General features: G+C 41.4%; 48 protein-coding genes and 1 other RNA gene (1 of these 49 running past the window's edge). 41 read left to right on the top strand and 8 right to left on the bottom strand.

Annotation, left to right across the window (positions count from 1 at the left end; genetic code table 11):
• The 6 genes from A3KS_RS20610 to A3KS_RS0108640 all read left to right on the top strand — a co-directional run.
• Positions 1–418: the final stretch of a sugar-binding transcriptional regulator gene (locus A3KS_RS20610; RefSeq protein WP_035355755.1), read on the top strand. Its footprint begins 509 nt before the window's first position; the window shows 418 of its 927 coding nt (coding positions 510–927); its start codon lies beyond the left edge, outside the window; the stop codon is at positions 416–418.
• 184 nt (positions 419–602) lie between these two features.
• Positions 603–1,370 (top strand): DeoR/GlpR family DNA-binding transcription regulator, encoded by a 768-nt coding sequence (locus A3KS_RS0108660; RefSeq protein WP_026394597.1) that lies wholly within the window; start codon positions 603–605, stop codon positions 1,368–1,370.
• A gap of 375 nt (positions 1,371–1,745) precedes the next feature.
• The gene (locus tag A3KS_RS0108655) at positions 1,746–2,897 is read left to right on the top strand and encodes a uroporphyrinogen decarboxylase family protein (RefSeq protein ID WP_026394596.1); all 1,152 of its coding nucleotides are present in this window, start codon (positions 1,746–1,748) and stop codon (positions 2,895–2,897) included.
• Between the two features lie 26 nt (positions 2,898–2,923).
• On the top strand, positions 2,924–3,556 hold the full coding sequence (locus A3KS_RS0108650) for a cobalamin B12-binding domain-containing protein (RefSeq protein ID WP_026394595.1): 633 nt from the start codon (positions 2,924–2,926) through the stop codon (positions 3,554–3,556).
• Between the two features lie 102 nt (positions 3,557–3,658).
• Entirely contained in the window at positions 3,659–4,471 is an 813-nt protein-coding gene (locus tag A3KS_RS0108645) for a methyltetrahydrofolate cobalamin methyltransferase (protein WP_026394594.1), read from the top strand.
• A 188-nt stretch (positions 4,472–4,659) separates the two neighbouring features.
• A complete protein-coding gene (locus tag A3KS_RS0108640) occupies positions 4,660–6,147 on the top strand; it encodes an FGGY family carbohydrate kinase (RefSeq protein ID WP_026394593.1) in 1,488 nt (495 codons plus the stop codon).
• A gap of 253 nt (positions 6,148–6,400) precedes the next feature.
• On the opposite strand, the gene A3KS_RS0108635 is transcribed toward A3KS_RS0108640, so the two are convergent.
• On the bottom strand, positions 6,401–7,399 hold the full coding sequence (locus A3KS_RS0108635) for a dihydroxyacetone kinase subunit DhaK (RefSeq protein WP_026394592.1): 999 nt from the start codon (positions 7,397–7,399) through the stop codon (positions 6,401–6,403).
• Between the two features lie 287 nt (positions 7,400–7,686).
• Here A3KS_RS0108635 and A3KS_RS0108630 point away from each other — a divergent pair, with 287 nt between their 5' ends.
• The 3 genes from A3KS_RS0108630 (at position 7,687) to A3KS_RS0108620 (ending at position 10,275) form a co-directional block, all read left to right on the top strand.
• A complete protein-coding gene (locus tag A3KS_RS0108630; protein WP_026394591.1) occupies positions 7,687–8,400 on the top strand; it encodes a LytR/AlgR family response regulator transcription factor in 714 nt (237 codons plus the stop codon).
• Entirely contained in the window at positions 8,397–9,257 is an 861-nt protein-coding gene (locus tag A3KS_RS0108625; RefSeq protein ID WP_026394590.1) for a sensor histidine kinase, read from the top strand. Before A3KS_RS0108630 ends, A3KS_RS0108625 begins: the two co-directional genes overlap by 4 nt.
• A gap of 85 nt (positions 9,258–9,342) precedes the next feature.
• Positions 9,343–10,275 (top strand): sugar-binding transcriptional regulator, encoded by a 933-nt coding sequence (locus tag A3KS_RS0108620; protein ID WP_026394589.1) that lies wholly within the window; start codon positions 9,343–9,345, stop codon positions 10,273–10,275.
• Positions 10,276–10,400: 125 nt separating this feature from the next.
• On the opposite strand, the gene A3KS_RS0108615 is transcribed toward A3KS_RS0108620, so the two are convergent.
• Together A3KS_RS0108615 and A3KS_RS0108610 are read right to left on the bottom strand one after the other, a co-directional pair.
• On the bottom strand, positions 10,401–12,326 hold the full coding sequence (locus A3KS_RS0108615; RefSeq protein WP_026394588.1) for a DUF2207 domain-containing protein: 1,926 nt from the start codon (positions 12,324–12,326) through the stop codon (positions 10,401–10,403).
• Between the two features lie 92 nt (positions 12,327–12,418).
• On the bottom strand, positions 12,419–12,976 hold the full coding sequence (locus A3KS_RS0108610; RefSeq protein ID WP_026394587.1) for a LemA family protein: 558 nt from the start codon (positions 12,974–12,976) through the stop codon (positions 12,419–12,421).
• Between the two features lie 237 nt (positions 12,977–13,213).
• On the opposite strand from A3KS_RS0108610, the gene A3KS_RS20605 reads away from it, so the two are divergent.
• From A3KS_RS20605 to rbr, 3 genes are all read left to right on the top strand, one after another.
• Entirely contained in the window at positions 13,214–13,864 is a 651-nt protein-coding gene (locus A3KS_RS20605) for an HAD hydrolase-like protein (protein ID WP_051355758.1), read from the top strand.
• Positions 13,865–13,873: 9 nt separating this feature from the next.
• Positions 13,874–15,655 carry a phosphoenolpyruvate carboxykinase (ATP) gene (locus A3KS_RS0108600; RefSeq protein WP_051355757.1) on the top strand — a complete coding sequence of 594 codons (1,782 nt, stop codon included), beginning with the start codon at positions 13,874–13,876 and terminating at the stop codon, positions 15,653–15,655.
• A 73-nt stretch (positions 15,656–15,728) separates the two neighbouring features.
• Complete coding sequence (gene rbr / locus A3KS_RS0108595; RefSeq protein ID WP_026394585.1) at positions 15,729–16,325, top strand: rubrerythrin; 597 nt, start codon at positions 15,729–15,731, stop codon at positions 16,323–16,325.
• Between the two features lie 77 nt (positions 16,326–16,402).
• Here rbr and A3KS_RS0108590 read toward each other — a convergent pair whose 3' ends face one another.
• Complete coding sequence (locus tag A3KS_RS0108590; RefSeq protein ID WP_026394584.1) at positions 16,403–17,521, bottom strand: Ldh family oxidoreductase; 1,119 nt, start codon at positions 17,519–17,521, stop codon at positions 16,403–16,405.
• A gap of 32 nt (positions 17,522–17,553) precedes the next feature.
• Positions 17,554–18,672, bottom strand: a complete 1,119-nt coding sequence (locus tag A3KS_RS0108585) for an alanine/ornithine racemase family PLP-dependent enzyme (protein WP_026394583.1) — start codon at positions 18,670–18,672, stop codon at positions 17,554–17,556.
• Positions 18,673–19,028: 356 nt separating this feature from the next.
• On the opposite strand from A3KS_RS0108585, the gene leuS reads away from it, so the two are divergent.
• Together leuS and A3KS_RS0108575 are read left to right on the top strand one after the other, a co-directional pair.
• A complete protein-coding gene (leuS, locus tag A3KS_RS0108580; protein ID WP_026394582.1) occupies positions 19,029–21,440 on the top strand; it encodes a leucine--tRNA ligase in 2,412 nt (803 codons plus the stop codon).
• Between the two features lie 5 nt (positions 21,441–21,445).
• Positions 21,446–21,910 carry an RNase H family protein gene (locus A3KS_RS0108575; RefSeq protein WP_026394581.1) on the top strand — a complete coding sequence of 155 codons (465 nt, stop codon included), beginning with the start codon at positions 21,446–21,448 and terminating at the stop codon, positions 21,908–21,910.
• A gap of 95 nt (positions 21,911–22,005) precedes the next feature.
• On the opposite strand, the gene A3KS_RS0108570 is transcribed toward A3KS_RS0108575, so the two are convergent.
• From A3KS_RS0108570 to A3KS_RS0108560, 3 genes are all read right to left on the bottom strand, one after another.
• Positions 22,006–22,851 carry a DegV family protein gene (locus tag A3KS_RS0108570; protein ID WP_026394580.1) on the bottom strand — a complete coding sequence of 282 codons (846 nt, stop codon included), beginning with the start codon at positions 22,849–22,851 and terminating at the stop codon, positions 22,006–22,008.
• Between the two features lie 122 nt (positions 22,852–22,973).
• Entirely contained in the window at positions 22,974–24,110 is a 1,137-nt protein-coding gene (locus tag A3KS_RS0108565; RefSeq protein ID WP_026394579.1) for an MGDG synthase family glycosyltransferase, read from the bottom strand.
• Between the two features lie 93 nt (positions 24,111–24,203).
• Entirely contained in the window at positions 24,204–24,986 is a 783-nt protein-coding gene (locus tag A3KS_RS0108560) for a PP2C family protein-serine/threonine phosphatase (RefSeq protein WP_026394578.1), read from the bottom strand.
• A gap of 140 nt (positions 24,987–25,126) precedes the next feature.
• Between A3KS_RS0108560 and A3KS_RS0108555 the strand changes: the two genes are divergently transcribed.
• From A3KS_RS0108555 to A3KS_RS0108425, 27 genes are all read left to right on the top strand, one after another.
• On the top strand, positions 25,127–25,537 hold the full coding sequence (locus A3KS_RS0108555) for a hypothetical protein (protein ID WP_026394577.1): 411 nt from the start codon (positions 25,127–25,129) through the stop codon (positions 25,535–25,537).
• A 71-nt stretch (positions 25,538–25,608) separates the two neighbouring features.
• Positions 25,609–26,544 (top strand): tRNA modification radical SAM protein MnmL/YtqA, encoded by a 936-nt coding sequence (mnmL, locus tag A3KS_RS0108550; RefSeq protein WP_026394576.1) that lies wholly within the window; start codon positions 25,609–25,611, stop codon positions 26,542–26,544.
• 5 nt (positions 26,545–26,549) lie between these two features.
• A complete protein-coding gene (locus tag A3KS_RS0108545) occupies positions 26,550–27,353 on the top strand; it encodes a GTP pyrophosphokinase (RefSeq protein WP_026394575.1) in 804 nt (267 codons plus the stop codon).
• 83 nt (positions 27,354–27,436) lie between these two features.
• Positions 27,437–28,174: a YebC/PmpR family DNA-binding transcriptional regulator gene (locus tag A3KS_RS0108540; protein ID WP_026394574.1), complete on the top strand. Its 738-nt coding sequence runs from the start codon at positions 27,437–27,439 to the stop codon at positions 28,172–28,174.
• On the top strand, positions 28,167–28,850 hold the full coding sequence (locus A3KS_RS0108535; protein ID WP_026394573.1) for a peptidoglycan-binding domain-containing protein: 684 nt from the start codon (positions 28,167–28,169) through the stop codon (positions 28,848–28,850). The genes A3KS_RS0108540 and A3KS_RS0108535 overlap by 8 nt, the downstream gene beginning before the upstream one ends.
• Before the next feature lie 131 nt (positions 28,851–28,981).
• Positions 28,982–30,475, top strand: coding sequence for a bifunctional ADP-dependent NAD(P)H-hydrate dehydratase/NAD(P)H-hydrate epimerase (locus A3KS_RS0108530; protein ID WP_026394572.1), 1,494 nt, complete (start codon positions 28,982–28,984; stop codon positions 30,473–30,475).
• A 228-nt stretch (positions 30,476–30,703) separates the two neighbouring features.
• Positions 30,704–31,897, top strand: a complete 1,194-nt coding sequence (locus tag A3KS_RS0108525) for a cation diffusion facilitator family transporter (protein ID WP_026394571.1) — start codon at positions 30,704–30,706, stop codon at positions 31,895–31,897.
• A gap of 62 nt (positions 31,898–31,959) precedes the next feature.
• A complete protein-coding gene (gene miaB / locus A3KS_RS0108520) occupies positions 31,960–33,378 on the top strand; it encodes a tRNA (N6-isopentenyl adenosine(37)-C2)-methylthiotransferase MiaB (protein WP_026394570.1) in 1,419 nt (472 codons plus the stop codon).
• Positions 33,332–36,001: a DNA mismatch repair protein MutS gene (mutS, locus tag A3KS_RS0108515; RefSeq protein WP_026394569.1), complete on the top strand. Its 2,670-nt coding sequence runs from the start codon at positions 33,332–33,334 to the stop codon at positions 35,999–36,001. Before miaB ends, mutS begins: the two co-directional genes overlap by 47 nt.
• The gene (gene rnr, locus A3KS_RS0108510) at positions 35,991–38,123 is read left to right on the top strand and encodes a ribonuclease R (RefSeq protein WP_026394568.1); all 2,133 of its coding nucleotides are present in this window, start codon (positions 35,991–35,993) and stop codon (positions 38,121–38,123) included. The genes mutS and rnr overlap by 11 nt, the downstream gene beginning before the upstream one ends.
• Before the next feature lie 46 nt (positions 38,124–38,169).
• Complete coding sequence (smpB, locus tag A3KS_RS0108505) at positions 38,170–38,634, top strand: SsrA-binding protein SmpB (protein WP_487249265.1); 465 nt, start codon at positions 38,170–38,172, stop codon at positions 38,632–38,634.
• 10 nt (positions 38,635–38,644) lie between these two features.
• Positions 38,645–39,043, top strand: a transfer-messenger RNA (tmRNA) gene (gene ssrA / locus A3KS_RS23135).
• 190 nt (positions 39,044–39,233) lie between these two features.
• Positions 39,234–40,757, top strand: a complete 1,524-nt coding sequence (locus A3KS_RS0108500) for a Y-family DNA polymerase (protein WP_026394566.1) — start codon at positions 39,234–39,236, stop codon at positions 40,755–40,757.
• Positions 40,757–41,179 carry a YolD-like family protein gene (locus A3KS_RS0108495; protein ID WP_207637749.1) on the top strand — a complete coding sequence of 141 codons (423 nt, stop codon included), beginning with the start codon at positions 40,757–40,759 and terminating at the stop codon, positions 41,177–41,179. Before A3KS_RS0108500 ends, A3KS_RS0108495 begins: the two co-directional genes overlap by 1 nt.
• A 637-nt stretch (positions 41,180–41,816) precedes the next feature.
• Positions 41,817–43,232, top strand: coding sequence for a Wadjet anti-phage system protein JetA family protein (locus A3KS_RS0108485; protein ID WP_026394564.1), 1,416 nt, complete (start codon positions 41,817–41,819; stop codon positions 43,230–43,232).
• Entirely contained in the window at positions 43,225–43,896 is a 672-nt protein-coding gene (locus A3KS_RS0108480; RefSeq protein ID WP_026394563.1) for a DUF4194 domain-containing protein, read from the top strand. Before A3KS_RS0108485 ends, A3KS_RS0108480 begins: the two co-directional genes overlap by 8 nt.
• Positions 43,893–47,213 carry an SbcC/MukB-like Walker B domain-containing protein gene (locus A3KS_RS0108475; RefSeq protein WP_026394562.1) on the top strand — a complete coding sequence of 1,107 codons (3,321 nt, stop codon included), beginning with the start codon at positions 43,893–43,895 and terminating at the stop codon, positions 47,211–47,213. Before A3KS_RS0108480 ends, A3KS_RS0108475 begins: the two co-directional genes overlap by 4 nt.
• The gene (locus tag A3KS_RS0108470; RefSeq protein WP_051355756.1) at positions 47,197–48,432 is read left to right on the top strand and encodes a Wadjet anti-phage system protein JetD domain-containing protein; all 1,236 of its coding nucleotides are present in this window, start codon (positions 47,197–47,199) and stop codon (positions 48,430–48,432) included. The genes A3KS_RS0108475 and A3KS_RS0108470 overlap by 17 nt, the downstream gene beginning before the upstream one ends.
• A gap of 192 nt (positions 48,433–48,624) precedes the next feature.
• Positions 48,625–48,960, top strand: coding sequence for a hypothetical protein (locus A3KS_RS0108465; protein WP_026394560.1), 336 nt, complete (start codon positions 48,625–48,627; stop codon positions 48,958–48,960).
• Between the two features lie 162 nt (positions 48,961–49,122).
• Positions 49,123–49,428: a hypothetical protein gene (locus tag A3KS_RS0108460; protein WP_026394559.1), complete on the top strand. Its 306-nt coding sequence runs from the start codon at positions 49,123–49,125 to the stop codon at positions 49,426–49,428.
• Between the two features lie 63 nt (positions 49,429–49,491).
• On the top strand, positions 49,492–51,162 hold the full coding sequence (locus tag A3KS_RS0108455; protein ID WP_026394558.1) for a hypothetical protein: 1,671 nt from the start codon (positions 49,492–49,494) through the stop codon (positions 51,160–51,162).
• Complete coding sequence (locus A3KS_RS0108450; protein ID WP_026394557.1) at positions 51,155–52,480, top strand: hypothetical protein; 1,326 nt, start codon at positions 51,155–51,157, stop codon at positions 52,478–52,480. Before A3KS_RS0108455 ends, A3KS_RS0108450 begins: the two co-directional genes overlap by 8 nt.
• A gap of 50 nt (positions 52,481–52,530) precedes the next feature.
• A complete protein-coding gene (locus A3KS_RS0108445) occupies positions 52,531–53,508 on the top strand; it encodes a DUF7669 domain-containing protein (RefSeq protein ID WP_026394556.1) in 978 nt (325 codons plus the stop codon).
• A 202-nt stretch (positions 53,509–53,710) separates the two neighbouring features.
• Positions 53,711–54,322: a dTMP kinase gene (gene tmk / locus A3KS_RS20600; protein ID WP_051355755.1), complete on the top strand. Its 612-nt coding sequence runs from the start codon at positions 53,711–53,713 to the stop codon at positions 54,320–54,322.
• Positions 54,319–55,653, top strand: a complete 1,335-nt coding sequence (locus A3KS_RS0108435; RefSeq protein ID WP_026394555.1) for a B12-binding domain-containing radical SAM protein — start codon at positions 54,319–54,321, stop codon at positions 55,651–55,653. The genes tmk and A3KS_RS0108435 overlap by 4 nt, the downstream gene beginning before the upstream one ends.
• Complete coding sequence (locus A3KS_RS0108430; protein WP_026394554.1) at positions 55,646–56,197, top strand: uracil-DNA glycosylase family protein; 552 nt, start codon at positions 55,646–55,648, stop codon at positions 56,195–56,197. The genes A3KS_RS0108435 and A3KS_RS0108430 overlap by 8 nt, the downstream gene beginning before the upstream one ends.
• Positions 56,198–56,425: 228 nt before the next feature.
• On the top strand, positions 56,426–57,292 hold the full coding sequence (locus A3KS_RS0108425; RefSeq protein WP_026394553.1) for a hypothetical protein: 867 nt from the start codon (positions 56,426–56,428) through the stop codon (positions 57,290–57,292).
• Positions 57,293–57,671: the final 379 nt, after the last annotated feature.

The raw sequence follows: 57,671 nt of genomic DNA, 5'->3' as shown, positions 1-57,671 counted from the left end.
CTTTCCCACCACCGAACAGGATCAGGAACTGTTCATGAATACCAATAATTATCAGGAAATTTTAGAGCGGTGGCGGAAAACCGATACGGCCATAATTACTCTGGGCAGTTTTCCGCTGGTGCCGGATCATGGAACGGCTCTACGGTTTGGCAAGAAACTGACACAGGAAAAAGCGGTCGGGAGTCTGTTGTCTTATTTTTTTAATCTCCAGGGCGAACAGATTGAAGGGGATGATGATTATGCGATCCAGATTCCCTTAAGGTTGTTGGCACGAATCAAACATATTATTGGCATTGCTCCTCCGGAATCCAATATCAGCGCGATCATCAGCTGTCTGCGAACTGGGTATATCAGGCATCTGGTGATTACCGAACAAACTGCAAAAGAAATTCTAAGCTTAAATGAAAGCAATTGGTAAGCTGGTGCTAAGGTCGATTTCGTTATGTTAGCCTTGCAATAATGAGGATTTGTAGGTACAATTTAAAATAGAGATTGATTTTTGGATTTGCGTTCAGACAAATCCTGAGAGATGTGGTCTTGATGATCAGAAAAAACAATAGCTTGATAGAAATGAAAAAGAACACATATGAGGAGAAACAAAGATGTTGCATATTGATCGCAGAAAAGAAATTTTGAATACAATTATGAGCAAAGGTTCCGTTAAAGTGGCCAGTCTTTCTCAAAAATATGGTGTGGGCGAGGCGACAATACGTCGGGATTTAAAATATCTTGCCGAGGAGTATGGGATTACATTATCTTATGGTGGGGCTTTCAGAAAAGAAAAAATTAACTATCAGACGACGTCGGAAATGGATATTTATAAAAAAAGAACCCAGAACATCGAAGAGAAGCGGTTAATTGCTGAAAAAGCGGCAAGAATCATTGAAAATGGTGACACGATCGCTTTAAATGCTGGCAGTACTGTGGAACTGGTTCTCGACTACCTAGAAGATATTCAGGATGTCAATTTAATTACGCTCTCTTTAAGTGTAGCATTAAAAGCTTCTGCGATTTCAGGAATCACGGTTTATATGCCGGGCGGAAAGCTGCGTAGTTTTTCCGGTGCTTTTTATGGGAAGGAAGCCAATGATTTTTTAAAGAGTTTTAACATTGATAAAGCTTTCATGGGGGTTATGGCAGTATCCATCGATAAGGGGATTACCCATGGGGCATTTGAAGAAGTTGAAATCAATCAGACTATTTATGAAATCAGTAGTAAATGTTATCTCTTGGCAGACTATTCGAAGTTTGATAAGGTAGCGCTGACAAAAATGGTTGATTTAAATGTTTTTGACGGTTTTATTCTGGATGATAAAACCCCGGAGATTTATCGGGAATACTGCAAGAGTAATAATATCGAAGTAATATAAAGACAATAGTATAAATCCTGGTACTAATTAATACTTTGAGACGCATCGAAATGACGATGCGTTTTTTTATTTACTGAAAGGATTTCTGGAAAACGATGGTCAATTAGTACATTGCAATAAATTCGTAAATATTTTACAAAAAGTCAACTAAAAAAACTTAATAAATACTAATTAAATTAATTATTATCGTAAAGTAAATACAAAGTTACTATAAAATACATATAAAGTTAATATAAAATGTTGACATATAGAAATTAGCATGTTATATTGTAATTGAAATAAGCGGTAAATACAAATTATTTACGAAAAAAAGCTCGAGGCCACGAGAATGTCTAAAAAACTGCGAATTATTTATGTTTAGAGAGTGAGGAAATAATGAATTCACGAGAAAGAGTGATGGCAGCAGCCAATCACCAGGAACCAGACCGAGTGCCAGTTGACATGGTGCTGACCATTGATGTGTATCGGGATATGAAAAAAGTGTTGAATATGGAATATCTGCCGGACAGCCCCAGAATGGGTCGATGGACCGAGGTACAGATGCCTATTGAAATGATCAAAAAACTGGGAATTGATATGTATTACGTTTCGCCACGTTCTGGGGTTTCGGTTCATACCAAGAGCTTTCAAGACGGCAGCTTTACTGATGAATGGGGATGCTACTGGAAAAAAACCGCCATTGCCGGCGGACATTTTTACTTTGAACTTGTTAATCCGCCATTGGCTAATGCCACGATAGAAGATTTGGAAACTTATATCTGGCCGGATCCTGAAGATCCAAAACGTTATGCTGGACTGCAGGAAGAAATGAAGGGGGTTCGGGAGACCACGGATCTTGCCATTTTAGCGAAATTTGCCGGCGCGGTCTTTGAACTGGCAACCTATATGCGGGGACATGAACGCTGGTATCGGGATATCGTTAACAATCAGGAATTCGCCCATGCCCTGATGGATAAGATCTGTCAGATTCAAAAGCGTACCAATGAAGTAATAATGGCTGAAGTAGGTGAATACGTTGACATTCTCAGACTCAGCGGAGAAGATCTGGGGATGCAGGATCGTCCACTGATGTCTCCTAAAACATTCAAAAAAGTCGTAAAGCCCCATTTAAAAGAGCATTTTGAGCATGCCAAAAAGACCTTGCATCAATACAATCCGGAAGCCAAGATCATGCTCCATTCCTGCGGTGCCATTAAACCATTTATTGCAGACTTAATTGATTGTGGTGTTGACGTGCTTGACCCCGTACAGCCAGCGGCAACTAATATGGATCGGTATGAATTGAAAAAAGAATTTGGAAACGATATGGTTTTCCATGGCAATATTGATATTCAAAAGATCCTGCCTTTTGGTACCAAAGAAGAGATTACTCATGAAGTACGTGAAGCCATCAAGGCATTGGCACCTGGCGGCGGATTTTTATTATCGCCGGCACATAATGTCCAAGGGGATGTCAGTGCAGAAAATCTTGTGCACATGGTAAACTGTGTTCATCAATTTGGTAATTACCCGATTAATTTAGACTAAATCATATAAAAGGACAGGTGAAAAAAGTGGAGATTTTAAAAAAAATAGCAGAGACTCTTTATGACGGCGACGAACGAGCCATGCCGGGTTTAGTTCAGGAAGCCATTGATGCCGGTTGTGATGCTCAGGAAGTTCTTGACGCCATGATGGCTGGGATGGCAATAGTTGGCGATGAATTCAGTCGTGATGAACTTTATATACCAGAGGTACTATGTTCCTGCCACGCGATGATGGAAGGTTCGAAAATTTTGAAACCGTTGCTGACCGATCAGGATTCGAAATCATTGGGAACTGTTATTTTGGGCAGTGTTCAGGGAGACATGCACGATATCGGCAAAAACCTGGTGGGGATGATGCTGGAAGGACGCGGTCTAAAAGTAATCGATATCGGTATCGATGTACCGGCCGAAAAATTTGTGGAAGCAGCGATTGAACACAATGCCGATATTGTCGCATGTTCGATTCTGCTGACAACCACCATGCCGGAAACACCAAAAGTTGTCAAAGCATTTGTAGATGCTGGTATTCGTGACAAGGTGAAAATTATGATTGGTGGTGCCCCCATCACTCAGGATTTTTGTGATCGAATGGGTTGTGATATGTTTGCTAAAGATGCAGGTGGCGCTGCAGCTCTGGCAGTTAAACTGTGCGAGAAATAACAACCGTATCTTATCGAAAACAATAGGATAAAACAATTTTGGCTGTTGCAGATTTGATGTGATTGTAGTGAAGATGCAACAGCCATTTTAAGAGGAGTAGACATGATAATTATCGGAGAAAAAATTAACGGGACCATTCCGGTGGTCAAAGCAGCCATCGAAAAAAGAGATGCTGATTTTATCGCCGAGCGGGCAATTAAGCAAACGGAAGCAGGAGCAGATTTTATTGACGTCTGCGCCAGTACGGCACCGGAACTGGAGATCGAAGCACTGAAATGGTTAATCGATGTCGTTCAGGATGCCACCGAGACCCCACTATGCATTGACAGTCCCAACCCTCGTGTCATCGAAGCTGTTTTCAAATATGCGAAACAACCGGGATTGCTGAATTCAATTTCTGGGGAAGGGGATAAATGCGAAGTGCTGCTGCCGTTGTTGACAAGCAACTCCTGGGAAATAGTCGGTTTAACTTGCGATGATCATGGGATTCCCAGAGATGTTGAAACAAAGGTGAAGATCACTGAAATAATGGTTGAAAAAGCAGCCAAATACGGTATTACACCCGATCGGATTCATCTTGATCCCTGTTTATTGGCGCTGGCGACTGATAACGAATCGTATCTTAATTTCATAAAGGACATCAAAGCGATTAGAGCTGTGTACCCGGACATACATATTACGTCAGGTTTAAGTAATATTTCCTTTGGGTTGCCAGGACGTGCCCAAGTCAATCGAACCTTTATGGCATTGGCAATTCAAGCTGGAATGGATTCAGCGGTAATAGATCCAACTAACAAAGACATGATGGCAACGATTTTTGCAACTTATGCATTGCTCGGGCACGATCGAAATTGTCGAAGTTACAGCAAAGCATTTCGTGCTGGAATTATTGATCCAAATAGGAAAAAGTCCTGATCAATTCTAATACGCAATTGATCAGTCAGTCATTTATCGAATTTTACAACTACCGTAAACGTTTGCGCAAGTTGAAGGCACTATAGAAATTCAGTCTAAATTGCTTTGGCGGCATTTCAGATAACCAGACACTTCAGTAAAAGCAGGTTAGGAAACACCCAGACCAAATAATTTTAAAGGAGTAAAAAATGGAAAAGTATGTACTCGTTATTGATGAAGGAACCACCGGAACCAGAGCTTTGATTTTCAATCAAAAGCTGCAAATTGTTGCACAATGCTATGAGGAGTTTACCCAGTACACACCCGGCGAAGACAAGGTTGAGCACGATGCCATGGAAATTTATGAAAAAAGTGTAGCAATGTGTCAAAAAGCCATTGGTGAGGCCATGATTTCACCCGAAGAAATTGCCTGTATCGGGATAACTAACCAGCGGGCTACGTGTCTGGTCTGGGATAAGCAAACCGGAGAGCCTCTATATAATGCCATCGTTTGGCAGGATACCAGAACGGCAGCCTTGTGTCAGGAACTAAATGCTGGAGAATGGGGCGAAAAAGCAAGAAAAACCACCGGTTGGACATTGGCACCAGTCTATTCTTCGATGATGCTGAATTGGTACATTAATAATGTTCCCTTAATCAAAGAAAAAATTGAAGCTGGTGAGGCCCTCTTTGGTACTATCGATACCTGGCTGATCTGGAAATTAACTGGTGGGAAAAAACATGCAATCAGTTATTCCAATGCGTCTGTTATGGGGAGTCTTGATTTAAGAACCGGCCAATGGTATGAGGAATTTCTTACTTTTCTTGGCATCGATACAAAAATATTTCCGGAAATTATTACGGACTCCGGGGACTATGGAGTTGTTTTAAAAGATATTCTGGGTGCAGAAATTCCGATTACAGGTGTGATCGCCGATCAACATGCCGCCTTATTTGCCCAAGGATGCCGAACAGTTGGCACCGGAAAAATCACCAATGGTACCGGATCATTTTTAGATATCAATGTTGGAACAGAATGTGTGGTTTCCGATCAGGGGCTTAATACTGTCATTGCCTGGAAGATTGGAGATGTGATGACTTACGCCTTGGAAGGATATGAATCGGTCACCGGTTCCGCTGTTCAATGGTTAAGAGACGGATTGGAAGTGATTGCCGAGTCCAGCGAAACCGAATCTTTGGCCCGTTCAGTTGAAGATAGCAATGGCGTCTATTTTGTTCCAGCATTGGCTGGTTTAAGTGCGCCTTATCATGATCCCTTTGCGCGAGGAACAATATTTGGCATCACTCGGGGGACCAAGAAAGCCCATCTGGTTCGCGCCACCTTGGAAGGCATTGCCTTTAGACTAAAAGATATCATGGATGTGGTGGCTAATGAAGCTGGGATTAAGATGAAGTCCATCCGGATTGACGGTGGGGCGTCAAAAAACAATCTATTGGCACAAATGATGGCTGATATGATGGATGTTCAGGTAGACCGACCGTTCTCAGTAGAGGCAACCAGTTTAGGTGCGGCAGAAATGGCAGGACTTTATGTTGGTCTATGGAGAGAAGCAGATTTTGATGCAGCCCTCACGATTGAAGCAAGCTTTATCCCGGAAATTGATGCTGATAAACGCAACAAAGCCTACGATGGCTGGAAAGAAGCTATTAAGCGTTCGATGAACTGGAACTATTAGATTAATTATGCGCTAAAGAATAACTGCGCCATGACAGGAGGATCATGATTGGCCTACTGACCGGATAACAAAATTAAGATGCTATAAGAACTAGAAAAATCTGTGAAATCATAGATCCTGCAAATTATCTGAATTTGCAGGGTCTAGCTTCGCTTTAGGAGCTAATTTACCGAGAAATGGCAGATGATTTTGCGAGCAAGATAGAAACAATCACTAAGATAAGTCCGGTTAGTTATAGCAGTGAATAAATCGATTATCGCACCAGATAAGGGGTTCGAGCCGGTGCGTTCCAATACCAGAGATTCTGGGCATTCATGCGGGCAAAAAATAATTGAAACCCGGCTTGTTCCTGGACGGTCAAAATTTCTTCGACCCAATTTGCGACGATTACGATCCCTTTAGCTTCTAAATATTTATGAACACGTCTGAAAATAATCAACATCTCCATAATGGTGGTCGATCCGGTGCCGTTGACAATCACCATTACTTCATCGCCGGCGCAGAGATTTAAATCAGCAATCAGTAAATCTGACATCAGGATGGCTGTTTCATCAGCATTCTTCTTCTTTTGCCGGCCGCCACCGCCTTCTCCATGCTGACCCATACCAACCTCCATTTCGTCAGTCCCAAGTACTGCAAAAGCGGAACCATTTTGAGGATGGGTGGCAGTTTTGCAGGCTACCGCAATCGTTGCCATATTATCGGCAAAATCCTGGGCAATGGCGGTTATCTCATGAAGGGACTTCCCCTGGGCAGCGGCTGCACCAACAATTTTGTACAGTGGCACACACCCCACCAGACCGCGGCGTCGGTCTGCTTCACAACGGGGAGCATAAGCGACATCTTCCTGAGTGATCACCAGCGATACCTTGAGGCCGGCTTTACGGGCTTCTTCCATGGCTCGGGCTCCGGTCATCATATCACCAGCATGGTTTAAAACAACTAAAAGAATACCCTTTCCCTTATCAGCAAGATGAAGAGCATCAACGACCGCTTTATATCCTGGCGCGGCAAAAACATCACCGACAACAGCTACATCGATCATACCTTCACCAACAAAACCTTCAAGCGCCGGTTCATGGCCAGAGCCGCCCAGGGTCACAATGGTGACGCGGCTGGCCGTTTCGAGTCCTTTGTTGACAACAAGATTATTGGGTTTGACTTCGAGAATAAGGGGGTTGGCAAGGGCCAGCCCTTCCAGTAATTCGGCGGTGATGTTTTCCGGTTTATTGATGAATTTTTTCAGAGTCATGGTGAGTTCCTTTTTTTGAGTTCGTATTGAATCAATGCTATCCTGATTCCGGGATAGCTTTTTAGTCTGATATATGAAAATTGAACTGAAATATTGAAGTAATTAGATTATTCAATACTAGCAAATATTGTTTATTAAAACAATATTGATGTCATGAAAACAGAATTTGATGTCATCAAAAATAAAACTAACTGGTTAAATAAGCGTAAAAGATTGTAACAAAGACTTTTATACGGTATAATAATTTATTGAAAAGTAAGATTTGGGCTAGAATAAAAGGTGAAAAGATGTTAAAAATTGCGGTCTGCGAAGATGAGGAACAACATAAAAAAATACTGGTTGATCTGATTGGGCGCTATCCATTTAAAACGGATTATAGTTTAACCACATTTCAATTTGGTTATGAACTCGTTGCAGCAAGTAACGAAGGGATTAATTTTGATATGATTTTCCTTGATATGCGTTTAGATAACGAAGACGGCATTGACATCGCAAATGAGATCAGAAAAACAGATACTGAAGCCCGGATTATTATTACCACATCCTTAATTGAATACGCCGTACTGGGCTACTCCGTGAATGCCAGCGATTTTTTATTAAAACCATTCCCGGAAGATAAACTCTTTCTGGTTTTAGAAAAACTGGAGAATGACCTCAAGTATTCACGATCCAGTTTTCATGAAATCGAAATAAACAACGAAAAAATATTCTTAAAAAGCGATGAGATCTTATACTTTGAGAGTCTGGGTAGAAAAATAAAAGTGACTACTTTTGATGCAGAATACGAATATTACTACACAATTTCAGCGTTGGAAAAGGAGTTGGATTCATTGCGCTTTATTTTATGTCATCGCTCTTATATTGTTAATCTTAAAAATGTCAAAAGTATCAAAACAAAAGCAGTGGTATTAAAAAATGGCGTGATGATCCCGATCAGCCCTAAAAGGAATCAGAAAGTATATGATGCCTTCACCCGGTATATGGCAGGATCGATGGAATGAAAACTTCATCAGTCATTCGGAACATCGTCCTTTTAAGTATTCCGATTATCAGTTTAATTATCGGATTAAATCTATATTTCATTGATGTTGACGTTGCCAACAGGCATTTAGTTGGAATTGCTTCTTTGGGAGCGCTGTTGTATATCAATGTGGTGATTTTTGTCATCTTAAAAGTACTCGATCATGAAGCTAAAAAGATAAATGAATATCAGAATGTCAATATCCAGTTGGAGCTCCAACAGAAGCATTATAAAGAAATGCTTGAAAAGAATTATCAGGTAAGAGGATTATGGCACGATATGAACAATCACGTCATCACCATGCAATACTTAATCAAGAACGAGGCCTGCGAAGAAATCGAGGAGTATCTTTTGCAGTTCCATAATATGCTACAAAATGCCGTTGATCATAATCGATCGGGAAATCATGTGGTGGATGCGTTGTTAAATTACAAAATCAAAGTTGCAGCTGATAATAAGATTAACTTTGTTCATTATATTGCCATCCCGGAAAACCTGAAAATGAACAGCATTGATCTGTCCATTATTCTGGGCAATGTCCTGGACAATGCTATTGAGGGGTGCCTGCGGGATTCGCGACCAGACCGGGATAAAACGATCAAGTTTAATATGTACTATAAACGCGAGAGTCTGCTGATTGACATCGAGAACACCATTGATGAGCAGACCATTCATAAGTCGGGGAGCAACATGGTCAGCAGCAAACGTATCGATGAGGATCAAAGTGGCTATGGGATTTCGAATGTCAAACAGGTCTTAAAAAACTATGAAGGCAACATGGTTACTCAGGTTCTTGAGGACCGATTTAAATGCACCATCCTGATTCCCCTGGATTAAAAAATAGGTTCGCTTCAAAATTGACAAAATCCCGTAGATGCGATATATTATATTGGCATTTATAGCGATAGGGTGAGGTGGATTGTTGAAAGAAAAAGAATTGTGCCGTTTGATACATGTGTCCCAATTATATTATGAACAAAATAAAACCCAGTCTGAAATCGCCAGTGAATTAGAGATATCCCGTCCGGCGGTCAGTTACCTTTTAAATAAGGCCAGAAAAGCAGGCATTGTAAAAATTGATGTGCTTTCCTATCATCGGACCATCAGAGGAATCAGACATGAGCTATGTCATCGTTTTAACTTGAAAAGCTGTCAGGTAGTTTCATTGCCGGATGATTTATATCAGACCGGTGCGGATGTGCTGCTGGAATTCTTACCCAAAACAAAGATATTAGGTTTAGGATGGGGTTATAACACGGACAAGATTATTAAGGCATTTGCTCAACAAAACGATATGGGTATCAATGGCGGTGTAATCTGCCCGCTGATCGGGGCAACAACTGCCCCCCAACGGGGTTACCATCCAGATGAGCTGGTTAAAGAGCTCTCCCAGAAAACCGGTTATAAGGCAGAATTCCTTAATTGTCCGGCCATACCTACCACCGCGGAGGAGCAGACCCAAGTGCTGGTGTCCGATGATTATAAGCGAATTGAAGATTACTGGAAAAGGACCACTACGGCGTTGATAACCTTGGGCAGCTATCCCTCGGTACCGGATCACGGATCGGCAATGCGGTTTGGGCGAAAACTAATCGAAGAGAAGGCGGTTGGATGTCTACTTTCGTATTTTTTTAATCCCGAGGGGGAATTGATACATGGAGAAGATGACTATGCGATCCAAATTCCGCTGGAGTTGTTAGCCCGGGTCAGAAATGTGATCGGGTTTGTACCCCAGGAAGCCAATATTGATTCTGTCATCAGTGGTTTGAAAACCGGATATTTCAAACATCTGGTGATTACCGAGACCCTGGCAAGCGAGATCATCAAACAAATGGATGAGCGCAAACGTATTTAATACGGCAACTCAAAAACGCCGGATCATGTAAATGATCCGGCGTTTTTGCCGTTATGAACTGTTTCTGAATCCCATGATCAGCTTCGAAAATGGTCGATTGAGTCGGTTGCGAGGCTGGGAAAGTGTTACCAGCTACCACCGCCACCGCCACCGCCACCGCCGCCGGAGAAGCCGCCACCGCCGGAAAATCCGCCGCCACCGAATCCGCCAGATCCCGAGTTAGGGGGAACAATAATATCTGACGCGATACTGTTCATACTTCTCGTTAAACTGGATACGAACAATAGGGAGGTGAAATTATTACCATAGGTGGTGCCATAATACCAGCTGGGCTGTTCAATGGCAATGGACTCAAAATTCTTGGCCCACTTATCAGTCACTCCCAGCACATAGGCATAGGGCAGAATATTAAAAAAGTACTGGGGATTTTCGTTGACCAGAGCAAGAATCCGATCTTTTTCGGCTTTTTCAATAAAGTTTTTAAAACCGAGGACCTGACCCAGCCACAGCCGTCCGGTTTCAGTCCGTTGGGTTGCAATAATCTGGAAAAAGGCGGTGCCATAGGTAGCCATCAGGGCCAGCAGCGCCGGAAGCAGGGACGTGTATTCCAGTAAGATATTAACAACAAGCAAAATCAATGCCGCGACGACCAGGATCACGATGCCCAGAATTATCCGGCCAACAGTTTTTTTTCGGGCCACGCCCTTGCGGTTGCGCAGGGCGGAGGTAATGATATTAGCGCCAAAAACGGTGGGTGCCGCCGCAAAACAGGAAACAATGCCGATAAAGATCAGTCCTTCAAAAAAAGAAGTCAGCATGCCGAGCTTGTAGGCGCCATTAGTGACATATGCCAGCAGCGGCAGGGCCATAAAAATGCTGATGACGACCAGACCAACCTTAGATGCGGCGGTAAAGATCTGATTTTCAGGAATATCGAAATAGCCTTTGATCTGTTCCCTGGTTGCGACAATGGTGTCGTAAAAACTGGCGGGAACGCTGACCGTTGAAAAACTGTCCTTTTGATCAAAAATATTATTAAACAGGGTGTGCTCAAAATCCTCGGCTGTATCTGGCAGGTTTTTAATTTTATGGAAGATAAACTTTTTCTTATCCACCTGTTCAATCGTCATATAGCCTTTATCGGCCCAGTACATCAGCAGCGACATGACCTCTGGTTTGTCCAGGACACCATCGACAATAAAACCGATTTGCGAGGGGGTGAAATTCTGGGGTGGATAAAACTCCACTGTTTCCACCGGTTTTTTATCCCGGCCGGTGAAAAGCCAGATTAAGGCGCCACCAAGCAAAGACAGGCCAAAAATAATGTACATAAAGGGGATGAATTCGTCACCGGTAAAGGCGCCGACAAAATAGCCATCCGGCAGATTGATTTTAAGGGTGACGCCCTGGTAATTGGATAGGGGCTGCTTCAGGGTTCCTTCAATGGTGTTCCCGGAAACGGTAAAATCAACGGCGTCGGTGATGGTGCTACCGTAGCCGCCGGAGATGAATTCCACCTGGGTCGGGTCGAAGGGTTTTGGCATCACAATTTTAAAATGAGCCTTCTCAATGGTAGTATCCCAATTCTGTGGAATAATGTTAAAGTAGACATCATCCATACTGTCAATCTTGTCATCCCCCGGATTCCAGATATATGAAATCGGGTAGGTTTGGGTGCCACTGACATATTCATCACCGTCCCCGATTTGGATAACCACATTACCGCTTTCGGTGGAGGTTTCAAAATTAAAATTGTCGACATTCACATGAGTCACCCGGGCATTGTAGGTTGTTTCCACCGGTTGTCCATTTATTTCCCGGTAAAAACTGCCGCTATAGGGGATAAATCGATAGATTCCGTGGCGCGGTTCCGAAAAGGTGACGGTGATGTTTTCCTGAATATCATAGGCGTGGTCTTCCTGTACATTCATGGTAACATCATACAGGTTGATATCAAAATATTCCTGGGCGAAGGTGCTTCCGGGAAAAACAATTCCTAAAAGAAGAAGGCCAAGAAGGACAAGTAGTATCGGGGTGCTTTGCTTTTTCACATGGTTTACCTCCTAAAGTTTTTAAAGACGGTGCTGTAAAAGCACCGTCATTTTTGTTGTCATCAATAAATTGCTGAATGAATCGGAGTGAACTAGTTAAATTTAACCTGGACGTTTTCCCGTTCTTCAGCAGAACCAACCTCAAAGAAGGGCTGTTTTTTGAATCCGAACATACTGGCTACCAGATTGCTGGGGAAGGACTCAACCTTGGTATTCATGGTTCGGACAACCGCATTGTAGTATTTTCGGGAGTTGGCAATTTCGTCTTCCAACGTTTTTAACTGTTGTTGTAAATCCAGAAAATTGGTATTCGCCTGGAGTTGGGGATAGGCTTCAGCTACCGCAAAAAGACTTTTCAAGGTACCGGATAAAGCATTTTCATTGGCGATTTTTTCGTCAATACTGGTTGAATTCATGGCCGCTGTCCGGGCTGCGGTTACCTTGGTAAAGGTTTCAGACTCATGGGTGGCATAACCCTTGACCGTTTCCACAAGGTTGGGAATCAGATCGTATCTCTTTTTAAGATAAACATCCATGGTCGAAAAAGCTTCTTCAACCTGATTTTTGATACTGACAAAGCTATTTCGCGAAATAACAAGCCACAGACCGATGATCACAATAAGACCGAGAATAATTGGAATAGCAATCATTTTTTATAATCCTCCTTAAACAATTTTATTGTTGATATTATATCACGTCCCCATAGCGGCTACAATGAAATTAAGGGATACTTTTAAATGGCGCAAAATACAAGAAAAATTATTCGGATTGAACGATTTAATCCAGTTAAGAGTAAGTTTGTCTTGTTGGACTGATCCTTCTATATTATAATTAATACAAACAAAAAGTTGTCAGCGGTGTTAGAGAAACCTATACAAGGAGAAATAATGAAATATTCACACATTCTATTCGATCTAGACGGAACACTCATCGATTCTAAGGAAACGGTGCGATGTTCTTTTGAATATGCTTTGGGAAAAATGCATGTGCCTAATCCGAAAATTATCGATATCGAGCCCTTGATCGGTCCGCCGATTCTTAAAACCTTTCAGGAAGTCTATGGATTTTCTCTGGCTGAAGCCCGTCAAGGTTATGAATTTTACCTGGAGGAATATGTTGGCAATGGTCAGATGTATCAGGCCCAGCTTTACCAGGGCGTCAAAGAAACAGTTCATGCCCTCTATACTAGTGGACGCTTTTTAGGCGTGGCCACAACTAAAAATGAAAATAATGCCCGCAAGATAATAGACAGTTTGAAGCTCGATATCCAGATTGACCGGGTCTATGGTACCTATAATGATGGCACCCGCAGCAATAAAAAAGAAATCATCACCGATCTGTTGGAAGATAATGATGTCCAGGATTTAGCGGACGTCTTAATGGTCGGTGATCGTCACTATGATATTATTGGTGCCAGCGAAGTGGGCATCGATTCCGTCGGTGTGACCTACGGCTGCGGTAGTGAAGATGAACTGCGACAGGCCGGAGCTACCCACCTGATCGCCAGCATCAATGAATTACTGAAAATTATAAAATAGGAGGACACGATGGAATCTAAAAACATAAATTTGGAACGGACAGCTTTAATTAAAGGCGATTTAAAATTCACTAATTTTGGTCAGCTAATTAAGTCGACCCTGTTCCGGAAATTGGTCAAAACCTTTATTGACGAACTGACGGTAAAAAAATCTTATCTATTAAAGACCCTGGAGCCGTTTGAAAATAATAAAGGCGAATTTAACGAAACCGCTTTTATTGATTTTGTTTATCTGTTGAATATTAATTCCCTGGACGAAATCATCCAATCCGGCTATTTTGATATTCAATTCACCTATGAAGAATATTCCCAGCTGTTTCTGGGCTTTCTGGAAGGGTTTTACAACTACTGGCGAAGTATTCAGCGATTTATGATCAAAACCGATGAATACAGTTCGGATGAAAAAACAAAGCGTTCAAAGGCTCATTCGCTGGCATCCAACAATGATGCGTTCAAAAAAATGGTTCTCGATCTCTATCGTAATATCCATTTCAATGTCACCGGGAAGAGCGTCAGCATTTACCGGCAGTTGCCCAGCGGAGCCCAGGTGGCCTTTTTAACGGATAAATTTGAATTTGACCGGGGTGTTAAAAGTAAAAATGATTCACTTTACCAGGTGCCCTACGTCTGGGAAGCGATCTTTGAACCACCGGTTATTTTCTATACCCAGTCAAGTAAACGGGATGGGATCTTTCCGGTCAAAGACAAGCGTATTTTACAGAAATTCTACTTGGACTGTGACGAATGGTTTGCCATTCCGATGAAGGTCGGGCGATTGCTGGCGATTGTTTATGTTCAAAAAGAGTATCTGGCTCTGGGGGCCGGTTTGTTCAACCTCTTTGAAATGGCCACCCCGGAAGAATTTACCAAGCAAAAACCGGATGCGGTGGTTTTCTTTGGCTTGGACGAGGTCCTCTTCGAAGATGATGAAAAACTCGGTTACGTAACCAAAGAGGATGATGTCTATTATGGTCTGATCCCCGACAACCCCCATATTGACTATTTTGGTTATATGAAGAAAATGATGCTCACCCTGCACAATATCATTCAGATTGAAAAAAAAGCGATGCCCGTTCATGGTGCCTTTGCCAAAATCCGGGTGGGCGGCCGAAAATCAGCAAATGTGATGCTGATCGGTGATAGTGGCGCCGGCAAATCAGAAACCCTGGAAGCCATCAATAAACTTCCCAAGGAGCTGGCCTGCGACTTTGATATACTGATCGACGATATGGGCTCACTCCACTTTAACAAAGAAGGCGAACTGATGGCCGTGGGCACCGAAATCGGCGCCTTTGTCCGTTTGGATGATCTTCAGCCGGGTTACGCCTACAGCACCATGGACCGCAGTATTTTTATGAACCCGAACATTGTCAATGCCCGGGTTATCGTACCACAAATGTCCTATGAGGAGATTGCTAAATCGACCCGGGTGGACTATGTTTTCTATATTAATAATTACGAAGAAATAGGGGAATCGGCTCCGCCGATTGAACTGTTTGATGATCTGGACGAAGCCTATGCGGTCTTTTCCGAAGGTAAACGAATGGCCAAGGGTACCACCGGAGAAGTGGGGATCACCACCACCTACTTTGCCAATCCCTTTGGCGCCGTTCAGTTAAAAGAAGAGCATGAAAAGATTGCCAGAAAAACATTTAAAAAGATGCGCGAAACCGGTGTTCAAATCGGGATGATAAGGACCCAACTGGGGATTCCCGGGTACGAACAGAATGGTCCTTTCCTGGCTGCCCAGGCGCTGGTTCAGTTTATTGATGAATTAAATAAATCAGAATAATTAAAATGTTTCATTTCTCTGAAAGCTGGTATATAATAAGAGTAAGTTTATAATCATTATAAGGGAGGAAAAAATGGGTAAATTACAAGGAACACAGACGTTAGTAAATTTAATGACATCTTTTGTTGGCGAATGCCAGGCCAGAATGCGTTATACGTATTTTGCATCGATCGCGAAAAAAGAGGGTTATGTTCAGATCAGTGAAATTTTCACCGAAACAGCAGGTAATGAAAAAGAGCATGGTGAATTGTTCTATAAGCATATTGCGGCCAATGAGTACACTTCTGGCAATGCTGTTGAAATTCCCGTGAATGCGACTTTTCCGGTAGCACTTGGAGATACTAAAAACAATTTATTACATGCAGCTTCCGGAGAAAATGAAGAATGGAATGAGCTCTATCCCAAATTTGCCAAAATTGCCAAAGAAGAAGGATTTGATGAAATTGCTGAGACCTGGCTGGAAGTATGTATTGCTGAAAAAGCTCACGAAACCCGCTATCTAAAACTCGCAGCCAACATTGAACTGGGCCGAACCTTCAAACGGTTTAGCGAGGTGAAATGGAAATGTGGCAATTGCGGTTATATTCACGAGGGCGCCGAAGCTCCTGAACTCTGTCCGGCCTGCAAACATGCCCAGGCTTATTTTGAACTATTTGTCGAAACCTACTAAAAATAGACCGTTTTACCAAAAAGACACGGATCGTTATCGATCCGTGTCTTTTGTTTAATGGTTATGTTTTTTAGGGATTATTTTTCAAACGGGAAGTGGTATTGATCCAGACCCAGTTCCGCCTTGATGTCGAGGATATCTTTAATCAGGGCATCGTTGACCGGGGTTCCTTTGTCTTTCCGATCCAGCCAGGCATCATATTCTTTTTCGCCGGCAGTATAGATTCGTTCCTGACCGGGCATTTTTTCTGAGGCCCGCAGGTCTCTTAAAATATCACCGGTGATTTTTTTAAAGGATTCGGGTTCGGTAAAGTTTTCGATGTTGATAGCAATAAAGAAATGACCGAGGTGGTAGGGCTGTGCCTGACCGTTGGCGTCAAAACCCAGCAGGCCTTTTAAGAAGGAACCGCTTTGGAGGGCGGCCGAGAGGATTTCCACAAAGGTGGCATAACCATAGCCCTTATAACCGCCGGTGTCTTCGCCAATGCCGCCCAGTGGGGTCAGGGCGGCTTCGCCTTTAACCAGATCGATGAGGATCTGTTTGGTATCAGTCCGGCTGTTCCCCTGGCGATCAATGACCCAGCCATCGGGCAGGTCCTTGTTTTCGCGGTCATAAACTTCGATCTTGCCCCGTTGCGAAACCGAGGTGGCACAGTCCAGCACAAAGGGGAAAGGTTCATCACTGGGGACTCCAACGGTAATCGGATTGGTGCCCAGCATATTTTCGACCCCAAAGGTCGGCGCAATCGAAGGACGGGCGTTGGTGCCGGTCATCCCAATCATGTTGTTTTCGATGGCCATCAGCGGATAGTAGCCGGCAAAACCATAATGGGTGGAATTACGGACCACGGTCATCCCCATGCCGTAAACCTTGGCTTTATCAATCGCCATTTGCATCGCTTTTTTGGCAATCACGTGGCCCATGCCATCGTGACCGTCAATGACGGCGGTGGTAAAGGTGTCTTTGACCACTTCAAATTCGGTAACTGGATTCTGGATGCCTTGTTTGATCCGGTCATAGTAGATCGGTTTTAAACGGCCGATACCGTGGGAATCAATCCCCCTTTTGTCTGAGGTGATCAGGATGTCGGCACAGATCTTGGCGTCTTCTTCAGGAACCCCAATGCCTTTTAAGGCGTCGGTCATGAATGCTTCCAGAATGTCAAAGGGGATGCGGTAGGTGGTTTCGTCTTTCATCAATAATTCTCCTTGTCTAATGCTCTTTATATTTATTGGTTGATAACAATTTTGTCAACATAAGATGAGGTGGCAGCGTGCAGGGCGCCGACGTAGTCGCAGCGCAGACTGATGATGTCGCCAACCTGATAGGTGGTTTCGGCGTCGGTAACGTCGATGACCAGATGGTCGGAGCTGGAACCGACAATGGTCAGTCCGGAAACCAGCGGGAAGAGATGGTCGGTGTCAGTGTCCTGACGGCCCAGGCCGCAGATGGCGCGCCGCCGGATCCCCTGGTCCTCAAAGGCGGGGATTTCGCCAAAGGCGTTACGGCCGATTTCGCCCACCGGGTAGGTGGGTTTGTCCTGAAGTTCGAGAATTTCCACATCCAGAATAAAGGCGTCCTGATGGAGGTAATCATAGCAGTGATAATAGGCCGATTCCCGACCAAAGAGGATCACATCCCCCAGCCGGAGGTTGTTGATTTCGGCGGGCAGGGTTTCATTATCGACCAGATAGTAAGCACTGGAATTACCGCCGGAAACGATCTCGCAGGGGAGCTGATATTTTTCTTCGAGGATTGCTTTGACCTTAAAAAAAGCTCCAAAGGTTTGGGGGGTAGGAATGGTGGCCCCGACGCAGGTGGCGTTGGTGGCGATGCCCCGGAGATGGATGTTTTCCATCGTTTTAATTTCGGTAAGATCCTGCTCCAGCTTTGTGAAAGAGGCCGCAATCAGTGATTCGATTTCAGCTTTGGCGGGATTGCCATCGCCAATAAAAAGACCCTCACGAAGATCGCCAAGGTCAAGCATGTAGAGGATGCCGTGGGTTTTGCCCTGGGCTTTGGCGGCCTGGTCTAACAGTCGGATGGTTTTTATTTCGCTGTTTAGTGAGAGGGTGGCATAGGCAACGGTATGATTGACCTCACTGGGCATGGGCACCCGGATCAGCCATTTTTCACAGGCCAGTGGGGCCAGGTTTTTGAGGTTTTTTATCCGGGAATCGCCAATCGAGGTGGCCCCTCCGTCCAGGAAGGCTTGGGCAATTTCCAAGTTGCCGCCAGTACACTTGGTGACCGCGGTGACCTCGACTCCCAGTTTTTTGGTCCGCTTTATAATCGCTCGGGTATTTTCCGATATTTTTTTCTTATTGATTTTAAGTAAGGGATACATAAATGCTCCTTTGCAGTTTTCTGTTCTCCAGTATACCATAAGCGAAAAAAAAGCACAAATCATTGACAGCGGTTCCCCCCTTATTTATAATGAGGGATGAACATCATTAGGAGACAGGAAAAAGTTCGTCCCTTAGCGGGGGAGCGGATTTTTTTTTCGCAACAAGTTGAAGCCGGTGAATCGCATAATGGCGAAAATCCGTTTTAAGATAGATTGTTTAATTAAGATTGTTTACGGGTTTTGTGATAAGACCTAGTATACAGTTATTAGAAAATTCAGAAAGCAAAGCTCACGGCCGTTTCACAAATTTCAGCGTCGAAAAAATAGAAACGAGCAAGCGAGCAAATGGAGGAAATATGTCAACATATGAGCATAAAAAAATAGAAGCACACTGGCAGCAGTATTGGGAGGAAAATGAGACCTTCCGAATGGAAGAAAACTCAAGCAAAGAAAAATTTTACGGGTTGGTCGAATTTCCTTATCCATCTGGCGTGGGTCTCCATGTGGGTCATGTCCGGGCCTATACATCGCTGGAAGTGATCGCCCGAAAACGGCGCATGGAAGGCTTTAATGTCCTCTTTCCGATTGGCTGGGATGCTTTTGGTTTACCCACCGAAAACTACGCCATCCAAACGGGTCGTCATCCCCGGGAAGTGACCGATGAGAACATTGCCGTCTTTACCAATCAGTTAAAACGGATTGGTTATGCCTTTGACTGGGATAAAGAGATCGATACCACCGATCCCAAATACTATAAATGGACCCAATGGATTTTTTTACAATTATTCAAGCATGGCCTGGCCTTTAGAGATCGAACCTATGTCAATTTCTGTAACGGTTGCAAGGTGGTGCTGGCCAACGAAGATTTCCGGGATGGCAAGTGTGACCGCTGTGGCAGTGAAGTAGTTCAAATGGAAAAAGATGTCTGGTTCCTGAAAATCAGAAACTATGCTGAAGAGTTGCTCAAAGGTCTAGATGATGTCGAATATCTGCCCCGGATCCGCCTGGAACAGGAAAACTGGATTGGAAAATCGGTGGGTGCCGAAGTCGACTTTACCATCGCCGGTTACGACAAAGCCCTGCGGGTCTTTACAACCCGACCAGATACCCTATTTGGTGCCACTTTTATGGTTATCGCTCCCGAACATCCGCTGATTAACGACTTGTCGGCGTCAATTACCAATATGGCGGAACTGGTCGATTATCAGGATCAGGCGAAACGCAAAACTGAATTTGAGCGGGTTCAGCTGGCTAAGGATAAAACCGGGGTACGGATTTTAGGCATTCAGGCCATTAATCCGGTGACCAATACCGAAATTCCCATTTTCATCGCTGACTACGTCATGATGGGATATGGTACCGGGGCGATTATGGCGGTTCCCGGCCATGATAACCGGGACTGGGATTTTGCCAAGAAATTTGACTTGCCGATCATTGAAGTGATCAAAGGCGGGGATGTCAGCGAAGCGGCTTATACCAATACCGATTCTGGCGAAATGGTCAACTCCGGCTTTTTAAACGGCATGGAAGTTAAGGATGCGATCCAGAAAACGATTGACTTTCTGGAACAGGAAAAACTGGGCAAACGCACCATTAATTATAAAATGAAGGACTGGGCCTTTAATCGTCAGCGTTATTGGGGTGAACCGATTCCGATTGTTCACTGTCCAAAATGTGGGATGGTGCCGGTACCCGAGGATCAGCTGCCGTTGGAATTGCCAATGGTGGAAAGTTATACCCCCACCGATACCGGCAAATCGCCGCTGGCCAATATCCCCGAGTGGTACGAAACCACCTGTCCCGAGTGTGGCGGTCCGGCCGAACGGGAAACTGATACAATGCCGCAATGGGCTGGCTCCAGCTGGTACTTCTTGCGCTATTTTGATAACAAAAACGACGAAGCCTTTGCCTCGCCGGAAAAACTGAAATACTGGATGCCGGTGGACTGGTACAACGGCGGGATGGAACACGTCACAAGACATTTGCTTTATTCCCGATTCTGGCATCAATTCCTGTTTGATATTGGTTGCGTACCAGTGCGTGAGCCTTACGCCAAACGAACCGCCCAGGGTTTGATTCTTGGCAACGACGGCGAAAAAATGTCGAAATCCAAGGGAAATGTGGTCAACCCCAACGTGATCATTGAGGAATTTGGGGCTGATACCCTGAGAACTTATATTATGTTTATTGGGGACTATGAAAAAGCAGCACCCTGGTCAGATAACGGCGCCAAAGGCTGCCGACGGTTCCTCGATCGGGTCTGGAAACTTCAGGATATGGTCAGCGACGAAGCCGGCTATGGTAAAGCACTGGAATCAATGATTCATAAAACCATTAAAAAAGTCAATGATGATTTTGAAGAAATGAAATACAACACCGCGATTGCCGCGTTAATGACCTTATTAAATGAATTCAACCGGGAAGGTTCAATTACCCGGGATGCCTTTAAGACCTTTTTGCAATTACTCTATCCGGTGGCACCCCATATCAGCTCCGAAATCTGGCAGCAGATGGAGATGGGTGGAACGCTTGATGATGCGGCCTGGCCCCAATATGATGAAGCCAAAACCGTGGACGATGTGATCGAAATGGCTGTTCAGATCAATGGCAAGGTCCGCGGAACGATTACCATTCCAGTTGCTGCCGATAAGGACGAAGCCAAGGCGATTGCCCTGGCTCAGGAAAATATTATGGCCTATACCCAGGGTAAAACCATTGTCAAAGAGATTTATGTCCCGGGAAAAATTTTCAATATCGTGGTAAAATAGCAACGATGAAAGTTATTCACCTCTATACTGATGGCGGTTGCCGTGGTAACGGACAGGAAGGGGAAAATCTGGGTGCCATTGGCGGCGTGCTGATTTATCCCGAGAAAAACGTGACCAAAGAGTACAAGCGGGCTTATGAAAACACCACCAATAACCAGATGGAGTTGTTGGCGGTGATTGAAGGTTTAAAGTTGTTAAAGGAGCCCTGCGAAGTTCATATTTACAGCGATTCGGCCTATGTGGTCAATGCCTATCTGCAGAATTGGATTGGCGGATGGAAGGCCAAGAACTGGACCCGGGGCAAAGCCGGGGCGTTGAAAAACCGGGAAATCTGGATCGAACTGGACCAGCTGGTTAACAGCCACAAGGTGACCTTTCACAAGGTTAAAGGACATGCCGAAAATCCCTATAACAATCAGGCCGATTTATTGGTAAATCAGGCCATGGATGAGTACCGCTTTGCGGAATAGATTAAAAAAATAATAACAGTAAAAAAGACTTAAACCAAAATTTGGTTTAAGTCTTTTTTATTGAGTAGATATATTAGACATAGTTAAAGTCTAAATCAAAATGCCATCAAAAGGCCTTTATCATTGGAATAGTAGGTTGTTAAGCCGTGCATCGGGAAGATGTAGATTTCTTTGAGATCAAACCGTTTCTCCAGCAGATCTTTGAGTGTTTCGGCCTGGCTGAGATTGTTGCAATGGGTAATAACCACCGGAAATTGCGGTTGGGTCTGGACTTTTTCTTCCACCATGTTGGCAAGACCGGACAGTGCTTTTTTTATGCCCCGGGCCTTGGTGACCAGCTGGATTTCACCCTTGTCATCAGATCTGAAAATCGGCATAATCGAGAGTACCGAAGCCACGGCACCAGCCACCCGGTTCATTCGTCCGCTTTTAACCAGGTTGGAAAGATCCTGTAGTAAGAAGCGCAGGTTCAGGGTCTCGAGATAGAGGGCCAGCTTTTCACTGATGGTGTCAAAATCCATATCCCCGGCTTTGATCAGATCGCGCAGTTTCATGACCATTAAAATCATTACCGGTGAGGTTGCGTGGGTATCAAAGAGACTTATTTTCAGGGAATCATTTTCTTCAAGGACCATGTTTCGGGCGACCCGGGCACTGTTGTAGGTGCCGCTTAAGCCCGAAGTCATGGTGATCACATAGCTTTCTTTGTTTTTTCGCAGCTCTGCCGCAAAATCCTCAGGGGAGGGGCAGGAAGAAGAGGTTGCCGTTTTTTCAGCCTTCATAGCGGCAATCAGTTCTTTGGTGTTGAGGGTTTCATCATCTATAAATTCGTGATCGCCGACAATTATTTTTAAAGGAACGAGCGAAAAATCAATTCCGTCCTTTTCCAGAAAATCCTTGGGCAAATCACATGAGCTGTCGCTGATTATTCGTGGTTTCACATTAAATTCCTCTTTTCAATCGTTTATCTTTTAAGATTAAATTCTTACAACTCAGACCAACAGTCACGTTTAATTGATCGATCAATAGTAAACGAATAAGCTTAAAAAGATCTTTCGCTGGGTTAAATGGATTCTGTCAGGTAAGGAATCACATCTGGCATATTCAACTGGTTCAAAACGTCCTGGGTGATCAGGCTGGTTGCATGACCATTGTCGATTCTACCGAGACTATTTTTTATTGAAAACCGTTTGATTTCATTTTCCTTGAGTGCATCGATGGCAAGAATAAGCTCGGTAAAATTATTGGCGACGACGGCAGCACCCTGTCGTTTAAACCAATTGGCATTTTCGCCTTCCTGGCCGGGGGTAGGGTTGTATAAAATCACCGGAATTTTTTTGGTCACCACTTCGCTGAGGGTAATGCCCCCGGGCTTGGTTACCATTAAATCACCGACGGAATAAAATTCATGAATATCTGGAACAAAACCAAAAATCCGGGTATTGGGTAAATCTTCCATTTCAAGCTCCTGCTGGAGACTCTGGTTTTTACCGCAAATGACAATGGTCTGGAGATTATCCATCTGATCGGTGCGGTGACAGATCTCTTTGATGTTTTTAAGAACCCCATAGGTTCCGGCAAAAATAATCAGGATTTTTTTATGGGGATCGAGGTTATATTTACTGATAATGGCACTGCGGTTGCCCCGGGCATAAAATGCATCGCGGATGGGAATTCCGGTTTTTAAGATTTTTCGCAGGGGAATTCCTTCACCGATCAGGGTCTCTTCAACATTTTCACAGGCCACATAGTAGCGGTCGGTATCCTGATGGATCCAGGGTTTGGGGATGCAAAAATCAGTGACGACCGTAAAAAGCTTAATATGCGGGTAGTTTTCTTCTTTAAGGATCGACGAAATTGTATAACCGTAAGTATTGATGATACAGTCCGGTTTAAATTCAGCGACCATTTTTAACAGCGCCTTACTGGTGAAATGCCAGAGATTGTACATAAATTTGTTATGGGCATATTCTTCGACATCGTAATAAACGCGTTCGTAAAAACTGCTGCCAATGGAATAGGAAAGCAGATAGGACTTTTCAATCATCCGGTTGAGGGTAGGATTGGTTTTATCAAACAGATCCTCGACCGAGACAAGATGACCGCGAGCCTCAAAGCTCTCCTTAAGGGTTTGGGCTACCATTTTATGGCCCGACCCGTGGGAGCAGGTTAAGATCAGTATTCGTTTAGGTTCTAACATGGTAATCCGTCCTTTCTCGAGATTTTTGACAAAAATCTCCAAATAACGTATACCATTAGTTTAGTCAGAAATGATTAGATTTCCATTAGAAAACTAATCATCAACCTCAATTCCTAAAATACAGATGTCGTCCGAGGGGGCTTGTTCCCGTTTAAAATCGACGCAGGCATCAATGATGTGGCTGCCGATCAGGTTAATGGGGGAGTCGGCGTTCTTTTTTATGACAGACAGAACCCGTTCCATGGAGAACTCTTCGCGGTCGGGATTTTTGGCATCAATGAGACCGTCGGTAAAGAGAAGCAGTTTATCACCCCTGGAAAAATTGATACGCATATCAAAATAGTGCATCGTTGTCATAAATTGCTGCAGCCCCAGCATCGGCAGGTTCGGTTTTAGCAATTCAATCTTATGACTGGCTTTTAAAAGAACAGCGTCGGGATGACCGGCGTTGGCAAAATATAAAATATCTTCTAGGGGATCAAAGACAAGCGCAATGGCGGTGAAAAAGGTGTTGTCCATTTGCTGGCTGATATCAGACTCAATCTGTTTAAGAACCAGGCTGGGAGACTGATTGATGCGATTGTCTTTCATGGTATAGGAATAGCTGAGTTTAATCATGCTGGTGATCATTGCCGCGTCAATGCCGTGGCCAGTTGCATCGGCGATTAAAAGACTGATTTTGCCATTGTCCATAAAATGAAAATCGTAGAAATCGCCCCCTACTTTACGAAAGGGTCGGAGATAACTATAAAAATGATAGTGATCCGATACAAATGACCCCGGGGACGGAATTATCTTCTTTTGAAGGTTCTGGGCGAATTCTAATTGTTTATCAAAAAGTGACACAAGGGATTCATAATGATCTGAGTTATTCAAACGGTGACCTCCGTTAGATTCAATTTTATTTATTATAGCATATTATTTTTGAAATGTTATGCTGATTTCTTTAAAAATGATTGAAATTATTGATACTTACCCTTATAATGAACTTATCAATATGAAATGAGGTGTCTAAAATGATTGAATTTGTATACGGTTCAAAAGGAAGCGGCAAAACAAAAAAAATGATTGACATGGCAAACACTGAGCTGGAGACCTGCGAAGGGGATATCATTTTTCTTAACGACAGAGACAAATATCGAGTAAAAGTAGATACTAAAATCAGATTCACAAACCTGGAGGAGTTTGGCATCGTCGGATCAGATCAACTTTTTGGCTTTATTAGCGGGGTCATCGCAGAGAATTATGATGTTAAAATTGTTTTTATTGATAATACACTGAGACTGATTGATTATCAGTCACCAGCAGACATTTGCAAAATTGTCGAAAAAATCCAACAGATTAACGAAAAACATGATATAAAATTCGTTCTCAGTTTAAGCTGTGAAAAAGAAGAATTGCCGGAATGTGTTACTAAATTAATATAAATGTTTCAGACGAACCTGATTAGCAATAAAAAGGTTCGTCTGTTTAATCTTATTAAGGAAATTTAAAACCAATGATAGAAAAGCTGTATAATATTTATTCGGTCTGGCTAAGAGAACGGTACGGAGAAAAAGTTTATAAGATTCCGGTTAATATTCCGGTGACCTGTCCTAACCGTGATGGCACCAAAGGGACCGGAGGTTGTGTCTATTGTGGGGCCAAAGGTGGGGGGAACGAAACCCTGTCCGACCAGCTATCCGTAACGGAGCAAATCGAGCGAAATACCGCGTATATCGGAAAACGCTATCATGCAAAAAAGTTTATTCCTTATTTCCAGAGTTTTTCAAACACCTACTGTGAATTCTCAGACTTTCAAAAATGGGTCCGGGAGGCTATTCGACCGGATGTAGTAGAGATTTCTATTTCAACCCGCCCGGATTGTATCACCGACGAGCAGCTGAAATTTCTGGAAACAATCAAAACTGAACAGGCCATCGATGTGACCATCGAATTGGGCTTGCAGAGCGTCAATCAAGAAACCCTGAAAACTATAAAACGGGGCCATACCCTGGCTGAGTATGAACAGGCCATTGATCGGATCAAAGCAGCGGGTCTGTTAAGCTGCACCCATATGATTTTAGATTTACCCTGGGACCGCGAAGAAGACGTTATCAACGGAGCTGAGCTACTATCCCGCAAGGGCACCAATTTTGTAAAATGCCACAGTTTATACATTGAAAAAGGTACTGTTTTAAAACAGTGGTATGATGAAAAAAAACTGACCCTTTTCACAAAGGATGACTATATCGCTCGGGCGATCTTATTTCTGGAGCATTTAGATCCGGAAATTGTTGTTCAGCGACTGATTGGCCGGGTTCCCAAAGAGGACTCTGTCATTACCAACTGGAATACCAGCTGGTGGAAAATTAAAGACGAGCTCGAAGCTCAAATGAAGCGGGAAAATAATTACCAGGGAAGAAAATTCACTGGGATGAATAATAAGAGGTAAAGTCCTTGGGAACTAAATATTGGCAAGAATTTCTCATCCCTTATCATCAGGCAGTGGATGAGATCGTTTTAAAATTTACGAGCTTAAAAGAACAATACGAAAAAATCGGCGAATACTCACCGATTGAGTCGGTGTACGGCCGGGTTAAGAGTGTCGCCAGCATTCTGGAAAAAATACATAACTATGGCGTTGATATTGAATCTCTGGAAGAGACCATTCAGGATATCGCCGGGATTCGGATTATGTGCCAGTTTGAAGATGATATCTACGAAGTCGTTGAGCTGATTAGAAAAAGAAGCAATTGTGATATGGAAGTCGTGAAGGTTAAAGATTATCTTAGTGAAGCGAAGGCCAGTGGCTATAAAAGCTATCATCTGATTATCCGTTACCCGGTTTTTTGTGTGTCCGGAAATCAGTCCATTCTCGTAGAAATTCAGATCCGCACCCTGGCCATGAACTTCTGGTCGATCATTGAGCATTCCTTAAATTATAAGTACAAGGAAAACATTCCTGAAGCGATCAAAACGAGGCTGATCAATGCGGCCAATGCGGTAAATGATGTGGATCGAGAAATGTCATCGATCCGGGAGGAGATCCAAAGTGCTCAGCGGCTGTTTGGTCTCAAATCCAGTTTGGTTACCAGTATTCTTGACAATATTGGCCATTTGTACAAACTGAACCATGGTGATAAGGCCTCCCACTATGAAAAGATCTTTGACGATCTTTTTGCCCAGGAAGATATTATTCAGTTGATCTTGTTACGAAAAGAACTGGAATCCGAAGTGAATAAGATAGAGTCTGAGGTTTAAGAAATAAAAAACATGTTTGTGAAAAAAGAACAATATGTTATAATAACAAATTGTAAATGATATAAAAATCAAGGAGGTTGTCGATGTCTGGACATTCAAAATGGTCGACTATTAAACACAAAAAAGGAAAAGCAGATGCGAAACGTGGTCAAATCTTTACCAAGTTAGCAAAGTATATTGCGGTTGCATCCCGGGAGGGCGGCAGCGATCCGGAAATGAATGCAAAACTGAAAGAAGCCATCGTCAAAGCAAAGGCTGCAAATATGCCCAATGAAAACATTGATCGGGCTGTTAAAAAAGGTGCCGGCGAGTTACAGGGCAGCGTTTATGAAGAAATTACCTATGAAGGATACGGACCAGGTGGGGTTGCGGTGATTATTGAAACCCTGACTGATAATAAAAACCGGACTGCTGGCGATGTCCGTCACGCTTTAGATAAAAATGGCGGAAATCTGGGCACCAGTGGTTGTGTAGGATTCCTGTTTACCAAAAAAGGTCAGATTATGATCGAAAAAACGGATGACATTGATGAAGAAGCCCTGATGATGCTAGCCCTGGATGCCGGTGCGGAAGATATTGAAACCGCCGATGAAGGCTACGAAATCAGTACCGAACCGGCCGATTTTGGGCAGGTCTGTGATGTCCTGAAAAAAGAAGGTTACGAATTGGCCTCAGCCGAAATCGCAATGATCCCGGCCACCGAAGTTGAACTGACAGATGCCACCGAAATCAAAAAAATGTTGAAAATGATTGATATGTTTGATGACAACGAAGATGTTCAGGCAGTTTGGCACAACTGGACAGGTGAGGATGATGAATAAGCAAACTCCCTTCAAACGATTTAAAGATGTAATTCTTTATATTGTTTTTACACTTTTTCTGATTTTTTTAACCTCATCTTTTGTGATCGAGGATGTCTATTCGGCAGCTGATCAGCTTTCGATGGAAGAACACGGAATATCTGATGTTTATTCCATTGCCGTTGGCATGGAACCGGCAAACCTGACCATCAATGCCGATACAACCGATGAAGATCAGAAAACCACTGAAATCAAAACGGATGATGGCACCACCATCGTGATTACCGAGTATGCCTTGGGTGACACCAATGATGAGATCCTGGAATATCAGCAGATTTTATATTCACTGGGATTCCTGATCAGTCAGCCCTCTAATCAAATCACGGAAGAGGTACAAACAGCCATCAAAACCTACCAGGCGATGAAGGGTCTGGAACAATCCGGTAAACTGGATCGTTCTACTATAATTTCATTGGTCGCTGAAGATATCAAATTTGAAAAAGGTGACAGCGGTAAGGTGCTGCAAACCTACCAGCAAATTTTAGTGGCCCAGAAATATCTGGCCGCCGAAGCAGCCACCGGTACTTTTGACGATGCCACCGAAACGGCGGTCAAGGCCTTCCAAAAAGCCAACGGTCTGACCGAAACCGGAAAAATGGATGCTAAAACCATTAAAGCGCTGGACGCATTAAGATAAAATTAAATACCAACCTGGAGCCGCCAATTATTTGGCGGCTTTCTTGTTCTTATGGTTTACAAAAGTTTTCTATTTGATATAATGACAATTGATCATAAGATTATTTTCACACATGGGAAAAGAGGAAAGAAATGAAAGTAGTAACACCAAAAGAAATGGCCGTTATGGATCGCCATACCGTAGCTGCCGGGACACCCAGTATTGAACTGATGGAACGAGCCGGCCATGCTTGTGCCGATATTATAAAGGAAGATCTCGACGAAGATGCCCAGATTATCATTCTCTGCGGACCGGGTAATAATGGCGGTGATGGGCTGGTTATCGGCCGATCCTTGATCGAAGATGGTTATACCGTCCATCTTTTTTTAACCGCAGAAGAAACACAGTTATCCGAGGATAATCGAATCAGTCTGAAGCGACTGGAAGAAAAAAACATCCCCATTCGCGCCCTACAGAAAGATGCTGATCTAGAGGATCTGAGTCTGATCATGAAACGGGCCACCCATATTGTCGACGCCATCTTTGGCACCGGTCTGGTGGATAAAGAGATACCGGAAATTTACAATCAAATCTTTAATCTGGTGAATGATTTTGAAAATGAAAAAATAGCCATCGACATCCCCTCCGGGCTACGGGGCGATATTGGCCTCAATATCGGCAATGCAATCTTTGCTGACAAAACCATTGTTATTCAGAACTATAAAACTGGTTGTTTGTTAAATGATGGCCCGGATTACACTGGTGATACCGTTCTGATTGATATCGGGGTTGATGAAAACAGTATTCCCAACGAGAAACATTATACCCAGGAAAGTGATCTGAAGTTTCCCCAGAAACGAAAAAAGAATACTCATAAATATGATTACGGTTCCGTGGTGGTGATCGCCGGCTCCAAGGGTATGAGCGGGGCCGGGATCCTATCGATTGAAGGGGCGTTAAAAAGCGGCGGCGGGTTGGTGACCTGCTATGTCCCCCAGGATATTTATATCCCGGTGGTGGCCCGGGCCCCAGCAGAGGCTTTAATTAAAACCTATGACTGCAATATTACCTCAGATGATATTAAATACGACCGCAAAAAGGTGATTTTAATCGGACCGGGCATTGGCCGGGCTAAGAATTACAGCTTTATTCTGGAGCATTTACTGGAAGGCAGCCTGCCAGTAGTTATTGACGCCGATGGCATCCATCATCTGGCGGTGGTGGTAGACTCCTTAAAAGAATCGAAAACTCCGGTGGTTATCACCCCACATTTTGCCGAGTTTTCCAAGCTCATCGATGTGCCCCGGGAAGATATCTTAAAAGATCCGATTGGCTATGGTCAGAAGTTTGCCATAGAATATCAGGTGGTGGTGGTTTTAAAAGGTTATCGGACTATGGTATTTGGAACCAATGGCGAAATCTGGTTTAATTCCACCGGCAATCCGGGCATGGCCACCGGCGGCAGCGGCGATGTTCTGGCCGGGATGATCGCCGGCATCGCCGGACAAAATGTCGACCTGTTTGAAGCCGCCCGGGCCGGTGTATTTTATCATGGCAAGGCCGGGGATTATTATGCCGCGAACTTTGGCCAGAGTACCCTGACCGCCCACAGCATCATTGAATCCTTAAAATATGTTTTAAAATAAGCGCTCAACGACGAAAATCCCGGAATAACCGGGATTTTTTTCTCTTTGTTTGGTGATTTGATGATTTTAGGGTATAATGATCGGATAGACTATTTCACTCAAATTTAGCGGGTTGGCTTGATCAGCAAGAATCAAGTCAGGCGTTGGCGATGCCGATTGCCAGGCGCAGCGATTAATACATAGAGTGAATCGAATCAGACCAGATTAATCCAGAAAGGTAATAACTTTGTGACAAATATATTAGTAAGAAAACTGATTAAAAATTATGAAAATACCGGGAATTCCCGGGTTCGCGAGAACTACGGAAAACTGGCCAGCATCATGGGGATTGGGTCAAATCTGCTGTTGTTCGTGATCAAAATAACTGTGGGTCTGCTGTTTAACAGCATTTCGATCACCGCCGATGCGGTCAACAATCTGTCCGATTCGGGCTCGTCACTGGTAACCCTGCTGGGCTTTAAACTGTCCGGCAAACCGGCGGATGCCGATCACCCCTTTGGACACCAGCGGATGGAGTACATTTCCGGCTTGGTCGTTTCGTTTATTATTCTGTTTCTGGGGTTGCAGCTGATTCAGAGTTCCTTTGATAAGATTCTGCATCCGGAACTGCCTCAGTTCAGCATCATCAGCGTGGTCGTTTTGATCGTGGCGATTCTAATCAAGTTGTGGCAATGTTTGTTTTATCGGAAAATTGGAAAAACCATCAATTCGCTGACTCTGTTGGCCACTGCCATTGACAGCCGGAACGATATCATGGCGACCTCAGCTGTACTGGTAGCCACGATTGTCACTTATTTGACCGGTTTTGATCTGGATGGCTACATGGGGGTGGTGGTGGCAGTCTTTATCATCATCAGCGGCATCAATCTGGTCCGGGAAACCATCAGTCCCTTATTGGGAACAGCCCCGTCAAATGAACTGGTCGATCAGATTTATAAAAAAATCCTCGGCTATGAGCACATCATCGGGCTTCATGATCTGATGATTCATAATTACGGAGAAAGTAAAATTTATGCCTCCGTACACTGCGAGGTTCCGGCAGAGCTGGATGTACTAATCAGTCACAGCGTCATCGACAAAATTGAGCGGGACTTTCTAAAAGACATGAACATCCATCTGATTATTCATCTGGATCCGGTTATCACCAACGACGAAAAAACCAATGATCTAAAAGAACAGGTGGAACAGACCATTGCCAGGATTTCACCGGACATTCACATCCACGATTTTCGGGTGGTGTGGGGATATAACCATTCCAATCTGATTTTTGATGTGGTGGTGCCCTTTGATGTGGAGTGGAGCGATGAGGAACTGAGCATTATGATAGCCAATGAAATTTACAAAATAAATCCGGCCTATCACGCCGTTATTACCGTCGATTACAACCACTATGTCCCCAATGAGGATGAGTTTTGTGTTTAGTATCGTTAACAAAAATACAATAATTTAATATTTTAGTCAAATCTTAGGAGAATCAAAATAGCATGAGCAAGAAAAAACCTGCAAAACGAATTATCAACAACGCATCCCGAAGCTTTCGAATTTTCACATTCGGATGCCAGATGAACGAAAACGACTCAGAAAAAATATCCGGGATGTTAAAAGCCCTGGGTTATGTCGAAGAAATGGACGTCAACAAAGCCGGTCTGGTCATTCTCAACACCTGCTCGGTCCGGGAAAATGCCGATGAACGGGTCTTTGGTAATATCGGCGCCTATAAAACCGTTAAGAAAACCAATCCCGATTTAATTCTGGCCGTCTGTGGTTGTATGATGCAGCAGCCGGAAATCGTCAATCAGATTGTCAGCAAATATCCTCAGGTGGATCTGGTTTTTGGGACCCATAATCTCCACCAGTTTCCAGAGCTGCTTAATAACTACATGGTCAACGGCAAACGGTTGGTGGAAGTCTGGGATGATTCCGACACCATTGTCGAAGATCTGCCGGTGGACCGGAAATATCCTTTCAAGGGCTTTGTGACGATTATGAATGGCTGCAACAATTTCTGCACCTATTGTATTGTGCCCTACACCCGGGGTCGGGAAGTCAGCCGTCAGCCCGATAAGATTGTTGCCGAGGTTAAGGCCCTGGTCGCCGATGGCTGCGTGGAGGTGACGCTGTTAGGCCAAAATGTCAATTCCTACGGTAATGATCTCGACGAAACGGTGAATTTCGCGGCACTGCTGCGAGAACTCAATACCATCGAAAACCTTAAACGGATCCGCTTTATGACCTCCCATCCTAAAGATCTCAGCGATGCGGTCATCGATGCGATTGCCGCCTGCGACAAGGTCTGCAACTATATTCATCTGCCGATCCAATCCGGCAGCACCCGGGTTTTAAAAGCGATGAACCGGAAATACACCCAGGAAGATATTCTTGATCGGGTCAGGGCCGTCCGGGAAAAAATCCCCGGCGTCGCGATCACTACCGATCTGATTGTCGGTTTTCCCGGCGAAACCGAAGCAGACTTTTTGGAAACCCTCAAAGTCATTGAACTGTGCCAATTTGATTCGGCCTTTACCTTTTTATATTCGATTCGTACCGGCACTCCGGCCGCCACCATGGCCGACCAGATTGCTGATGAGGTCAAACACGACCGAATTAACCGTTGTCTGGAAGTGCTGCATAGAATCAGTCATGATATCAATCAAACCTATCAAGGTCAGGTGGTGGAAGTGCTGGTTGAAGAACCCAGCCGCAACAACCCCGCGCGGATGACTGGCCGAACCCGGACCAGCAAGCTGGTCAATTTTCCCGGCGATCCGGCAGATATCGGCACCCAGGTGATGGTTAAGATCACCGCCGCCAAAACCTTTAGTCTGGATGGCGAAAAAATCGAACAGGAGGACACCCATGGCGCAGCTGACACCCATGATGACCCAATACCTGCAAATTCATGAGGAGGTTCCCGATGCCCTCCTTTTCTTTCGTATGGGCGACTTTTATGAAATGTTTTTTGATGATGCCCTGACGGCCTCCCGTGAGCTGGAAATAGCCCTGACCGGCCGCGATTGCGGGCTGGAAGAACGGGCGCCGATGTGCGGGGTACCCCATCATGCGGCTCAGAATTACATCACCCGTCTGGTTGAAAAAGGCTACAAGGTCGCCATCTGTGAGCAGATGGAAGACCCTAAAGAAGCCAAAGGGATTGTCCGCCGGGAAATTATCCGGGTTATTTCACCAGGCACCATTTCTGAAGGCAAATTACTGGAATCAAAGAAAAACAATTACCTGATGGCGCTGTTTCTGGAAAATAATACCCTCGGTCTGGCCAGTCTGGACGTTTCCACCGGGGATTTTTATGTTACCCAGATCGCGGCCAAGACCCGGGAACAATGGCTGTCCCAGCTATCCGATGAAATCGGGCGGTTACTGCCGGCCGAGGTAATCCTCAATCCGGCACTGTTTAGGGATAGCCAGGCTCTGGCACTGATTGAAAACAGTTTTGGAATTCTGGCCAGTCTTTATCCGGAAAAATACTTTTCGGTTAAAAACGGTAGCAAGCGGATCACCGATCAGTTTCAGGTCTTTGCCCTCGGCGCCCTGGATTTGGAGCGTCGGGATCATGCCATCGCCGCCGCCGGGGCGCTGCTGCTCTATCTGGATGAAACCCAGAAACGGGCCCTGACCCATATTAAGACGATCCGCTATTATAACAGCAAGGACTATATGGTCCTGGATTTATCGACCCGGCGCAATCTGGAGCTGACCCAGACCCTCAGAACCCTGGAAAAAAAGGGCAGCCTGCTGGGCGTGCTGGACAAAACCATCACCGCCATGGGCGGACGAACCCTGCGCCGTTGGGTGGAGGCACCGCTGTTAAATCGTGATGCGATCTTGGAACGACAAGGGGGCGTCTCGGCTTTTTACAGCAACGCCGCTCATCTGCCGGCGTTTAAAACGATCATGACCAAGGTTTATGATCTGGAACGGCTCTGTGGTAAACTGGCCTTTGGGACCATTAATCCCCGGGATTTACTGGCGCTGAAACAATCGCTGGGGGCGCTGCCGCTGATTCAGGATTTTGTGGCGTTGTTGGGTTCGGAAAAACTGCGTAGTTTGTTTGATCACGATGAATTACTCACCGATGTCTGGGAGCAGATTGACAAGTCCATCGACGAGCAGGCGCCGATTGTATTAAAAGACGGCCATGTGATCAAAACTGGCTACCATCAGGAAATCGACGAATTTCGGGAAGCGGCCGAAAAAGGCCAGGACTGGATCCGTGATCTGGAATGCCGGGAGCGCGAACGCACCGGCATTAAAAACCTGAAAGTGAAATATAATCGCATTTTTGGGTATTTTATTGAGGTAACCAAAAGTAACTTTGACCAGGTCCCGGAAGACTATATCCGCAAACAGACCCTGGCCAATGCCGAGCGCTATTTTACCCCGGAACTGAAGGAAATGGAAAGCAAGATTCTCGGGGCCCAGGAGGGCTTGCTCCGTTGTGAAACTCAGGTGTTTCAGGAAATCCGTGACGGTTTGCTGGCTGAAATCCCGCGCATTCAGCAGAAAGCCCGGGAAGTAGCCGAGCTTGACGCCATTTATGCGTTGGCCACCGTGGCCCTGCAAAATCGCTACATCTGTCCGGAAATTACGGAAGATAATACCCTGATGATCCAAAATGGCCGTCATCCAGTGGTGGAGGACATGATTGGTACCAACCATTTTATCGGCAACGACTGTTTGCTCAATCAGGATGACCAGCGGATGCTGATCATCACCGGGCCCAATATGGCCGGTAAGTCGACCTTTATCCGACAGGTGGCGATTATTACCCTGATGGCCCAGATCGGCTCCTTTGTCCCGGCGGATGCCGCGGCCATTGGGGTGGTCGATCGGATTTTCACCCGGGTCGGGGCCAGTGACGATCTGGCCAGTGGTCAGAGTACCTTTATGGTGGAAATGACTGAGGTGGCTAATATTTTAAAAAATGCCACCAGCCGCAGTCTGGTGATTCTGGACGAAATCGGCCGGGGGACTTCCACCTTTGACGGCATCAGTATTGCCTGGGCAGTGGTGGAATATCTCCATAACGAAGACAGTATCGGGGCCAAAACCCTGTTTGCCACCCATTACCATGAGTTGACCGAACTGGAGACTCTAAAATCAGGAATCAAAAATTTCAGCATCCGGCTCAAAGAGACCCCCGACGGGGTGATCTTTCTGCGAAAGATCATTCCCGGTCCAGCTGACCAGAGCTACGGCATCGAAGTGGCCAAGCTGGCCGGTTTTCCGGCTGGGGTGACCCGGCGGGCTCAGGAAATTCTCGGCCATCTGGAATCTGGCGAAGATACCTACCGGCAGGAGTTGCTGGTGGCAGAACCGACTGTTCTATCTGGTGGCAAAGGTGCTCAACTGAACTTTTTTGATGTTGCTAAAGCCATGACTGCCGAGGAAGAAGCTGCTCTCGGCGTGATCCGGGAAATGAATATAAACGAAATGAGTCCCATCGAAGTTATGAATGAAATCGACCAATTGCGTAAAAAACTAAATGATCGGAGAAAATATGAAAACTAAAGAATTAAAACGAATTGTCAAGCGTTTAATGAATGACAAAAAGTATAAAAATATGACCTTTGATCAATTATCAGACTTTATCGGACTGTCAAAAAAGAAAGACCGGCAGATGCTGTCTCATGTACTCAAAGAGCTGGAAATAAAAGCCAGAGTAGCAAAAGATCAAAATGGCGGGTACCAAAAAACCGATGATTCACCTAAAATCGTGGGGGTCCTGCGCGGTAACCAGCGGGGCTTCGGCTTTGTCATTCCTGACTATACGATTTTTTCCGAAGACGTCTTTATTCCCGAAAAGTACCTCCATGGCGCCCTCGATATGGATACGGTGTGGGTCCGCTTAACGTCCAAGCCCGGTGAAAAAAGACCGGAAGGGGAAGTGGTGGAAATCATTGACCGGGGTCATAAAAAAATCATCGGCCGATATGAAAAAGGCAAGGGCTTCGGCTTTGTGGTACCCGATAATGATCGGCTCTGTAAGGATATTTTTATTCCCGAACGACACGGCAAGAAGGCTGTTAATGGTGATAAAGTGGTTACCCGGATTGTCTCCTGGTCGGATAAAGGAAAAAACCCGGAAGGGGAAATTCTAGAAATTCTGGGCAACGAGGATGAACCGGGCATCGATATTCTTTCAGTCTTAAAAGAATATGATATTCCCATGGATTTCGCCCATGAAGTCGAACGGGAAACCAATCAATTAAGCGACCGGATCAGCCCTGAAGAACTGGCAAAACGGAAGGATCTTCGGGACGAACAGATCTTTACCATCGATGGGGATGACGCCAAGGATTATGATGACGCCGTCTCGATCCATAAAAAGAAAAACGGAAACTTCGGGTTGGGGGTTCATATTGCCGATGTCAGCCATTATGTCCGTCAAGGCAGTGAGATTGATGTGTCTGCCCTGGATCGGGGGACTAGCGTTTATGTGGTGGATCGGGTGGTACCGATGTTACCCTTCAAGCTTTCCAATGACGTCTGCAGTCTGGTGCCTAATAAAGATCGGCTGACCTTCAGTTGCGAAATGGAAATCGATAAAAATGGCCAGGTGGTGGATTATGATATCTTCAAATCGGTGATCTGTTCCAAGGCACGAATGACTTATAAAAAAGTTGATGCCTTACTGGAAGACCGGATCGACAAAGCCGCGGACCTCAAACCATTTCGTACCGATCTGGTGCTGATGGAGGAACTCCATGAAATCCTGCGGGTCAAACGCCGGTTAAACCGGGGTGCCATCAATTTCGATTTTCCCGAAGCCAAGATTTTATTGGATCAACAGGGGTTTCCTGAGGAGATTGTCATTGACGAACGGTTAATCTCCCACCGCATCATCGAAGAATTTATGCTGGTCTGTAATGAAACCATCGCCGAGCATGTTTCCAAACTGGATGCGCCCTTCATTTTCCGGAATCATCCCGAACCCCATCCCGAAAAGCTGGCGGCCTTCCGCACATTTATCAATCGCTACGGCTTTAAACTGGGGAAAAACGATGATCTGGTACCATCCGGACACGACTTTCAGCAACTGGTAACCGATATTGCCGGCAAAAATGAAGAGCGGGTGATTACCCTGCTGATGCTGCGAACGATGCAGCAGGCTGTTTACGAAGGCCATAATCTCGGTCACTATGCCCTGGGTGCAAGCTTTTATACCCACTTTACCTCACCGATCCGCCGTTACCCGGATCTCTTTGTCCACCGCTATCTGGCCAAGGCGATTACCGGTAAAATCAATAAAAAGTCTCTGGATTATCTGGAGGCGAATATCGAAGCGGTAGCCAAACATGCCTCCGAAACTGAGCGGCGCGCTGAAAACATTGAGCGGGAAATCACCAAGCTCAAGATGACTGAGTACATGACCCGCCATATTGGTGAAGAATTTACCGGTCGGATCAGCGGCGTCACTTCCTTTGGCTTCTTTGTCGAACTGGAAAACACCATTGAAGGCCTGGTGCGGCTTCAGGATTTAAAGGATGATTTTTATAACTATGATCCTGATCTGCATCAACATATTGGCGAACATCGGGGCAAAATATTCAGACTGGGCCAGGAAATCAGAATAAAAGTGGCAAAAGCCGACGTGAGTTCCAAACAGATCGATTTTGAACCTATTGAATAATTAAGAAAACTGTGTTATAATAAAAAACTAGCTAAGAACAGAGGAGTTGCGCATGGGAGAAAATATTAAGATTGTGGCCAAAAACCGAAAAGCACGTCATGATTTTACCATTGAAGATACCTATGAGGTGGGTCTGGTTTTATCCGGGACGGAAGTGAAATCAATCCGTGGCGGAAAAGTCAGCCTGAAGGAAAGTTTTGCCGACATTTATAACGGTGAAATTTTCGTTTATCAGATGCATATCGATCCTTATGAGCAGGGGAATATTTATAATAAAGATCCTTTGCGCGTCCGTAAGCTTTTGTTGCATAAACAGCAGATCCGCAAACTGATCGGGCTGAAGCAACGGGAAGGTTACACTCTGGTACCACTGACCCTTTACTTTAAGGATGGCCGGTGTAAAATGGAACTGGCTCTGGCCAAGGGCAAGAAGCTTTATGATAAGCGTCACGCCATTGCTGAGCGGGATTCAGACCGACGGATTCAAAAAAGTATGCGGCATAGTGGCTAGTTAATTATTTGGGGGCGTACTGGTTTCGACGGGGGTTTTGAAGCTTGAGTAGCGAGTCGATGTTGCTGATCATCGTAAAAAGTGGCGCATAAATATAAACGCAAAAACAGAAAAAAGTTACGGGTTAGCTTTAGCAGCGTAATACGCTCTAAAGTTTAATACTAAGACTTCGCAGCATAATTAATGCTGCACGCCTCCCATTTCAACCTGTGGTTTTGGGTTTCGGCGTTCATTGAAGCAGGGAACCGTTTTTGGTAGCGCCTCGCACCATTAACGATCAAGAGGCTGGTTCCTCTTTTTCTATGTCATTGGAGAAAGAGGGGAATGAGAAAATAAACAATGACTGCACTCGGAGAAGCTCCTGTGAATGGATTTTCGGACAGGGGTTCGACTCCCCTCGCCTCCACCAATATGAAATAAAAGCAACATGCTTAACAGCTGATTAGCAATAATCAGCTGTTTTTTTGTAGGATAAGGTGTTGAATTAATATTTTCATATGGGATGGCATTAAGAAAATGCCCCCTCTTATCAGTGTAAGTTAGAATCAGAATGTGATATAATATATAACCTAAAATAAGTGAAAAAAGGGGCTGTGAGTGTGAAAAACAGAACATATATTGCCTTAGATCTGAAAAGTTTTTACGCTTCAGTGGAGTGTATCGAACGTCAGCTTGATCCACTGACCACAAACTTGGTGGTGGCCGACGCTGCGCGAACAGAAAAAACCATTTGCCTTGCGGTATCGCCGCCCCTGAAAACCCACGGTATTTCCGGTAGAGCAAGGCTGTTCGAGGTAGTGCAGAAGGTGAAAGAAGCCAATGCCCAGCGACAGCGATATGCACCAAATCGCATTTTTACCGGTTCCTCTTATGATGATTCAGAACTTAAATCATCGCCGGAACTTGAACTTGATTATATAATTGCCCCGCCTCGCATGGAGCTGTATGTTGATTATAGCACACGTATTTACAATGTATATCTCAAATATATCGCTCCTGAAGATATTCATGTGTATTCCATCGATGAGGTTTTCATGGATGTGACAAATTATCTGAATACCTACAAGCTGACTGCTCGTGAGCTGACCATGAAAATCATTCGGGATGTATTGAAAACCACGGGCATCACAGCTGCAGCGGGCATCGGTACAAATTTGTATCTCGCCAAGATTGCTATGGACATCGGAGCCAAGCATGTCAAACCGGATAAAAACGGTGTACGTATTGCAGAGCTTACCGAGATGAGTTATCGTCAATCCCTATGGGGCCATCGACCGCTGACCGATTTCTGGCGAGTAGGCAAGGCTACCGCCAAAAAGCTCGAGGCCCACGGTCTCTTTACTATGGGCGATGTGGCCAGGTGTTCCCTCGGGAAAACAGGAGATTTCTATAATGAAGCCCTGCTCTACAAGCTGTTTGGCGTAAATGCGGAGCTACTCATCGATCACGCCTGGGGCTGGGAACCATGCACCATTGCAGATGTTAAAGCCTATAAGCCAACAACTAACAGCATTAGCTCCGGTCAGGTCTTACAGTACCCTTATCCCGTCGATAAAGCCAGGATCATCGTACGGGAGATGGCCGATCTTCTGGCCTTGAATTTGGTCGACAAGCAAATGGTAACGGATCAGTTGGTGTTAACAGTCGGTTATGACATCCAAAATTTGCAGGACCCAGAGCTCAGGCAATCGTATAAGGGTGAAGTCACCACAGACCACTATGGCAGGCAGTTGCCTAAACATGCCCACGGCACCGAGAATCTTGGCAGGCACACGGCCTCGTCCAAGTACATAATTGATGCGGTTTCAATGCTCTTTGACCGCATTATAGATAAGCGACTGCTGGTGCGCCGAGTGAATATAACCGCAAACCATGTCATCCCCGAAGCATCTGCGCCCAAAGCTGCTTCATATGAACAACTCGACCTTTTTACCGATTATGCTGCCTTGGAAAAGCAGCAGGCAGCGAAAGAAGTAGAGCTTGAAAGAGAGAAAGAGATGCAAAAATCCATCCTGGACATTAAGAAAAAATTTGGCAAGAACGTAATCCTCAAGGGCATGAATCTGGAAGAAGGGGCCACCACCAGGAATCGAAATGACCAAATCGGAGGACATAAAGCATAATGGGTTCATATGATAACATTATCCACCTGCCTCATTACGTTTCGGCTACCCGCCCCCATATGCCAATTACCGATCGAGCGGCGCAGTTTTCGCCCTTTGCAGCGCTTACCAAACATGGGGATGCTATCGTGGAAACAGCTCGGCTCACACAGGAGCGCAAGGAGCTGACTGAGGATGCCAAAGCAGATATCAAACTGCAGTTGAATCTGCTGGCTGAACAGATTGCCAGGCAGCCCCAAGTCTCCATCACCTACTTTCAGCCGGACGAGATGAAGGACGGTGGCAGTTATATCACCGTTGCCGGTGCGGTCAAAAAGATAGATGTTTACGATCATATAGTTGTGATGCTGGACAAAACCAAAATTCCAATAGAGAATATATTTGAAATAAATGGGGAAATGTTTGCGGGGATTGAGAGCTGAGAATGTTATGATGATTAAAAATAACTACAAGTTAAAGAACAATTCTTAAATTAAGAATTATTTCAAACGTTTCCTGAAAAAGTTATTGTATTTTATCAGTTGTTGAGACACAATGAATATACAGATCAAGCCTTAACCGTCCGCAGTGAGGCTATTTTCATTTAGGGGAGGTTGTTTTGAAACCTTTTCATACTTTAGACGAGCAAGTAGAAAAACTTAAATCTAGAGAACTCATTGTAGATGATGTCGATTTTGCGAACAGTAGACTTTCCAAAGAAAACTAAGGGTTTGAAAAAAAGATTAAATACTCATAAATGTGTAAAGAAAAATAAATATATATAATCTAAATATTTACAGCGAATCATCATTATGATTTGCTGTTATTATTTTTGCCCAAAAATCAATTAATACCTTGAAATCGAATGCAATCAAGCTTAAAATTAAGTATAATATAAAAGAATACAATTTGAAAATTGCTAATTCAAAAGCTGTGAAAGAAAGCTAGAGTTGCGATTTAAGCATATAATATGCATTTAATAGAAGCTTTAAATTATGTTTTGGCCTTTAAATTATGGGATATTTAAAGAGAAAAAGTGCGCTCATTATTTTTGATATACATTCAGAGAAAGGGGAAACAATGTTTTTATTTGAAGATGCACAATATGACCGTTTCTTTAATCCGCTATGCTGTAAAAATCGGAGACTTTATTATGAGTGTATTTTAAAGATCATCGAGACATCAAAGCAAGTGTCACTACTTTATGAACAAGATGTCAGAGATAGCCTGATCCTTTATCTGCGAAACAGTAACATTTCTGTTGATCAGGAGGATGACATCTTCAATAACAATCGGACCGAAAGTGAGAACGCCAGTGCAATTTTAAAATATTTTCGGGATTGCAGCTGGATCTCTCAACCGGAAATCGGGCGAAATGGTGATAATATTGCGACTGTGACGCCCTATTGTCGAAAGTTGATCGATGCGATTGAACGCATTTTCAAACGCGAAACCCGCGGCGACTTGACCAATCACATCTTTTCAATTTATGACACTTTAAAATCAGCCTTAGAACGTGATCATGGTCGGACCATTCGACCTTATTCTAATATCCTATTACCGCTTCTTGATAGTGTTTCTGATTTGAAAAGCGAACTATTTAGTTTAAAAGACAGTATACGGACGATCATGCGAATCATCATTGATATTTCAGAGGTCAACAAATTTGGCCAGTTTTTCATCAAAGACGAAATGCTGAATATCTTTTTCAAGGATTACTTTTTTATCAAAAGGGATGGCCTGATTCCTGGATACATTGCTGAAATAGAAAAAATGCTAAGACATGTCGTTAATATAGACGTGTATGGCAAAATGATCAGCGAATATGAGAGTCTGAAAAATGTTGACTCGCATCAAGCTAAGACGGTAATCGATAGCCAATTTGATGTCATCAGAGATTTTATTTATCATGACTATGCTCACGAAATGGATTATATCGATAAAAAAATCAATAACTATTACAACCTCTATTCAACGCGAATGCTAATGGTTTTGAGTAATAATACCAATATTCAAACCTACTTAAATGACCTGTTAATGTGCTTAAAAGATATGGATACGGAAAACAGACAAAGGGCACTTGCTCAAATATCTGAAGGATACCACCTTTTGTCTTACCAGTACATTGGGCATAAATCTATTGAGAGAAGACGCAAGCGCAATCCCAATATCAAACGCGGGGCAATTATGCCTTCTATTTTAACTGAGGAAGAAAAAATAAAAATGACGCAGGATGTTCTAGAAAACAAGGACCGATATAGCGTTAACAAAGTTGCCCATTATTTTGAGCACTTGCTTCAGAATCGGGCTTGCCTTACCACCGGCGAGATAAGCATGAAAACCAAGGAGGATGTATTGATGATGGCATCCAGTATTATCTATTCAAATTCAAACAATTTCCCTTATAGCGTTAATTTTTTGGGTGGAATAATTGAAACCGATTTGGCTAGTATCAGCGATATTTGTGTAAAAAGGAAGACTGACGAAAATGAGTGATATTAAACTTGATATTTCAATTAAAGAAGATAATATCGATTTATTTAAACGGTGTGTTCGGAAACTCCTAGATTCGACGTTTATTGTAGGTGAAAAGGACGAACGGCTTTATAAATTTATCGCTAGAGAATCGAACAGGCAGGATATTTCTGACTATTTAAGAATGGCCGGTTTTGATGTGCTAGTTGATACAAATGTCAAGATTGCTATGCTTAAACCTTATGAAGCGGATCTTGAAGTCACAGGACTTAAAAGAAGCAATGTCGTCACTTTTACAGCAGAACAGTACCATCTGCTATTAGTGCTCTGGTCTGTGTATTTGGAAAACCTCGGATATAACGAAGAAAATCTGGTTATGCGCGGCGATCTGATTGACAAAATAAAAGCTTATGCTGTTGATATCGATAAACGCAAATTGTCGACAGCTCTGGCACTGTTTAAAAAATACAGTTTGATCAATTTCGATGAGAAGGATAAGACAGAAGAAGCCATTATTACTTTGTATCCGTCACTCCAATTTGGATGGGACATTGTCCAGTTCAAAGAATTATCAGCACAATATTTAAGTGATGTGCCGTCATACGAAGACAGCGAAGATAGTCTATGCGACGATCAGGATGAATACATAGATGAAGAACAGATCGAAGATATGGAGGAAGAATGATTAAGTTAAAAGCCGTTCGGCTGATTAATTGGTATGGTTTTAACAATGTCACGATGCCGATTGGGGACTTTACATTAATTGCCGGCCAAAACGGAAACGGAAAATCTGTGTTACTGGATGCTATCAAATATGCGTTATATGGAGATACGGTGTTTAATAAATCGACGGAAAATACCGGCAGTCGAACACTTCCTTCCTATACTCGAGGTTTTAAAGATGCTACATCAGGTACTTGTATCCGGCCTGCCGATCAATGGCCAACGATTATCACGCATATTGTACTGGAGATGTTTGAAGAAGAGATGGAGAAAAGTTTCGTCCTTGGTACCGTTATTGAAACTAACCTTACCAACAATACTAAAACAAACCGGTATATTATTGAAGAAGTTAATCTCTGTGATTTAGAACACACCTATGTCGAAGATGACGACCTTATGTCCTATAACGGTAAGGAACTTCAGAAAAAATATAGTCTCAAGTTACTGGATGCCACCGAGGGAACCGTCAAGTTTATGCAGCGAACCGGTTTGAGACTCAGTGAATCACAACTTAAACCATTTCGCCGGAAACTGCGCAGTATTATGTCCTATGATCCGAATTCCAAAATTGATCAGTTTATTAGAGAAAGTGTACTTGAACCCAAAATTGTGGATTTCTCTAAATTAATCGAAGCCAATAACAACATCGATTCATTGAAGATGACCTTTGAAAAAATCGATGATGAAATTAAGGAACTCGAAAATATTAGTGCCTTATATGAAAGTCTGCAGAATATCAAAGACCGAATCTTTTCTGATGATGTTAAACTGGCGCATATCAAAATGCTTGAAACCCAAGCAGTCATAGATGAGGCGAAACATTTAATTAAAGTAGCCAGCCAGCAGTTGGTGGTAGATGAAGACCGCATGAAGCTAATTGACGCTGAAGACAACGATCTCAGAAACAAGCTTGAGAAGGTCAAGGATAGTTTAAAGGAAATGGATTGTACTAAAGCAATTGACGCAGCGCAGGACTATATCAGTCAGCTGGCCACCCAGAAAGACAGTTTATTGTATGAAAAAGATCGGTTAGCGACTTTCCAGCAAAAGTTGATTGAATTGATTGAGTGGCTTAAAAATCGCAATATTGATATCTCTAAACATGGTGTTTTATCGTCACTAACATCTGATCAGCATACTGCCGCTCAGAAGCAGGTTGCCGTTGATTCTTTTTTTAATGTGATCAGCGCCGAACGAGATACATTAATGATAAATATTAATAAATTTGAAGTTCAGATTGAAAAAAATAATCAGGAACAAAACAGGCAACAGCGGTTAATAGACGATTATAAAGCCAAAAAGACTGTTTTTTCAGACATTCCTGACTTTGTTACTTTAAAATCGGAAATAAACAAAGTCTTTAAAAATAATGGCATTCAATCTGAAGCGAAATTTGCCTGTGAGTATGTAAAAACACTTATTGATGAAGACTGGCGCGATGCTATTGAATCCTTTCTCGGACAGAGACGATATACCATCCTTGTTGAACCGGAATATTACAATATAGCCGATGATGTATTAAACCGGACCAGAAACAAGTACGCGCGTTTATTTAATACAAAGTTGCTGATGAATAAGCACGTGCGAATACCTGAGGAAAACTCAGTCGTTCATTATCTGGAGATCATTAATCCAGTGGCCAAACGGTACTTTGACTACCAGCTGGGACGTATTCATGCAGTAGATATTAACGAAGTTCGAAATTACGAAGACGCTCTTTCGAAGGAAGGCCGAGTATCTGCTTCAATGAGCAGTTACTTTCTTGACTTCAACCGAATACGGTCTTACAGCTTAGGCCAGGAAACCATCGACTTAAACCGGGTGCGAGCAGAAAAAAAGTTGCAATTGATCAGCCAGGAAATTAATGAATTGTTTGGAAGAAAACGCCAATACGAAAGTGCTAAAAGTTATTTGGAAACCGCATTGAAGTTTTTTGATAAATATAATTACGATGCAAACCAAAAATACAATGATATTTTCAAGCGATATAATGAAGCTTATGAGGAACTTAAACAATTAGAAAACGCTCAGCAGCACAATCAGGAATATATGGCGTTAATACAACTTCGAAATCAGTATGAAGAAAAACGTGAGTCCAATGAAAATTCACGTCACGATATTTACCAGTCACAAGCAGCAATGAAAACTCAAATTGAGGTAAATGCTAAGAAAAAGAGTAATGGGATGACTGATTTTGAAGAATGTGAGAGACAGATGGCAATCTATCAGCAACAGAATTATGAATTATATGAAGCTGCTGTAAATAGTTGTGATAAATGGATTCTTAATGGGAAAACCGGTGATAGTGGTCCCTATATAGACCGAAGTCGTCGAGAACGAGAACTAATAGAAGTAGACAAAAGGCTATATAATGCCCAATGTACCTACAATCTAAAAAGACCGGAAGATAACCGACTAGAAACGGGTGCGGATCAGTATGCTGCTTATGAGGAAAGAAAGAATCAGATTTGGATCGATGACTTCCAGGAGATCAAATCAAAGCTGGCGGTGCAGACGAAACGCTATGAAGAAATCTTTAAAAACGAATTTGTTCTGACTGTCTTAAAGTCCTGCGATAGCGCACAAGATGATTTGAAACTCATCAATGCCGAACTTTCAAGACTAAGATTTACTTCGAAATATGAGTTTGAAGTAAAGTTTGTCAAAGATGGATCATCATATGAAAAAATTCTTGAATACGCCAGGTTTCTAAAAGAGCGTGAAGCTCTAGGACTTACCAGTAATCAAACTACATTATACCTGCCCGAATCTGCAACCTATACAGACGAAATGGGTGCTGAGCTGGAAAAGGATATCCATAGCATTATTAACCAGATAATTGCTAGCAATGATAAGGAAAAAATAGAAAAATACGCAGATTATCGCAATTACATGACTTATGAGATTCTGATTACCAATGATGTTTTAACCAAAGCAAAATTGTCAAGACAGTCTGGCTATAACTCCGGTGCTGAAGTACAAATTCCGTATTTGCTGATTTTATTATCGGCAATTCTCATGGTTTATAATAATAAGCTCAATTCAACGAGACTGGTGTTTATCGACGAGCCATTTGCGAAGATGGACGCTTTAAATGTCAAGATCATGCTTGATTTTATGAAATCACAAAAGCTCCAGATGGTATTTTGTGCTCCGGATAAAACGGAACTCATCGGGAACGAATGTAATGTCATTCTACCGGTATTAAAAACAAGTGCTGATTCAATTGAAATTGGTATTATTAAATTCAAGGATGTGGCTTATGAACAAGTGGGATGAAAAAATACTGACGATATTGGTGGATAAATATCGGCATAGTAAAAAAGATAGTAACACCAATAAGGTCACTAAGAGAACTCAGGTTAAACCTGAAATGCTCTACAAAAAGTATTACGCAAACGACGGTGACTACGATATCATCTCAGCGATTAATGATGAAGTTGAAAACCTCGCTCAACTGGGATTTTTGACTTATGAGCGTGAGAAATTCGGCACATCCATAATATCCATTTATCTGGTTGATGATCAAATCGACCCGGTTGAAGATTATTTGCATAAAGAGTTTTCTTTTATACCAAAACGAGTAAAGAAAGACGTACTACTTGCTACTATTGAGCAGTACCGGAATGCATCAGATATTTGCAGACAGGAGTGTGATAGATTACAGAAGCAATTAACTGAAACAAATAAAATACCAGCCAACTATGAGCTGATTCCTAAAATATTGGATGCTGTCGCTTTTATCGAGAATAATCAGACCGACCTTTATGTACGCGAAGTCTCTATGAAGGTATATGGTGATTCTAAATATTTTGAAGAAAACACGCTTAAGCCTGCCTGCCTGATGATTCGAAAATATAAAAATATGCCATGTGAATCTGATCAACAGATTGATGAAATCTTGGTTAATTACGCTATAATTAAAGAACCACTTAAATTCAGCATTAAAGGAAATTGCCGACTGATTATTAATGGAAAAGAATTGGATTTAAGTCTTTTGCCTGAAGGGATTGAACTCAATACAGACAGCTTTAATCGCATAGAAAAAATCTGTATTGATGCCCCCAAATTTATGACGATTGAAAATAGAACTTCTTATTTGCGATATTCCGCTGATGATACCGTTATTTTTTTTCTAGGCGGCTATGCAAATCGTCATCAACGAGATTTTATAAAGAAGGTTGATGCTGATAATCCAGACTTGCAATTTTTGCATTTTGGGGATATTGATGCGGGTGGCTTCTGGATACATCATAACCTGTGTGGCGTCACCGGCGTTGATTTCAAAATATTTTGTATGTCTCAATTTGAATTGTCTCAGCCTCAATACAGCAGTTGTCTTCAGAAATTAACAAAAACCGATGTTGTGAGATTACAAGAATTAAAGAATATGATCCTATATGCAGATACAATCCAGTATATGCTGCATCAAAACGTCAAACTTGAACAGGAAATAATCAGTTTAGATCTGATGCAATCCGCAAGCTTAAAAGATTAACTAAATAAATACTTTGATATTAGATATGCAAAGGTCAGTAATTTTGTAACACTTTGAATAGATATTTTTATTAATCCGTCATGCTTAAATGGAGCAATATATTGTGAACTGACATTAAATGTCGATAATCGCACAATTATGGCATATTTGACTAATTAGACCTAAATTTTGATTTGAAAGGTGATGATTCTATTGGTTTTTGATATTAGAACCGAAGATTCAGCTAAAATATTTTTAGAGAATTTCTTCAATACGACAATAAGAACGCTTATTGAAATGTATAATAAAGATTCCGAATATTTTTGGAGTTTAAATGATGATTTAATTAAATCGAAAAATATTTTTTGTCAAAAATTTGTTGTTATGCATTATACTTCGAGTTTAAATAAATGTGATTGCATAAAACAAAATGGCATAAATAGTTTGCAATGGGCATTAACAAAAGAAACAGAATTAAAAATGTTTTTAGCGAGCATTGATGTTCGTTTTGATTTAAAAAATAAGGAACTCTATTTTAATAAAGAATAATATGATATTGATTATCATAAGTATCAGGGTAGACATGATTTAAATGAATCAGAAGAAGTATTACTAAAAATATCGCGTAAAATCTATTCAGACTATTCAATTAACGGATACTTTTGCAAAGATAAGCAATCAAGAAATGACTATCAAAGACCCGAATTTTTGATGAATATTTCTAAATTAAATACCGTCCTTTGGGATATTGAGCATAAATGGATCGAGGAAAGTAAACGCTATATTGTTAACTTTATAGCCGATTTAGAGCAAATTCAGCTCATATCGTTTGAAATTAATAATTGTGATTTTTATAGCCAAGAAGATAAAGCAATGATTATAAAAAAATGGATGATAGAAAATGCAATCAGTAGAATCCCTGAATTTTCATCTTATAATTCAAGTGATGTAATTGCATATATTGAATCATCTACATCAATTTGCCCAGAGAAGATCAAAGAAATAATTGAAATTTAACTGAATTTATTTAGGCTAATGACTAATTGATTTGTAGGATTTATTTTTCAGGAGGTGTCTGTAATGTTAACTATCGAGGAATACATTGGTAAATTAAAAAGGACCAACAAAATTAATGAATTTGATTATACAAAACAATCCGAAAACATGTCAGCGATTATGAAATACGTAATGTCTTATTTTAATGAATATTTGACACTTGAGACATGTGACGCCCAGGAGATAAAGCAAAAACAGATCGTAGATAAAATAGTAAAAGAAACAGAAGATAAATACCCAAAGAGTGTAGAATTTATCGTAGATTTTTATTTAAAGCATAAATTCAGAATAAATAGGGCAGTTGATAATTGGTTATGTAATGATCCTTATTTCAATTTTTATTATTCAGAGCAAGATTTTAATATTTTATCAGAATCATTTTGTGAAAAATATAAATTAAAAAATGTTAATTTGAATGAGTATGTCAATGAAATTTCAATATTAATGAGAGAGATAAAAAAGTATTCTTCAGAGCCGCCGTGTATTTCTGAATTAGTGCATCTCGATAACAACCTTGTTTCCTGGATTAGGGAAACATATCAAAAATATGGTGTGAATTTGTATAGATTTGCTTCTAATCAAGCTTTTGAATATTATGAAAACTATGTAAAGCTTGAATGCGACGATTTTAGGGGAAGGTTATATCGAATTAATAATTATAATCATAGATATAATGACAACCCATTTGATATTGAACGAATCTATGATGAAAATAAATTTAGACCTTTTCTGGAAAATAAACGTGGTGAGCTTGAAATGTTGGTTATGCATGAGTGGCTATTTAACGAAGTATATGATGATGATTACTGGCCTGAATACGTAAATCTTTGTGTCGCTCGAGGCAGAGTGAGTATTGTAAAAAATGTAAATGCCCTCCTGCCTGTGTCGAGTAATAATCTAAATTATCCAGAGGATATCGTATGTTCAACCGAACACATTATAACAACAGACGGCGTTTTGAAAAATCCCCCAAAAGAAGAATACATTTTGAGAGTAAATTCTACGCAGGAAAATTCCACTGTGTGGCAAAACATCAAGGAAATGACTACGCTTATTGAAAAAATTGATACTTCAATTATAAACCATGGACCGCCAAAAATTCTCGAGTTTACGTCACCATTAAAAACAGCATCATTTGATGAAGAAATTTTCTTTTCATGTTGCTCGTTACTTGAAAAGAAAATGAAGAAGTATTCACATATGAAAATTGCAATTGTAAACGGCTCAGGAAACCAGAGAACAAAGCCAGTAAGTTATATCAGCACAATAGAGGATATCATAAAATTAAAAGACCAATTGCGTCAAAGGAAAATTCGGTTGCAGTTTTCAATTGATTTTCCACTTTTATTTGCAAGCAAAAGGGATACTAACTATAATCAAAGTGAGATATTCGGGGCATTGATAGAGTACAAGAACTCCATTGTGTGTCTGAATATTACAAATGTTACACCAAAAACCCGTAATTGGCCAAAATCTAAAACGATGAGTGATGGGACTGATGTGTTTTATTTAAATAAGTATAGATATCCAATATATGATGACTTTTACTCAATGCTCAGCGTAACGTTTAATGATAATCAACGACGATACTTGATACCTAAGAATATAGCTAACGATGATGAACTGGAAGTACTGGTAGACAATCTCCTACGTAGTGGTTTTGGGTTTTGTTCTGGAGGAAATAGTAATGAATGAAACTCTGGAAATAAAGAAGCTGCGAAAAACGCTGTATGAGGAGGTTTGGGCTGAGCCAATGACAGCCGTTGCAAAGAAATATGATATGTCCGATAGTGGTTTAAGAAAAAGATGCAAGACATTAAACGTTCCATTGCCACCAAGTGGTTACTGGGCAAAGGTTAAAGCGGGAAAACCTGTTTCTGAAAGACCTCCACTTCCACCTTATGTTGAAATAATTTTGAGAAATGGTCAGGATAATACTGATGATGCAGGTGAAATTCCCTTAAAGGACAAAAAAATATCGATTGAACTTTTAGATCTAGAGGGTTTGTCAATTGAAGAGTTAGAAACGATGCATGGATTTGATTTATTTACCCCGGGCTCACTCGAAACTTTTTCTGAGTGGTGTAAAAAGTTAGTTGTTCCAGGCAGGATCAATACCTATGATGATCTGATCTCTAAACACAAATTAGAACTCGAATACCGTGATATGCGGGATAAAGAATATCCTTTTCGAGATGATTATACTATGATCCAGAAATCAAATGTAAAAATAAAAAATCGAAACAATGAACCGGTACTGCCGATTGAAGTTTCCAACAAGCTGCAAAGCCGTTCGTATAGAATCATTGACACGATAATAAAATCATTCCGAATTCTAAAAGCAAATTTCACAGTAGATCAATCTGATAGAGAAGACAACATTAGCATAACTCTATTAAAAACTAAAGTTACTTTTGAAATGCACGAGGGTAAAATAAAGCGCCGACGCTTGACCGACCAAACAGAAATTCATGATTTAAGGCCATCATATGAAGCGGTATTCGATGGCAATCTTACATTCGATTTGAAATTATTCGGCGCACAATACGGATATAATACACAAAAAAATCAGGAGCGTTTTTTTTCATATGTGGATTCTGAAGAAAATCCTTTAGAAAAACAGATTTCGACTATCATTCTTGAGGTTTATGAAGAATGCTGCAACAATGAAATTCTTTACCAACTAGATCGTAAGAAAGAATCAGTAAAGTATGCGCAGCTACAAAAAGAACTACAAGATGAAGAATATGAAAAAAACCTTGTCAAGCAAGAAAAAATAAGACAGGCGAGAAAAGAAGCTTTAGTTAAGAGCGTTGAAGAACATTCAGATAATTGGTCCAAACATGAGAAGCTGCTTAAATATGCTGATGATCTTGAAATTCAGTTGGAAATGATTGAAGATAGTGAGACTGTTCAATTAATAGAAGAATATATTCAGTTAGTAAGATTGACTGCTGATAAATTAAATCCATTGAGTCATATCATTCACGAAATGAAAGCAATTAAAAAATAGAATATCAGAAAACTACTTGACCACTTCAATTAGAGTAAAAAGGAGTAAACATGGCACTTTACAGGCTTAACTATGAAAAAGATGATTTGTCTGATGGCGTATTAGAAAAGGCAGATCGACAAGATGTTGATTATGAGAGAGATTTTGAAAATTGGTTAGAAAATAGTCCGCATATCCTTTTAGATAATGAAGAGGATCTAAATATAATTTGGATTGGCAGACAAGTAACTGCTGTGTATGAAGATCGATATAAGTATCCGGATTTAATAGGTATTGATGCTGAAGGAAATGTGGTAATTGTAGAACTGAAGAAAGGAAAAGCGCCAAGAGAAGTAATTGCACAGATTTTGGAGTATGCAGCGTGGGCAGAGCAACTGACGTATGAACAATTAAACATTATAACAATGAAATACTTCGAGAGAAAGAATGAATATTTAGGAATGGAATTATCAGAGATTCACCAGAAAATATTTTATCCTGATGTCGATGAAAGCATTTCAATTACGTTCAATAATCGGCTGCGATTATTTATTGTTGCTGAAGAAATATCAAATACAATAAAAGATATTATTTATTACCTAAACAAATTTGGTATAGATATCACTTTCTTAAAATATGATGTATTTAGCAATGAATCAGGCGAGTATTATATCAGTACTGAAATAGAAGAAGCTAAAACTTCAATGGTAAAATCAAAAAAAAATAGCTCAAGCAACAGCGTACGTTGGAATGGTGACGAACCTATTAAGACCGTAGTTAAGAATGCAGTTGATACAATTCTTTCAAAAAGTAGTGATGGTCAATTCACTATGAAAGAAGTTATTGACTCAATAATTATAAAGTATCCGGACTTTAATAAAAGTTCAATTAGATGTCAATTGTATTCAGATTGTGTTAACCATAATTCGAGGAAATACTATAAGAGTGGGCAAATGGATTACTATTTTCAAATCCAAGGAACAACTTATAGATTATATGAAAAAAATAAGGATGGCAACTGGAATTCAGAAGGTCAGCAGATTAATTAGTTTAGCCAAGCAGTAAATTTTGTTCAAGTTTTAATGTAAGGTATAGATGTGAATAGAATACCGATTTTTTAATCAAGATATGGGATATTAAAAAGGAAAAACTTCAAATAGAAAATCAAAGAATTTATAGGTATAACAATTTTGTTTAACTAGAATGAGTATAAAACAATGTCGAAGAGGTTTTATTGAAGGGGGGAATAGTATGTTTGTCACTTTTGACGGACCAAATGGATCTGGTAAATCAACAATCATTAATGAACTTGCCAAATATTTGGTCTCTAAAAAAAAGGAGATCTATATCACAAAAGAGCCATCAGAGACTGAAATTGGAAAGTTCATACGAGAGTCTGAAGAAAATCATTCATCATATATACTAGCTAATTTGGTTGCTGCAGATAGGCATAATCATATAAAAACAGAGATTTTACCATACATTAAAAAGGGAGGCATTATTTTATGTGACAGATATATCGCTTCTTCTTTAATATTACAGGTTTTAGATGGTTTGAGTATGAATGAAGTCATGAAGATAAATACTGGGATTTTAAAGCCAGATTTATCAGTAATTGTCTATGCGGACGAAAAAACAATCAATGAAAGGCTATCTGATAGATCAACTTTGACTAGATTCGAAAGAGATTTTAGTAGTAAAAGGGAAATCGAATTATCATTTAAAGCGGGTAATCATTTAGAGGAACTCGGTTACAAAATAGAATATATAAATACAGAAGAGCCCATAGCAAAGATTATAGAAAAGCTAGGGGATATCATCTTAAAGACGTATTCGTTGAATGATTGGGAGAGTACAAAATGAAAGTAGTATTGATTAATTCGCCAATTTATAACCGTTTAGAGCCAGAGGTAGCGGGTAATGAGTATTTACCACCGTTTGGACTCGGTTATTTGGCGACAAAAATTCAACAAAAAAATTGGGATGTAATAATTCTTGATTCAATACAATTAGGTCTTAATGTTTCTCAAGTGATTCAAGAGCTTTATAATATTAAGCCTGATATCATTTGTATTAACATTTTCTCAGTTAATATTCCAGTTGTTAAAAATATTTTGGAATCATATAAATTAAATGCAAAATTAATTGTTGGTGGACAGTGTTCGAAATTTATTTATAAAGATATAATTAAATGGCATACTGATAATGATTTAATTGTGATAATTGGGGAAGGTGATTTGATCATTTGTGATGTCATTGAAGATATGGTTTCTGAGGATCCTTTGTTTCAAAGTGAGACTCGTATAGTATACCAGGTAGATAATGCATCAAAATATTTCCCATCAAATATTAATATTTTACCTTTAAATAGAGAATTACTTAACGAATATTTTGTGGTAAACTATTATGGTTTGAAAGAAAAATCAATAATAACATCACGAGGTTGCATTTATAATTGTGCTTTTTGTGGAGCGGCAAAAAGTCTGAATGAAAAAAGCAAAATCAGATTAAAAGAAAAGGCCGTAATAGCTAATGAAATCAGCGATCTAATTACAGAAGACCCAACAGTTCAATGTATAAGAGTATTAGATGACTTGTTTTTAAGAAGTCCCAATTCGATACGAGATGCTACGGAAATATTCAGCATGTTTAATTTATCCTGGAGAGCTATGGCACATATAAAGACATTTGAGAATGCCTCAGAAGAGTTACTCATTCAAATGAAAAAGAGTGGCTGCATTGAATTATTTATAGGAATTGAATCAGGCTCTGATAAAATCAGGAAAATGATTAATAAATTAGGAACTATAGATGAGATAAAGTATACTTCAGAGAAAATTTTAAAATGTGGAATTGATATCAAAGGATATTTTATCTTTGGCTTTCCATTAGAGTCTCAGTGTGATATGGAAATGAGCCTTGAAGTTGCTACTTCTATATACAGAAATTCATTAAATTTGGATGGAAATTTTAGGACAAGTGTTTTTCAGTTTAGACCCTATCACGGAACAGCATTATTTAATAAATTTGTTGAACCTCAATTTGAATTGAAATATCAAGAAAACCAGAGGCTTTCTACGTTGCTTGATAGAGGCAATTTTAATATCCAAACTAAAAACTATAGTGAATGTGATGATAATGTATTATATGAATTTATTTATAAAACTAGTAAGCTAGGAGGACAATATGATTAAGGAAATAATGAATTGCCAAAAGTGTAACATGTGTAATAATCAAAGACCGTTATTAGATAAAGTTGAGGAGTGCGATGTTATGTGGGTCGGCCTTTCTGCTAAAAAAGTTGATAACATCATGGATGAAATCCCTTTATCAACATCTACTAGATCTGGAAAACTTATTAGTGAAATGGAAGCAGAGGTATGTGGGTGTAAGTTCTACAAAACTAATGTAGTTAAGTGTCTACCATTAAGCAATAATGGCAAACTAAGATACCCGACTAAAAAAGAAATGGATCTTTGCATTGTAAACCTTAAGAGAGAAATCGAGCTCCTGAATCCCAAAATTATTATTTTATTAGGCAATAATGTAATCCAATCAGTTGAAAAAAGTTTAAAAGTAACATTTGATAAATTCAATGACTATGAATATAAGCTTTATAAGCACGGCGATTACAGCTTTTTACCAATTCATCATCCATCTTATATAAGTATATACAAAAGAAAGAATAAAGAGATATACATTGATGCTGTTAAAGAGCTTATTATTTCGACGATTTGATATTATGATCAGACGAGGAACAATTCTTTTTATTTGAAATTTTTGCAGCAAAAGAAGATTATGAGGTAGATAAAGCTCTAGCATTCATAAATATAGTACCTATAAGGTGTCAATCAAAACAATTTTAATGCAACACATTTAATTAGTCTTTAGATAACAAAAATGGTGAATTTAAAGTAGTTACTGCTGCTCTACAGATGCTTTGTTATTGATACTATTCTTTTATACATGAATAAATGCAAAAATTTAATTCTCAATAGAATATCTAAAATCTGGAGGTATATTATTATTTCATTATTTTCAAAACACAAAAAGAAAAAGTCTGTTTGTTTTTCGGTTCGTGAGCAGTTAGAAAGTCTAGCTGAAAATATTTTTAATACGTATAGTTTTTCTCCAAAGCAGGTGATATTTCAACTCGATCCTGAAGCAAATATAAGAACTGCCTATTGTAATATTAATATGAAACCTATAACAATTGTCGTTGGAATTGCTGATTATTTAAATGCAAATACAATTGACGAAGCTCAAAAGATATATTTTCAAAACTCAGTACTGCACGAATGTGAACACGCTAAAACGCAACTGCTCTTACCGAACACATTAAAAGAATGGTTTAATGAAAACAAATTATCTTATGGATTATGGGCATTTAAGCTCCTTGATGAGTATAATGCATATTCTATTTCAAATAAAAATTATAAACAAGATAAAGGATTTTTACGCGGAACAGAAGAGAACATATTGGAAACAATTACTTGGTATGGACAAAGACATAACATATCAAATGCTCCCCTAGAAAAATACTATGAATATGCAGATAGTTATTATGATTTAGGAACAGCTTTTATTGCACATAAATATGTAAATAATGATTTCCCAACCATAAAAGAAGAAAATTATTTAGCATTCGTGTCTTCCTATTTTAATCATTTAAAAGAGGCATCAGAATTCTGTCTAACCACATGTGAGGAATATATGTTTTTGTCACATACTCTTTTAGAAGACTTCAAATTATTAATTAAATGTGTCCAAAAAATTAATCCTACTATTAATATAAGTTATGATAACTTTTTAAGGAATTCTCATATGGGATAACCTATACAAATTAGCGTAATAATACAATTTAGCGTAATTCAATAAACGCTAAATTGTATTATTTTTTGCGTTCTTAGACAAATAAGAATATAAAGCTCTGAAACACCCTGTTAAACGGTGTTCAGAGCTTTTTTATTTATCCGGAATTTAGTGTTGCCAGTATTTTTGCACCTATGATACGATTACCCAGCCAGGAATCTTAACGAAGCCTTTATATTGTCAATACCGTTTTAAAACTTCCCAAAATAAACGGTAATAATTACCCATTAGTATCGTTCGATTCGTTTTCATATAGGCTGACATCATAGAAGCCAGCCTTTTTCTTTTCCCTGATCCGATAGCTGTCGCCTTTGATATTGATCGTTGTGGAATGATGCAG

Source organism: Acetobacterium malicum subsp. dehalogenans DSM 11527, from assembly GCF_000472665.1.
In the GTDB taxonomy this organism is placed as follows: Bacteria; Bacillota; Clostridia; order Eubacteriales; family Eubacteriaceae; genus Acetobacterium; species Acetobacterium malicum.
The sequence above is the reverse complement of the archived record's forward strand: the minus strand, read 5'-3'. Positions and strand labels throughout refer to the sequence as shown.

Bases quoted from the DNA above. Each gene is read 5' to 3' on its own strand.
- A3KS_RS0108575 (WP_026394581.1), top strand. From the start codon at position 21,446: ATGAAAGTTATTCACCTCTATACTGATGGCGGTTGCCGTGGTAACGGA.
- A3KS_RS0108610 (WP_026394587.1), bottom strand. From the start codon at position 12,976: ATGATTGCTATTCCAATTATTCTCGGTCTTATTGTGATCATCGGTCTG.
- A3KS_RS0108460 (WP_026394559.1), top strand. From the start codon at position 49,123: ATGAATATTTCTAAATTAAATACCGTCCTTTGGGATATTGAGCATAAA.
- A3KS_RS0108625 (WP_026394590.1), top strand. From the start codon at position 8,397: ATGAAAACTTCATCAGTCATTCGGAACATCGTCCTTTTAAGTATTCCG.
- A3KS_RS0108495 (WP_207637749.1), top strand. From the start codon at position 40,757: ATGGGTTCATATGATAACATTATCCACCTGCCTCATTACGTTTCGGCT.
- A3KS_RS0108485 (WP_026394564.1), top strand. From the start codon at position 41,817: ATGTTTTTATTTGAAGATGCACAATATGACCGTTTCTTTAATCCGCTA.
- A3KS_RS0108480 (WP_026394563.1), top strand. From the start codon at position 43,225: ATGAGTGATATTAAACTTGATATTTCAATTAAAGAAGATAATATCGAT.
- A3KS_RS0108470 (WP_051355756.1), top strand. From the start codon at position 47,197: ATGAACAAGTGGGATGAAAAAATACTGACGATATTGGTGGATAAATAT.
- A3KS_RS0108630 (WP_026394591.1), top strand. From the start codon at position 7,687: ATGTTAAAAATTGCGGTCTGCGAAGATGAGGAACAACATAAAAAAATA.
- A3KS_RS0108645 (WP_026394594.1), top strand. From the start codon at position 3,659: ATGATAATTATCGGAGAAAAAATTAACGGGACCATTCCGGTGGTCAAA.
- A3KS_RS0108445 (WP_026394556.1), top strand. From the start codon at position 52,531: ATGGCACTTTACAGGCTTAACTATGAAAAAGATGATTTGTCTGATGGC.
- leuS (WP_026394582.1), top strand. From the start codon at position 19,029: ATGTCAACATATGAGCATAAAAAAATAGAAGCACACTGGCAGCAGTAT.
- tmk (WP_051355755.1), top strand. From the start codon at position 53,711: ATGTTTGTCACTTTTGACGGACCAAATGGATCTGGTAAATCAACAATC.
- A3KS_RS0108660 (WP_026394597.1), top strand. From the start codon at position 603: ATGTTGCATATTGATCGCAGAAAAGAAATTTTGAATACAATTATGAGC.
- A3KS_RS0108455 (WP_026394558.1), top strand. From the start codon at position 49,492: ATGTTAACTATCGAGGAATACATTGGTAAATTAAAAAGGACCAACAAA.
- A3KS_RS0108450 (WP_026394557.1), top strand. From the start codon at position 51,155: ATGAATGAAACTCTGGAAATAAAGAAGCTGCGAAAAACGCTGTATGAG.
- A3KS_RS0108475 (WP_026394562.1), top strand. From the start codon at position 43,893: ATGATTAAGTTAAAAGCCGTTCGGCTGATTAATTGGTATGGTTTTAAC.
- A3KS_RS0108590 (WP_026394584.1), bottom strand. From the start codon at position 17,521: ATGAAAGACGAAACCACCTACCGCATCCCCTTTGACATTCTGGAAGCA.
- A3KS_RS20605 (WP_051355758.1), top strand. From the start codon at position 13,214: ATGAAATATTCACACATTCTATTCGATCTAGACGGAACACTCATCGAT.
- A3KS_RS0108435 (WP_026394555.1), top strand. From the start codon at position 54,319: ATGAAAGTAGTATTGATTAATTCGCCAATTTATAACCGTTTAGAGCCA.
- A3KS_RS0108425 (WP_026394553.1), top strand. From the start codon at position 56,426: ATGAATAAATGCAAAAATTTAATTCTCAATAGAATATCTAAAATCTGG.
- mnmL (WP_026394576.1), top strand. From the start codon at position 25,609: ATGATAGAAAAGCTGTATAATATTTATTCGGTCTGGCTAAGAGAACGG.
- A3KS_RS0108585 (WP_026394583.1), bottom strand. From the start codon at position 18,672: ATGTATCCCTTACTTAAAATCAATAAGAAAAAAATATCGGAAAATACC.
- A3KS_RS0108600 (WP_051355757.1), top strand. From the start codon at position 13,874: ATGGAATCTAAAAACATAAATTTGGAACGGACAGCTTTAATTAAAGGC.
- mutS (WP_026394569.1), top strand. From the start codon at position 33,332: ATGGCGCAGCTGACACCCATGATGACCCAATACCTGCAAATTCATGAG.
- A3KS_RS0108535 (WP_026394573.1), top strand. From the start codon at position 28,167: ATGAATAAGCAAACTCCCTTCAAACGATTTAAAGATGTAATTCTTTAT.
- A3KS_RS0108555 (WP_026394577.1), top strand. From the start codon at position 25,127: ATGATTGAATTTGTATACGGTTCAAAAGGAAGCGGCAAAACAAAAAAA.
- rnr (WP_026394568.1), top strand. From the start codon at position 35,991: ATGAAAACTAAAGAATTAAAACGAATTGTCAAGCGTTTAATGAATGAC.
- A3KS_RS0108540 (WP_026394574.1), top strand. From the start codon at position 27,437: ATGTCTGGACATTCAAAATGGTCGACTATTAAACACAAAAAAGGAAAA.
- rbr (WP_026394585.1), top strand. From the start codon at position 15,729: ATGGGTAAATTACAAGGAACACAGACGTTAGTAAATTTAATGACATCT.
- A3KS_RS0108655 (WP_026394596.1), top strand. From the start codon at position 1,746: ATGAATTCACGAGAAAGAGTGATGGCAGCAGCCAATCACCAGGAACCA.
- A3KS_RS0108640 (WP_026394593.1), top strand. From the start codon at position 4,660: ATGGAAAAGTATGTACTCGTTATTGATGAAGGAACCACCGGAACCAGA.
- A3KS_RS0108430 (WP_026394554.1), top strand. From the start codon at position 55,646: ATGATTAAGGAAATAATGAATTGCCAAAAGTGTAACATGTGTAATAAT.
- A3KS_RS0108635 (WP_026394592.1), bottom strand. From the start codon at position 7,399: ATGACTCTGAAAAAATTCATCAATAAACCGGAAAACATCACCGCCGAA.
- miaB (WP_026394570.1), top strand. From the start codon at position 31,960: ATGAGCAAGAAAAAACCTGCAAAACGAATTATCAACAACGCATCCCGA.
- A3KS_RS0108530 (WP_026394572.1), top strand. From the start codon at position 28,982: ATGAAAGTAGTAACACCAAAAGAAATGGCCGTTATGGATCGCCATACC.
- A3KS_RS0108565 (WP_026394579.1), bottom strand. From the start codon at position 24,110: ATGTTAGAACCTAAACGAATACTGATCTTAACCTGCTCCCACGGGTCG.